Genomic DNA, 56,048 nt, shown 5'->3' with positions numbered 1-56,048 from the left:
GTGTTGGGGTCGGTTCTTAGCGGCGACCTTCGGCAATGATGTCGATGTCACCACGGCACAGGCCGATATCATCCAGTTCGCGGTCGGTCAGACCGGTCAGCGCGTTGCGGGTTACGCGGGCGTCATTCCATTCAACTGCGGCGTTAACGGCCGATACGAAAAATGCGCCGATACGGCCAACAAGGCCGAACGAGCCAGTGGTAGCGACGCGGGTTGTGTCCAGTGCAGCCATATCCTGTTTCCTTCTGGTTAGTGTTCACATTGCATTTCTGCGATCTGCGGGGCATCTAGTGCCGTCAATTCGTTCGCACAAGTTCAGTTTTTGCATGTGTCCTATGCGTTTTCTGCAAGGCTTCACGAAGTTGTAATCCCCTTAAACAATTGGTGAAAAAGCCTTTGAGAAAGTGTCGAATTCAGACTTCACTGGGTCGCAAAACGTGCCCGAAGTCGCGCCTGAAACACGCGTGTCGTTTTCAGCCCTGGGGTCAATTCGCTTGGAAAATGTTCACGCTTCGTGCTAGGCGTTGAAAAAAGATCACACAACCCGAGCAGGCCGAGGCAAAATATGCGAATTCTGGGCATCGATCCGGGGCTTAGAACCCTGGGATGGGGCGTCATCGAATCAAATGGCAGCCGCCTGAGCCATGTGGCCAATGGATTATGCAAATCGGATGGCGACGATCTGGGCGAGCGGTTGCTGTCGCTGCACAATCAGATTGTCGAAGTGATTGCGGATCACAGGCCCGATCAGGCTGCTATCGAACAGACATTCGTGAACAAGGACGGGGCCGGAACCCTCAAGCTTGGGCAGGCGCGTGGCGTGGCGTTGCTGACGCTGGCACAGGCCGGTCTGCCGGTGGGGGAATATGCACCCAATCGGGTCAAAAAGACCGTGGTGGGCGTGGGTCATGCCGAGAAAGAGCAGGTTATGCACATGGTCAAACTGCAATTGCCGGGCTGTTTGCCGAAAGGGGCCGACGCGGCGGATGCACTGGCGATTGCAATCTGCCACGCCTATTACGGAAAGACGCAACAGGCACGTGTGAAAGAGGTGCGGGCATGATCGGAAAACTGACAGGGCGGCTGGATTATCGTGCGGCAGATCATGTGCTGATCGATGTCCGGGGCGTCGGCTATCTTGTCTATTGTTCCGACCGGACCTTGGCGGCATTGCCGGGGGTGGGCGAGGCGGTCTCGATCTACACTGACATGGTTGTCCGCGAAGACCTGATGCAGCTTTACGGGTTTCTGTCGCTTGTCGAGAAAGAGTGGCATCGCCTGCTGTGCTCGGTCCAGGGGGTCGGCGCGAAGGTGTCGCTGGCGATCCTGAGTGCATTGGGACCCGACGGTGTCAGCCGCGCAATTGCCCTGGGGGACTGGGGTGCAGTCAAGGCGGCCAAGGGCGTCGGGCCAAAAACCGCACAGCGGATCGTGTTGGACCTCAAGGACAAGGCACCCGGAGTGATGGCAATGGGCGGCACGATTGCTCAGGCGCTGGACGGCCCGGAACTTGAGGTTGTTGAGCCGAATGATTCTACATCCGCGCCGAGACGAGTATCGAAACCGCCATCGGGTGCTGCGGCCGCGTCTGCCGGGGCGTTGTCGGCGCTGGCCAATCTTGGATATGGGCCGTCCGACGCGGCGGGCGCTGTGGCTGAAGCGGCTGCAAGCCAGCCGGATGCGGACGAGGCTGATCTGATCCGCGCGGCCCTCAGGCTGCTGGCTCCGAAAGGGTAAGTGAATGGTTGACGCTGATCCCACCCTGCGCCCGGAGCCCCTGCCGGAAGACAATGACCGCGCCTTGCGTCCTCAGGGGCTTGATGAATTCATTGGTCAGGCTGAGGCGCGCGCCAACTTGCGCATCTTTATCCAGTCAGCCCGGCAACGCGGCGAGGCGATGGACCACACCTTGTTTCACGGACCTCCGGGGTTGGGCAAAACGACCCTCGCGCAGATCATGGCGCGTGAATTGGGAGTGAACTTCCGCATGACCTCTGGCCCGGTTCTGGCCAAGGCGGGGGATCTAGCGGCGATCCTGACCAATCTTGAATCGCGTGACGTGCTGTTCATCGACGAGATTCACAGGCTCAACCCTGTTGTGGAGGAAGTGCTGTACCCGGCCATGGAAGATTTCGAGCTGGATCTTGTTATCGGCGAAGGTCCTGCTGCGCGCACCGTTCGGATCGAATTGCAGCCATTCACACTGGTGGGGGCCACCACGCGGATGGGCCTGCTGACAACGCCCTTGCGTGACCGGTTTGGTATCCCGACCCGGCTTCAGTTCTACACGGTGGATGAGTTGCACGAAATCGTCACCCGGAACGCGCGGAAACTGGGCGCGCCCGCGGATAACGATGGTGCGCGCGAAATCGCGCGGCGGTCGCGTGGAACCCCGCGTATCGCCGGGCGATTGCTGAGACGCGTTGTGGATTTCGCGATTGTCGAAGGGGACGGGCGGATCACACGGGACCTGGCCGATGGTGCCTTGACCCGTCTGGGCGTTGATAATCTGGGTCTTGATGGTGCGGACCGGCGGTATCTGAAGCTGATTGCCGAAAACTACGCAGGCGGCCCGGTTGGGATTGAAACCCTGTCTGCCGCGCTGTCCGAAAGCCGTGACTCGCTTGAGGAGGTGATCGAGCCCTATTTGCTGCAACAGGGGCTAATCCAGCGTACTCCGCGCGGGCGGATGTTGGCGCAGAAGGCGTGGACGCATCTTGGGATGGCCGTGCCCAAGCGGCAAAGCGATCTGTTCGGTTGAAGCCCGCGCACTTAGATTTTATGCCTTTCGGCGAGAGTATTTTTAAAAAGATGAAGGGCTGGCGGTGACACCGGAAGAAATTGAGGCGCTGTTCACACGCGAAAGCGGCGAGTTTCTGTTTGCGCGCTGGGGGCGGCCGATAGTTCCGATCGTTTTTGGCGTTGAAGACGAGACGCTAGCCACCGTAAAGGGAGCTTTTGAAGCTGTTGTCACGCTGGCCGGTCACCAAATGGGCGAGACGGACCCTGAACTTGGCGCGAATTGCATGGTTTTCTTTTTCCGGGACTGGCAGGAGCTGCTGGAAGTACCGGACCTTGATCGTCTGGTCCCGGATCTGGAACCTTTGGTTGCACGGCTGGTCGCGGCAGATGCAAACCAGTACCGCATTTTCCGGTTCGAAGAAGATGGCGCGATCCGCGCGGCGTTTGTGTTTCTGCGCATGGACAAGGAATTGTCGAAGGTTCCGGCTGAAACCCTTGCGCTCAATCAGGTCGTGCAGACAATCTTGCTCTGGTCGGACACTGCATTTCGCAATCAATCTCCACTGGCAATCGCAGGTGAGGCCACGATCCTGCGTCCCGACATCGCGTCCTTGATCCGGGCGGCCTATGATCCGGTTTTGCCACGGGCGGCACAGGATGCCTCGCACGCGTTAAGGCTGTTTGCCCGTCTGGAGACGTTGCAATGAAACACACCTACCCCATCCGCGTGTATTATGAAGACACCGACATGGGTGGGGTTGTCTATCATGCGAACTACCTGCGCTATATCGAGCGCGCGCGTTCGGACTGGGTGCGTAATCTGGGCAATGACCAGAACGCCATGCGGGAAGAAGGCATTGTTTGGGTCGTGCGGCGGCTTGAGGCCGAGTATCTGGCGCCTGCAAGGTTCGATGATGAATTGATTGTCGAAACCGAAGTTACCGAAATCTCGGGCGTGCGTCTGACCATGGCACAGCTTGTCCGACGCGGTGAGACCGAAATATTTCGTGCAACTGTCACGGCCGTTTGCATCAATAAAGCAGGCAAGCCGATCCGTTTGCCGGCAGAGATTCGCGCATTGATGTAACAATTTGCGGACCGTGGGTGGTTCTGTTGGCTTTTCATGACCAACTGAGATAGCGTTTGGCAAAACAAGGCCAAACGAACGGCCATCAGGCAAAACAAAGAGCAGGTTCATGGAAGCTGAAACGCTGGCGCTGGCGCAGGAGATCGACTTCTCCATGTGGGGGCTGTTTGCCCGCGCGACCTTTATCGTCAAACTGGTGATGCTGGTACTTACCGGCGCATCCATCTGGTCCTGGGGGATCATCATTCAGAAGCTGATCAACTATCGCGCGGCCCGACGCGAGGCGCAGGTTTTTGATGAAAGCTTCTGGTCGGGCAACCCGTTGGATGAGTTGTTCGAGCAGATCGGAACCCAGCCGGATGGCAGTTCGGAAAAGATCTTTGCGTCAGGCATGATCGAATGGCGCAGGTCGCATCGCAATGATGGCGGGCTGATTGCCGGGGCAACCGCGCGTATCGACCGGTCGATGGATGTCGCCATCGCGAAAGAGGCGGAGACCTTGCAAAAAGGGCTTCCCATTCTGGCGACTGTTGGCTCCACGGCTCCGTTTATCGGGCTGTTTGGCACCGTCTGGGGCATCATGAATGCGTTCATCGAGATTGCCGAGCAGCAAAACACCAACCTTGCTGTGGTGGCTCCCGGCATCGCCGAGGCGTTGATGGCGACAGGGTTGGGCCTTTTGGCGGCGATCCCGGCGGTGATTTTCTACAACAAACTCAGCGCCGATAGTGACCGGATCGTTGGCGGCTATGAAGCCTTTGCGGATGAATTCGCAACCATCCTGTCGCGCCAGTTGGACAGCTGACGATGGGCGCTGCGATCCAGCAATCTTCGGGCGGCAATGGGCGCAGACGTGGTCGGCGTCGCGGTCGCGCGCAGCCGATGGCCGAGATCAATGTGACCCCTTTCGTGGATGTCATGCTGGTATTGCTGATCATCTTCATGGTGGCCGCGCCATTGCTGACGGTTGGTGTTCCGGTCGATCTGCCCAAGACCGCGGCCAGTGCGCTGCCCGGCGACAACGAAGAGCCTTTGACCGTGACTCTGACCGCAGACGGCCGCGTGCAGATCCAGACCACCGATGTGTTGCGCGAAGAGTTGATTGGCAAGCTGCGTGCCATTGCGGCAGAGCGGAGCAGCGACCGGGTTTTCCTGCGGGCCGATGGCGCAATCCCTTATGCACAGGTGATGCAGGTCATGGGTGCACTGAACGCGGGCGGTTTTTCCAACGTTGGCCTTGTGACCGATACCGGTGGGCCGACGCTGGATGAAGGTGGAGAGTGAGGTCGCACGGTGGATACCGGCACCAAGATTTCAGCGATTGCGCATGTCAGCCTGATCGGATGGGCGATGTTCGGCGGCACCTTCCGGTCCGAACCGTTGCCGATGGCTGTGCAGGATGTCTCTGTGATCACGGCTGAACAATTCGCGGCCATGACGGCCCAGCGGGATGCGCCGGAACTCCCCGAAGTGCCGACCGCGTTGCAGCAGCCGCCCGAGCCGGAGGCTGTGACCAAGCCCCCGGAACCCGAGAGTGACGAACAGCCCCGCCCTGAACCTGTTGCACCGGCTGAACCGGAACCAGAGCCAGAGCCCATCATCGTGGAAGCGCCGCCAGAACCCGAGGTTCCTGACGAGCCTCCGGTTCTGACGGAACCTCAGGTCGAACCTGTTGCACAGCCTGCGCCGCCCGGTCCGGAGGCACAGCCGCGCCCATCAGACCGCGTCGCGCCCGAGGCAATAGCTCCGCCACCGCCCGAGGCAAAGCCTGATGATCTTGAAACGCCTCCGGTATCCCTGGATGAAGGCGCAGAGATTCAACAGGAACAGCAGGATCAGACCGCGCCGCAAGAGGCAGCCCCGGAGATTGTGACTGAGGCCGAGGAAACCAAAGAACAGTCGCCCCTGACATCTCCGCGACCGCGCGTGCGCCCAAACCGGCCAAGCCCGCCGCCCAAACCCGCTGTGGCCAAAACGCCTGAGGCGACCCCTGAATCTGAGAAACAAACCGATGAAACGGCAATCAACGACGCCCTGGCCGAAGCCTTGGGCAGCGGGTCCGAACCTTCTGGCCCACCGCTGACCAGCGGAGAGAAAGACGCGATGCGACTGGCTGTCTCTGGATGTTGGAATGTGGGTTCCTTGTCCACGGATGCGCTGAACACTGTGGTTGTTGTTGCGTTTTCACTGAACCGTGATGGTACGGTCGTCGGTGGCAGTGTTCGGATGCTGGACAGCTCTGGTGGCTCGGCGGGAGCCGTTAAACAGGCCTACGAGGCTGCGCGACGCGCTATTTTGCGCTGCGGGGCCAAAGGATATGATTTGCCTGCTGACAAATACGAACATTGGCAGGATGTTGAGATTACATTTAACCCCGAGAGGATGCGGATCAAATGATGAAGCTTCTGACCAGCCTCTTTGTCGGCCTGACACTGATGTCTGCGCCGGTTTATGCACAGAACGGGCCTTTGCGCCTGGAACTGGATGAGGGGATTATCGAACCCTTGCCCTTTGCCGTTCCGAATTTTGTGCCGGACGGCCCGGCCGCAGCTCAGTTTGCGCAGGATATATCGCGCGTGGTGGCGGCTGACCTGACCGGGACCGGGTTGTTCCGCGAAATCTCCTCGGATGCGTTCATCAGCCGGGTCAGCAGCTTCGAAGCTCCGGTTCAGTTTGCGGATTGGAAGGCGATCAATGCTGACGCGCTGGTCACCGGCGCTGTCAATGTGTCCGGTCAGAAACTGACGGTCCGGTTCCGGGTGTGGGATGTGTTTTCGGGCCAGGAACTGGGCAATGGCCTTCAACTGGCAGGTACCACAGACGGGTGGCGGCGCATGGCGCACAAGGTGGCCGATCAGGTCTATAGCCGGATCACAGGTGAAGGCGGTTATTTTGACAGCCGCGTTGCCTTTGTTTCGGAAAGCGGGCCGAAGGACCAGCGCCTGAAGCGTTTGGCGATCATGGATTACGATGGCGCGAATGTGCAGTACATGACCGACAGCGCCGCAATCGTTCTGGCGCCCCGGTTCTCACCCACCGGTGACCGGCTGCTTTATACCAGTTATGAAAGCGGCAGCCCGCGCATATACGTGACTGAAATCGGGCGCCCGAAACCGCGGGAACTGAAGACGCAGGACGGGACGATGAGCTTTTCGCCTCGGTTCTCGCCGGATGGCCGGTCGATTGTCTATTCGCTGATTCAGGGCGGCAATACCGATCTGTGGAAAATGGATATCGTTTCGGGTCAAAGCACGCGCCTGACCAACACGCCCGCAATTGAAACTGCCCCCAGCTATTCACCCGACGGCAGCCGGATCGTCTTTGAAAGCGACCGCTCCGGCACGCCGCAATTGTACGTGATGGCAGCAAACGGGGGCGAGGCCACGCGGATCAGCTTTGGCGCAGGCCGCTATGGTACCCCGGTCTGGTCACCGCGCGGCGACCTGATCGCCTTTACCAAGCAGAACCAGGGCCGGTTCCATATCGGCGTGATGCGCATCGACGGGTCAGAAGAACGTTTGCTGACAGCCTCTTTCCTGGATGAAGGCCCCACCTGGTCGCCCAATGGCCGGGTCATCATGTTCACCCGCGAAACGCAGGGGGCCAGTGGTAGGGCATCGCTTTACTCGGTGGATATCTCGGGCAGGAACCTGCGCCCGGTACGTACACCGGACGGCGGCAGTGATCCGTCCTGGGGCCCATTGCAGAATTGATCGCAGCAAAGTTCACAACAAATCGTCCCTGTGGTAGACAGGCGGCAATAAACATAACACGAGGCACCTGAAATGAACGTATTGAGCAAAGTTCTGGCGCTGGGCGCGCTGAGTGTGATCGCCGCCTGCACAAACAATGACCCCTCTGCCTTGGGTGGCGGTAGTGGCAGTGGCGTAGGATCCATTGTCCCCGGATCACCGAGTGATCCACGCTCACCCGCGTATTTCCAGCAAACGGTCGGGGACCGTGTCCTGTTTGCCGTTGACCAGTCGACGCTGTCGCCCGAGGCGCAAACAGTGTTGCAGGGGCAGGCGGACTGGCTGCTGGCCAATCCGGATTTTGTCGCAACGATCGAAGGCCACGCGGATGAGCAGGGCACGCGGGAATATAACCTTGCGCTGGGCGCACGCCGGGCGAACGCTGCGCGTGAGTACCTGATTTCGCGCGGCGTCGCGGGCAGCCGCCTGAACACCGTGAGCTATGGCAAGGAACGCCCGATCGAGATTTGCAGTACTGAGGAATGTTATTCCAAGAACCGTCGTGCAGTAACGGTTCTGACCGGGTCAACTCTGGGGTAAGATGATGCGCATTGCAGGATGGGTTTTGGCGGCGGTTGTGGCGACGGCTGGTGTAGCACAGGCACAGGATCAACAGACCCTTGCGGACATCCGTCAGGAACTGACGGTGCTGTACGTGGAAATTCAGCGTTTGAAACGCGAATTTTCCACTACGGGTTCACCCGCACCAAACCTGTCCGGCAGTTCGGTCCTTGAACGGGTGGATGCCATCGAGGCCGAATTGCAGCGCCTGACCCGCCAGACCGAGCAATTGAACCAGCGGGTGCAGAACATTGTCACCGACGGCACCAACCGTATCGGTGACCTTGAGTTCCGGCTGGTTGAACTGGAAGGCGGCGATTTGTCGACGTTGGGTGAGACCTCGACATTGGGTGGTGACACGGCCACTGTGATAACCGGACCAACAAGTATCGAAACGCCAACGGCGACCGATAATGGTGAACTTGCCATAGGTGAGCGTGCTGATTTTGATGCTGCTTCGCAAGCGTTGGCCGATGGCGATTTCCAGACTGCTGCCACGTTGTTTGCGCAGTTTGAAACAAGCTATCCCGGCAGTCCGCTGGCGCCCGAAGCCAACCTGAAACGCGGTCATGCCCTAGAAGGGATTGGCGACACACGCGAAGCGGCCCGAGCATTTCTGGCCAGCTTCACGGGTGATTCCGAGGGCGCATTTGCACCCGAGGCGCTGTACGAACTGGGCGCGGCGCTTGGCCGTTTGGGACAGACCGATCAGGCCTGCATCACGCTTAATGAGGTCGGAGTACGCTTTCCTTCTGCGCCAGAGTTTTCGAGCGCCACGCAGGAGATGACCGCGTTGGGATGTACTTGAACCATCACTCCGGCAAACTACTTGCAGACCTGCGCGCCCGGCTACCCGAAACACTTCCGCGCAAGTTGGGGATAGCAGTTTCGGGAGGCGGGGATTCCGTCGCCTTGATGCATCTTTTGCATCAGGTGGCGCAAGATGAGGCCATCACTCTTTTCGTTGCCACGGTCGACCACGGGTTGCGCCCCGAATCCGCGCGCGAGGCCGAAACGGTATCCCGGCAGGCTGCTGCGTTGGGGATGCCTCATGACACGCTGCGTTGGTCGGGATGGGACGGTACCGGCAACTTGCAGGACCGCGCACGTCAGGCGCGGTATGATTTGTTATCCGAATGGGCAAAGGGCCGCGGAATCGATGCCATTGCGCTGGGCCACACCGCAGATGATCAGGCGGAAACACTGTTGATGCGGTTGGGCCGATCATCCGGGGTCACGGGCCTGTCCGGAATGGCGGCTATTCGGAAACAGCGGGGGCTGACGATACTGCGCCCGATGCTGGGGATTGCCCGTGAACAGCTGCGCACCTATCTGACTGGGGCTGGCGTGGCATGGGTGGACGACCCTTCGAATCAGGATGCCCGTTTCGATCGGATCAAGGCGCGCGAAGCTTTGGGTGGTCTAGAACCTTTGGGAATTGATGCGCTTTCATTGTCCCGCGTGGCTGACAATCTGGCGCAGGCACACACGGCACTTGGCATCTGTGCGCAAGAATCCGCACGGTCCGTGGCGCAAGTGGATCAAAGTGACGTGAGGGTGAACCGGGCCGGATTTGCCGCGTTGCCCCTTGAGATTCGGCGCCGTGTCCTGCTGGGAATCCTCTCGTGGGTTGCCGGGTCGGGTTATCCCCCGCGTCAGGCGGCAGTGGATCGGGCGATGGATGCAGTTGCGAATGGGCAATCGGCGTCAGTGGGCGGTTGTCTTATTGTTCCACACGGCGGGAGTGTTTGGATTTGCAGGGAATTTAATGCCGTGAAATCTCAGTTGGCCGCACCCGGTGCTGTGTGGGATGGCAAATGGCGGCTGAGCGGACCGGCAACAATGGGCGCAGAAATCCGTGCTTTGGGGGGTGAGGGGTTGCAACAGGTGCCCGAGTGGCGGGCAACCGGGCGTCCCAGGATAGCTTTGACAGCGACGCCTGCGGTTTGGAATGCGGATAGGGTGCTGGCCGCCCCGCTTGCGGGTCTCGCGAATGGTTGGCATGCCAGTCTTGCGTCAGATTGGCCCGAGTTCCACACATCTTTTTTATCGCATTGAACATACGACAATCCTCTCTATTTTAGAAGGTAACTTGGCAGCGTCTCACCTGCCGGAACTTTTAGGAGAATTTCCTTGGGCAACGCTCGCAATATCGCGTTTTGGGTCGTTTTGTTCCTGCTCATCCTTGCACTGTTCAATCTGTTCAGTGGACCGGGCGGAACGCTTCAGAGCAACGAGAAAACCTATTCCGACTTTGTCGGTGCCGTCCAAAGCGGTGAAGTCAAGAATGTGACCCTGGATGGTGAGCAGATTCGCTATACCCTGCAAAGCGGTGCCAGCTATGTCACGATCAAACCCGGCGACGCCGAAGTGACCAAGCTTCTGATCGAGGAAAACATACCAGTCCAGGCCGTAAAACAGCAGCAATCAGGGTTTCAATCGTTCCTGATCACGCTGCTGCCTTTCCTGCTGCTGATTGGTGTCTGGGTCTATTTCATGAACCGGATGCAGGGCGGCGGCAAAGGTGGCGCGATGGGCTTTGGCAAATCCAAGGCCAAGATGCTGACTGAAAAGCATGGCCGCGTGACCTTTGATGATGTTGCCGGTATCGACGAAGCCAAGGAAGAGCTGGAAGAGATTGTCGAGTTCCTGCGAAACCCGCAGAAGTTCAGCCGCCTTGGTGGCAAGATCCCCAAGGGCGCGCTGCTGGTTGGCCCTCCGGGTACCGGTAAGACGCTGCTGGCCCGTGCCATTGCGGGTGAGGCGGGCGTGCCGTTCTTCACCATCTCGGGTTCGGATTTTGTCGAAATGTTCGTTGGTGTGGGTGCGTCTCGCGTGCGCGACATGTTCGAGCAAGCGAAAAAGAATGCGCCCTGTATCGTGTTTATCGATGAGATTGACGCTGTGGGTCGTCATCGCGGCGCCGGGTATGGCGGCGGCAATGACGAGCGTGAACAAACGCTCAACCAGTTGCTGGTCGAAATGGACGGGTTTGAGGCCAACGAAGGTGTGATCATTCTGGCAGCCACCAACCGCAAGGACGTTCTGGACCCTGCGCTGCTGCGACCGGGCCGGTTCGACCGTCAGGTCACAGTCGGCAACCCGGACATCAAGGGCCGCGAGAAAATTCTGGGCGTTCACGCACGCAAGACGCCGCTGGGCCCCGATGTAGATCTGCGCATCATCGCGCGCGGTACGCCGGGCTTCTCGGGTGCGGATCTGGCCAACCTCGTGAACGAGGCCGCGTTGATGGCGGCGCGCGTGGGCCGTCGCTTTGTCACCATGGAAGATTTTGAAAACGCCAAGGACAAGGTGATGATGGGGGCCGAGCGCCGCTCGATGGTGCTGACTCAGGATCAGAAAGAAAAAACAGCCTATCACGAAGCGGGTCATGCTGTTGTTGGTATGTCTCTGCCCATGTGCGATCCAGTCTACAAGGCGACCATCATACCGCGCGGCGGCGCGCTGGGCATGGTGGTTTCGCTGCCGGAAATGGATCGCCTGAACTATCACCGGGATGAGTGCGAACAAAAGCTGGCGATGACCATGGCGGGTAAAGCTGCCGAAGTCATCAAGTATGGCGAAGATCACGTGTCGAACGGTCCTGCCGGGGACATCATGCAGGCCAGCCAACTGGCACGCGCCATGGTGATGCGCTGGGGTATGTCGGACAAGGTCGGCAATATCGACTATGCCGAGGCGCATGAGGGATACCAGGGCAATACTGCCGGGTTCTCGGTATCGGCTCATACCAAGGAACTGATTGAAGAAGAGGTAAAGCGCCTGATCCAGCAAGGCTATGAACAGGCGCACAAGATTCTGACCGATCATAACGAAGAATGGGAACGTCTGGCCCAAGGTTTGCTGGAATACGAAACGCTGACCGGTGACGAAATCAAACGCGTCATGAACGGGGAATCGCCCGGCGACAGCGATGACCGGAACGACAAGTCGGACGAGGGCAGTGCGCCCAGCGTCACAGCCATCCCCAAGACCAAGGCCAAGAAATCACCGCCTGAGGGCGGGATGGAACCTGAACCGACAGCATAACCAGCAAGAACCCGGGCTCTGACCCGGGTTTTTTCTCTTTCCATCAGAGCGTTACTGGGCATTATGCGCTGGCAGACACCAATGGGTAGGGAAGCGCGTATGCCGTTTTTGCGGGAAACCGAATTTGCAGCCGAAGTCGTTTGGCTGGGCCTTGTTCCTGCCGGCGGATCGCTTCGTGCCAAGCCCGTGGAGTTGCTGGATCTTGGGTTTGAGGGCGCGAAAGGCGAACGGCACGAAGGTCTGAACCGTGCGTCCTGTGTTCGGGTCTCGAACCTCTATCCCAAGGGCACTGAAATCCGCAATGTTCGTCAACTTTCGGTGCTGTCTTTGGAAGAGTTGCAGCAGATCGCGCAGAACATGGGGCTGGACCAGCTTGACCCGTCTTATCTGGGCGTATCCATAGTGCTGAAAGGTGTTCCGGATTTCTCGCACATTCCGCCGTCCTCGCGCCTTCAGGCGGTCAACGGGCTGACGATCACTGTGGATATGGAAAACGCACCCTGCGTATTGCCTGGACGCGAAATCGAAGCGGATCATCAGGGGTATGGTGCAGGGTTCAAACCCGCTGCCGTCGGGCGCCGGGGTGTCACGGGCTGGGTCGAACGTCCCGGGCGCATTCAACTGGGCGATCACCTCAAGCTCTTTGTTCCGGACCAGCCTGCCTGGAGCCCTGAAAATATGCAGGTTTCCGATTAGTTACCGATGAAGTGACCTGACGACGCTTCGCGACGCCAGAATGTCGGAATCCATGGCTAATCAGATTGTACACAAGGGTATGGAATGCGTAGCGCCGACGTTAGACGTCGGTTTTGCACGGTATTCAATCAAGGACCCCGGCCAATGAGCTATAAATCCGACATCGAAATTGCGCGTGAAGCGAATAAGAAGCCGATCCAGGAGATCGGCGCGAAGCTTGGAATATCCAGTGATGATCTGTTGCCGTATGGGCATGACAAGGCGAAGGTGAGCCAGGAGTTCATCAACTCGGTGCAGGGTCGTGAGGACGGCAAGCTGGTGCTGGTGACGGCGATCAACCCGACGCCTGCGGGTGAGGGCAAGACGACCACAACGGTTGGTCTGGGTGACGGTCTGAACCGGATCGGCAAGAATGCGATGATCTGTATCCGCGAGGCCTCGCTGGGTCCGAACTTCGGCATGAAGGGCGGCGCTGCGGGGGGCGGCTATGCGCAGGTTGTTCCGATGGAAGAGATGAACCTGCACTTCACCGGCGATTTCCACGCGATCACCTCGGCCCATTCGCTGCTGTCGGCGATGATCGACAACCACATCTACTGGGGCAATGAATGCGAGATCGACACTCGCCGGGTCGCATGGCGTCGTGTGGTCGACATGAACGACCGCGCCCTGCGCCAGATCACTGCCAGCCTGGGCGGCGTGTCGAACGGGTTCCCGCGCGAAACAGGTTTTGACATCACAGTGGCGTCCGAGGTTATGGCGATCCTGTGCCTGTCAAACGACCTGAAGGATCTGGAAAAGCGTCTGGGTGATATCATCGTGGCTTATCGCCGCGACAAGACGCCGGTCTATTGCCGCGACATCAAGGCCGAAGGCGCGATGACCGTTCTGCTGAAAGACGCAATGCAGCCGAACCTGGTGCAGACGCTGGAAAACAACCCGGCCTTTGTCCACGGTGGCCCGTTTGCCAACATCGCGCATGGCTGCAACTCGGTCATTGCCACAAAGACCGCGCTGAAAGTGGCTGACTATGTGGTGACAGAGGCGGGCTTTGGCGCCGATCTGGGTGCCGAGAAGTTCATGAACATCAAGTGCCGCAAGGCGGGCATTGCGCCCTCTGCCGTGGTTCTGGTTGCCACCGTGCGCGCGATGAAGATGAATGGCGGCGTCGCCAAAGCCGATCTGGGCGCGGAAAACGTCGCCGCGGTCAAGGCAGGCTGCGCCAACCTGGGCCGTCACATCGAGAACGTGAAGTCGTTCGGTGTGCCGGTTGTTGTCGCCATCAACCACTTTGTCACCGACACCGATGCCGAGGTTCAGGCGGTGAAGGATTATTGCGCCTCTCACGGGGTCGAGGCGATTCTGTCGCGCCACTGGGAACTGGGCTCGGAAGGGTCTGCTGATCTGGCCCGCAAAGTTGTGGAGATCGTCGAAGGGGGCTCTGCGAACTTCGCGCCGATCTACCCCGACGAGATGCCGCTGTTTGAGAAGATTGAAACCATCGCCAAGCGCATCTACCGCGCCGACGAGGTTCTGGCCGACAACAAGATCCGCACGCAGCTGAAAGAATGGGAAGCAGCGGGGTATGGCAACCTGCCGGTCTGCATGGCGAAAACCCAGTACAGCTTCTCGACCGACCCGAGCCTGCGGGGCGCGCCCACCGGCCATTCGGTCCCGGTGCGTGAGGTCCGCCTGAGCGCGGGTGCGGGCTTTATCGTGGTTGTCTGCGGTGAGATCATGACCATGCCGGGCCTGCCCCGCAAACCGGCCGCGGAAACCATCTGCCTCAATGACGCAGGTGAGATCGAGGGCTTGTTCTAAGTCGCTGAATAAGACATTTCATGGTCCGGGACCCCCGGGCCATGAGGAGACGATGATGCCCACTCTGACACCGCCGCAGGACTGCCATTCGATGCGGGATCTGCGGGTTCAGATCGACAGGCTGGACCGCCAGCTGATCGGGATGCTGGTGAGGCGCGCAAGCTATATCGACCGCGCGTCTGAGCTGAAGCCGGGCGAGGGCCTGCCCGCCCGCATCCCGGACCGGGTCGAGGATGTGGTGCAAAAGGTGCGCGCCAGTTCGCAGGCGGCGGGGATGGACCCCGATTTGTCCGAAACGCTCTGGCGCATTCTGATTGACTGGTCGATTGCACGTGAGGAACGTGTGCTCGGCCCCGAGTAAAGACCGGGCGCGTTCTGCGCCCGTTTGGGTTTTGAAAGAAGGGACCAAAGGATGGTAGCGCAGGTTATCGACGGGAAGGCCTTTGCCGCCAAAGTGCGCGCGCAGGTGGCCGATCAGGTTGCAAAGCTGAAAGAGGAAAACGGCATCACCCCCGGCCTGGCCGTGGTTCTGGTGGGCGAGGATCCGGCCAGCCAGGTCTATGTCCGCTCGAAGGGCAAGATGACCGTCGAGGTCGGCATGAACTCGTATGAGCACAAGCTGGATGCGGAGACCTCGGAGGCAGAGCTGCTGGCGCTGATCGACAAACTGAACACCGACCCGGCGGTGCATGGCATTCTGGTCCAGTTGCCGCTGCCCAAACACCTGAACGAGGATCTGGTGATCAATTCGATCGATCCGGCGAAGGATGTGGACGGGTTCCATATCTCGAATGTGGGTCTTTTGGGCACTGGTCAGAAGTCGATGGTGCCCTGCACACCGCTGGGCTGCCTGATGATGCTGCGCGATCACCACGGTTCGCTGTCGGGCATGGATGCGGTTGTCATCGGTCGCTCGAACATCGTGGGCAAGCCGATGGCGCAGCTGCTGCTGGGGGACAGCTGCACCGTGACCATCGCGCATTCGCGCACCAAAGATCTGCCGGATGTGGTCCGCCGCGCCGATATCGTCGTGGCCGCTGTCGGCCGCCCCGAGATGGTGCCTGGCGACTGGATCAAGGAAGGCGCCACCGTGATCGACGTGGGCATCAACCGCATCGAGCGGGATGGCAAGACCAAGCTGGTCGGCGACGTCGACTATGCCAGCGCCGCTGAACGCGCCGGCGCCATCACCCCCGTCCCCGGCGGCGTCGGCCCCATGACCATCGCCTGCCTGCTGGCCAACACCCTCACCGCCTGCTGCCGCGCAAACAAACTCCCAGAACCAGAAGGTCTGACCGCCTGATACACGCGGGGCCGGATCGGACCCTTCGGACCGGCCCCCTTTTTTGGCAAGCAAAGCTCCAGCCAAATCGCCCCCTGACTGCATGGGCAAAGCACCCTGAATGGGTTTGACAGCCGAACAAATCGTGATATCCCTGTAATCCCAGCTGGTTACAGGTGAAGGCACTATTGTGTTTGACACATTCGGGGTGAGCTATGCTAATTCATGCACAAAAGCGGTATGACGTCTAAGATAAGTATAATCCTGAAGGCATTTTCACCGCAACGTGTGGTGGCAGGTTTGGTCTTTCTTCCTTTACTTGCATATGCGTTTCCACCCTTCCTTGATTCTGACCTGTCATTTGGACTGCGGCTTGTATTCTGGGCCGGAGTGATGGTCCTTGCTTTGACGGTTACCGGGCTTGCCAGAAAGCTGATGTGGAAGAACCCCGTTTTCCTGAATGTTCCGGCGAGGGATCTGGCATTTGTTTCTTTGACCTTGGCATTGTTCACGCCTTCACTTTGGATGTTGGCCTGGGTTCTTTTCACCTGTGGTGGATATATGGCGCCGGACGCCGAGAGGATTGTGGTTTATGGCGCTTTGTTCGCGACAGGCTTGATGCTTGTACAGCGCAACGATCTGAATGCCGCGGCAATTACTGAATCTGATCTTGAAAAACCACGACTTGTCAAACGCTTGCCACCCAGATTCAACGGGCAGATCTATCGCTTGACCGTTCGGGATCACAACGTGGATGTTGTCACCTCAGAAGGCACCTTCACGCTCCGGTCGCGTTTCACAGATGCGATTGCCGAAATGGAGCCTGTCCCGGGTCATTGCTCGCACCGTTCGCATTGGGTCACCGACGCATCCATTGTAAGTGTTGAAAGGGAAGGCAGTAAAACCTATCTGAAATTGATCAATGGTGATCTGGTTCCGGTCAGCCGGAAATACAAACCGATGCTGGAAATGGATGGCCTGATCTGAACCTATTGCGGCATTGGCAACATGTATGGACGCGGACCTGTGAGGATCGCTATCGCCTGCGATCCCATCAGTGCCGACAGCACTTGATCAGAGCTTCGAAGCCCCCCGGTAAAAGCGCCATAGGCCGGAAGTATCATGCGATGATCATTCAGCAGAAAAGCGGGGCGTGAAATATGACGCCCCTTGACCCTGATCCGGACTTTTGGATGGTAATGGCCAGAAACTTCGCCTCGCGCGGGATCCTGCGCGATATGACGGAAAACAAGCGGGCCACGGTGCCATTCGAACAGATGGGTTCCACCCAGCTCAATAGGACCGGGATCGTGGTTCCCCTCAATCCAGATCCACTGACGTCCGGACTGTAAGGTCGCGATCCTCAGCATCTCTGATTTTGGCAGCGCCCGGGCAGCTTCAAGATCGTCGAAGCTGTCGCCCAGACATACAATGGTTTTGGCCTTCGTTTGTCCTAGGTCATCTTTCAGGCGGTCCAGCGTTTCACGGCTGTCATAAGGCGGAAGTGAAGACCCACCACGCCGCGCGACGCGCTCGGATTTACCCAGATGCAAGTCCGACACGCACAGCAAGCTTTCGTCTGGCCACCAAAGCGCACCGGACGGCAATGCACACAGGCGCTGACCCGCAAAGGGAAACTCAAGTTCGTTCATGATACGTTCTTGGCCTGTTTCAGGGCCCGGCGCAAGCAGATCAAAGCTGTTCCAACCCCGCCGCTTGCAGCAGCCTCGCGCTTTCTTCCGCCAGAAGCCTTTCTTCGGCACTGCCTTTCACCGGCACTTTGCCAACCTCCAGAAACAGTGGCGCTGACAGGGGCGAGACACGCTCGAGCCGCACCAGATCAATCCTGTCGCCAATTCGGGCCAGCATTGTTTCGATCCGACCGAAATCGACAAGCCCACGCATGGCTTCCTCGCGGGTGATCTGCATCAATAGGTGATCGGGATCGTATTTCAGCAAGGTGTCATACAGGATATCGGACGAAAACGTAGCCTGCCGCCCGCTTTTGCGCTGCCCTGCCATGTTGCGTTCGATCAGACCGGCAATGGTGGCCGATGCACGAAACGTGCGCTTCATAACGGCGTTACCTGCCAGCCAGGTGTCAAGCCTGTCGCGCAGTGCATCGGGTTGAAGCAACGGACTGGGATCGGTAACCGCGTCCAGACCCCAGATCAGTGTGGCATAGTCCGTGGCGACAAAACCCAGCGGGGCCAGTCCGGTCTCCTCCATCCGTTTTGTCAGCAACAGGCCCAAAGTCTGTTGTGCATTTCGTCCGGCAAAGCCGTAGACGCAAAGATGTTCACGCCCGTCGCTGGGAAAGCTCTCGATGAGCAGCCGGTCACGCTGGGGCAGGCGGGACATCTGGCGCTGCAAATCCAGCCATTCAGACGTATGAGGGGGAAGCTGTGGCCAGTCAGTTTGGGCAAACATGTTCAGGATGCGGTCGCTAAGCTGCGTGGAGGTTGCGAATTTCGTGCCCGAAAAGGTCGCAATCTTTGGCTTTCGGTCTGCGCGCCGTGTGACTTCGACCACCATCTCGCGCAGTCCCTCATACCGCACGATTTGCCCACCGATCAGGAAGGTGTCGCCGGGCGTCAGCGAGGCAGCGAATGCTTCTTCTACTTCTCCCAGTGGCTTGCCGCCCCGGTTACGTTTCAGGCGAACCTTGAGCGTATCCGTGTCCTGAATCGTGCCCAGATTCATACGAATTCGCGATGCGGCGCGCGGGTCGCGCAGTTGCCATTGCCCGTCGGCGCCGTGTTGCAGCCTTTGCCAGCGATCATAGGCTCGCAGAGCATAGCCGCCGGTAGCACAGAAATTCAGGCAGGCGTCAAACTCGGCCCGCTTCAGCTGAGCGTAAGGCCCGGCGGATGTCATCTCGGCATAAAGATCATCGGCGTTAAACGGCCCGGCGCAGGCGGCAATCAGGATATGCTGGCACAAAACATCGCGCGGGCCACGGCCGCGGGGTTCCCCATCCAGCTCATGGGCTTTGGCGGCCTCTAGCGCGGCGACGCATTCGACCACTTCGAAGCGATTTGCAGGCACCAAAAGGGCTTTGGAAGGTGCGTTATAGCGGTGGTTGGCCCGTCCTATCCTTTGCACCAGCCGTTTGACGTTCTTGGGCGCGCCGATCTGGATCACCAGATCGACATCCCCCCAGTCGATGCCCAGATCCAGCGAACCGGTGCAGACGATGGCGCGCAAGTCACCTCGGACCATCGCCGCTTCGACCCGCTCGCGCTGCTGCCGGTCCAGACTGCCGTGATGGATGCCGATGGGCAGACCGTCATCATTGGCCAGCCACAGGTTGTGAAAGAATATCTCGGCCTGTGCGCGCGTATTGTGAAAGATCAATGTGGTCTTGTGCTGCTTGATCTGCTCCAGCACGGCTGGAATAGCATAAGCCGCGCCACCGCCAGACCAGGGCGGCATCTGCGACGTTTCCAGCATTCGGATATCCGGGTCCGGACCGGGGTCGGCCTGTACAATCTGGCAGGGATCAGGGTGGCGGGCCAGAAAGCGGGCAATCGCAACAGGATCTTCCACCGTCGCCGACAACCCGACGCGGCGCAGATCGGGATTGAGGCGTTGCAGGCGTGCCAGCGCCAGCATCAGCTGATCCCCGCGCTTGCTTTCAGCCAGTGCGTGGATTTCATCGACGATGATCCGCTGCACACCTTCAAACATACGCGGGGCATCCTCGTACGAGGTCAGCAACGCCAGACTTTCCGGCGTGGTCAACAGGATATGCGGTGGATCAGCCCTTTGGCGTTTCTTCTGCGTGGCTGAGGTGTCACCGGTTCGATCCTCGATCCTGACAGGCAGGCCGATCTCATCCACCGGGGTGCGCAGATTGCGTTTGATGTCGGCGGCCAGCGCCTTGAGCGGCGAGACATAGATCGTGTGCAATCCATTGTGGCCAGCATCCGCAAGTTCAGCCAGCGACGGCAGAAACCCGGCCATGGTTTTGCCGCCACCGGTGGGCGCAATCAGCAGTGTCGCCGGGCTGAATGCGCGGTCGAACATCTCTTGCTGATGCGGGTGGATGGACCAGCCTTTGGTGGAAAACCACGCGGCAATGCGTGCGGGAATCTGCGTCATGAACGCAGACTACCCGCCCCAGAGTGGTAATGGCACGGCGTTATTTGACGATTTTCTCGTCTTTGACGAACATGTTGGCCCAGGCCCGGTCGATCAGTTCGGGGCTCATCTGATAGGGGATGCCTTCGAACTCGCAGATCGAGATCATCTGGTCGATCAGAAAGATCGGTTGATAGTTGGCGTAGATGTTGTTGATGGTCGGGTATTTGACCTTCAGCAGATGCACCAGCGCCGCCTCATCCAGCGGCATCCCGCGTTTGCGCGCAACCATGGCGAAAATCTTCAGGAAGTTTTCCTGATTCGGGCCGTCGATCTTGATCTTGAAAAAGATTCGGCGCAGGGCCGCCTGGTCAAATATCTCGTTCGGGTGGAAGTTGGTCGAGAAGATGACCAGCGTATCAAACGGAACTTCGAATTTCTCACCCGATTGCAGGCCAAGGATATCCTTGTTCTCTTCCAGTGGAACAATCCAGCGGTTGACCAGCGCCTGCGGCGGTTCGGCCTGACGGCCAAGGTCGTCCACGATAAAGATGCCGCCCGTGGATTTCAGCTGCAGCGGTGCCTGATAGGTTCGCGCGGTAGGGTTATAAACCAGGTCCAGCATACTAAGCGACAGTTCACCGCCGGTGACAACGGTCGGGCGTTCACACTGTACATAGCGTGAGTCGAACCGTTTGCGGCGGCGCAGGCTGTTCGGGTCGTCGGCTTCCTGCTCGATCGCGGTGTGCACGATCGGGTCGTAGACCGTGATCACCTGCCCCGCATATTCGATGGCGTAGGGCACATAGACATTGTCCCCCAGCGCATCGCGAATGCCGTTCGAGATGGACGATTTACCGTTGCCCGGCGGACCATACATCAGGATCGACCGGCCTGCGCTGACTGCCGGGCCTAGATGATCCAGCAGGCTGTCGGGCAGAACCAGATGGCCCATGGCGTTGGTCAACTGGTCGCGCGTGACCTGAATGTTGCGGATCGATTGACGTTTGACTTGCTCGCGATAGACATCCAGCGGAACGGGCATCGCACCGAAATACTCGGACTGGCTGAGGGCATCCAGAGCGCGGGCCTTGCCGGCATCAGTCAGCTGATATCCCATCTCGTTGCCGCTGTTGGCGTTCAGCGTCCCCATTGCCTCAAGCAGCTTCTGCTCGCGTGCGATGTCGATCAGTTCCTGGGTCACAGCGCCAGGCAGACATATGGCCGCAGAAACTTCTGACACGGTGCTGGTGTTCTTGCGGAATATGGTCTTAAGCAAGATATCCCGCATCATCACCAGCGGAAGCTTCATTTCGCTTAACCCCTTCGGGGTAGGGGGGGCCATAACAGAGGAAGTCTGCATATTCATGCGCGGTGCTCGTTCGTCAAATTGTAACGCCAACTGCCCGAATAAGGGCGACTTGAAGGAAAAATGACCCAGCTTTGTGGCGGGACAAAGGCAGCGGCAAGGCGCGCTGATGATAGTTTACGAACCGAGAACAGTACCCAGAATCAGATACATGGCCAGCGAGCCACCCAGTGCGAACCCCATGGGGAACTGTTTGCCCCGATCCCAGCTTTCCCAATGTGGCGCAATGGTGCGCAACCTTGTGATTTTTGCCAAACGATGCGTGACCACGGCGGCCAGAATACAGGCGGTCAGAATAAGCAGCACCAGCTTTAGATCGCCAAGCCAGACAAATGGCGCGGACGCGGCAAGAAACTTAGCGTCGCCCGCGCCCATTGCCCCTGACGCGTTCAGAAGAATGCCGAAAATCAACACCACGGGGATATGCAGAAGGTGCCAGAAATAGATCGGCATCGACACATTGATCAGCAACAGATGACCGCTGACCGCGCCGGTGGACCAGGGCGGGATGGCAATCAGCCCGACCACGACAAAAATCAACGCCAGCGCAACAACTGCATGGTTCTTGATCCGCATCTCACGCATATCCGTGAAGGCCACGTAAAAGCAGATCGGCAGCACGAAGGGCAGGAACCATGCCGCCGCCGCAGCGGGGATTTGCATGTGTCAGGCCTCTTCAAGCGCACGAAGCGAGCGGACCGCTTCATCGAAGTGTTGCGGATGGGTGGCAATGGCCTCGCGGAACAGGTTTTTCGCGGTTTCTACGTCGCCCTGCTTGACCGCGGAAATACCCATCGTATTCAGCAGTAGCGCCCGTTCAACCTGGGTCATCGGCACCACTGGAAGGCTATAGTTGCCCTGCGCTGACCGGGCCAGCACCAGATTATTCTTGGCAGTGAACAAAGAGCTGTCCTGGCGGACTGCGTCGGTGAACAGGCGTTCGGCCTCGGCATACTGGCCACGGGTCAGTTTCGAATACCCCCAATTGTTCATTACGCTGCCCGGACGGGTGGTCAGCCCAACGGCCGTTTCATAGAAATGATCAGCCCGCTTCCACTCTTTCCGGGAATCCGCGACCACCGCCTCAAGGCGATAGCGTTTAAAGGTTTCGAACGTTGGGGGAACCGTATCCAGAACGGTTTTGGCCTGAGACCAGTCGCCATTTCGCACCAGCGCATCGGCGTACTCGACCTTGTCTGCGGCGTTCGTACCCTTCATTGTCGTCACGCGCTTCCACGCTGCTGCCGCTTCGGTGGTGCGTTTTGCGCGTCCCAGGGATATTGCCAACCCGCGCTGAAGATCGATGCGATCAGGGTTCTTGAGTGCGGCACCGTGAAAATAGGTCACTGCCTCATTCGGGTCGGCGGCACTCAACAACACATCGTTCAGGTTGGTTTCGTCAATAACGTTCACTTCCTGAAACGTCCGTTCCACTTTTTCCTCTTCGGATTCCTTTGCACAGGCCGAAAGGATCAGACCGCTGAAAACAACAGCCGGAATCAAGAATTGCTGGCGCATTTTTTGCGTCCTTTACTGCTCTTGCCTCGATTACTGGATTTTGCGTAGCGCGAATTGCCCGTCGCCAAGCTGCTCCAGTGTATATTCTTGTTGTTCTTGAGGGATATTATTAACAGGATTTTCCATTTTTGCGAGTGCTAAGCGCAGATTGTCGCGGATTGCGTCACTTTCGCCATTGTCCAGCGCGTAAGCCCGTTGAAAGACCTGCGCCGCTTCGGGGTGCTCCTGTTTCTCCATCAGCAGAACGCCCAGATTATTCCATGCAACAGGCCAATCCGGATCGCCTTCCACGGCACGGCGCAGCAATTTCTCGGCCTGCCCTAAACGCCGCAACCCAAGATTGGCCGTACCCAGAGAGGTCAAGACCTGTGTCGTCATACCCTGGTCCAGCGCGGCGCGGGTAAAAGTATCAAGCGCCAGTTCGTATTCACCGGCAGCCATCAGCCGGTTTCCGACCTCGATATTGTCTTCTGCTTGTCCCCTGGGATCAATTCCCGGCGCATCCAGACCCTTTGGTTTCAGGCCTTCTGTGCAAGAGGCCACCATGGCACAAACCACGGTGGCCTTAAGTATTCGGCGAAACCCGGATGGGAAGCACCAGAATTCAGCTTTCATAGGGTTTTATCCGCCCGCACGCCCGAAACTCGAAATGACATTCGCCGACGGGCCGACCAGAATGATCAGCAGTGGCGGAACTGTCAGCATCATTGTGACAAGAGTCATCTTCGTAGGCAACTTGTTCGCAGCCTCTTCGGCGCGCATAACGCGTTTGTCACGCATCTCTGAGGCGTAAACCCGCAATGCCTCGGCAATGGATGTGCCGAAAGTCGCTGACTGGATCATCACGGTGACGAATGAGTTTACGTCCTGTACGCCGCAGCGCACTCCGAAATCGCGCAATACAGTGTCTTTGTCCTTACCGGCTTTCATCTCGTGTGCGACGGTTTCGAATTCCTGAGCGATATCGGGGTAGGAGGATTTCATTTCACCGGACACGCGAACGATGGCCTGGTCCAGTGACTGTCCGGCCTCAACGCAGACCAGCATCAGGTCAAGCGTATCGGGAAAGCCTGCTGTAATTGCCTCTTTGCGTGCCTCGACCCGGCGCGTGATCCAGTATTTCGGGGCGAAATAACCAATTGCGGCTGGCACGAACACCCGGATCATCATTTGCTGGCCGGTGAATTCCTGACCGTTTGAAAGGACCGTAATCAGCAGAACACCGACAACGATACCAATGATACCTAGCGAAAACTGCGCAAAGTGAAAGAACCGGACCGCATCTTTTGACCGATATCCCGCCTGACGCAGCTTCAGCTCAACCGCCGAATACTCTTCTTCGTTTTTCGGCTCCAGAAAAGTCGCGAATTTCTCAAGCTGCTCATTTCGACTGGAGTTTCGCAGTTGCTCTTTCTTGCTTTTTTTTGTTGCCCGCGGGGCCGCATTCGACCGCTGAAGTTTTTTCAGAGGATCTTCCGGCTGGCTCATGATTAGTGAGACAGCGACAAGAACCATGATCAGGCCAAGTACACCCACCACGATAAGGGGGCCGAACTCACCCAGGTGTTGAGTCAGCAGATCATTGATGTTGGTCAGAAATTCCATTGTGCTGCCCTCAGACCTTGATGTTGGTGATGATCTTCATGACGATCAGGTTCAGTGTCAGCAAAATGCCGACAATGAAACAAGCAGGGATGAACCAGGGGTGATCCAACACTTCGTCATAATATCCTGGGTCCTTGACCAGGATGAAAATCAGACACGCAATTGGGAAGCCAGACAGGAACTTGCCTGACCACTGTGCTTCGGCCGTGATTGCCTTGACACGCCGGAACAGGCGGAACCGCGCACGGATCACCTGTGCCAATCCAGCCAGAATTTCGGCCAGGTTACCACCGGACTGCTGCTGAATACCCACAGCAACCGCGAGGAACCGCAAGTCCTGCATATCCAGACGTTCAGCCATATCCTTCAGCGCCTCGCCCACATCGCGACCATAGGCGCATTCATCCGCGATAACACCAAACTCGGTTCCCAGCGGATCCTGAACTTCGTTCGAAACAACCTGAATTGTCGAAACGAAAGGATTACCCACACGCAGCGAACGCACCATCAGCTCAACCGCGTCAGGCAGCTGCTCTTCGATCATTCCCATACGTTTCTTGGCCTTGTGGTTCACCCACGCGTAAACGCCGCCAATACCGATGGCGATTGAAATCGCGGCGCGCAGCGCTGTGTCTGTCGCGGTACCGATGCTCAGACCCACAAACGCCATGGCCGAGACCAGCGCCATGATCATGATCAGTTGACGGGGTGAAAACGCAATGGCGGCTTTTTGAGCCTTGTCAGCAAGCAGCGAATACAGAGGGATGCTCTGTGATTTCATGTGCTGCTGCATTTCCTTGCGCAGCTGCTCCAGAACCTGTTCGCGCCCGGCACCCTTTTCCAGCATGTCCAGACGCCGGTTGACCCGGCTGTTCAGACTGATGGATTTGCCGAACGCAACCAGATAGATGCCCTCGACCAGGGCAAGAACCCCCACAAAGATGGCGACATAGATGATCGCCTCCATAGGCAATTGCATACCCGGTTCTCCTACATTGTGGTTGGGTCGTAGATGGATGCGGGCAGATCAAAACCCCACAGACGGAAGCGTTCCGAATAGTGGCTGCGCACCCCAGTTGCCGTAAAGTGACCGATGATCTTGTTGTCAGGTGTCAGGCCAACACGTTGAAAACGAAAGATTTCCTGCATCGAAATCACGTCACCTTCCATACCGGTAATCTCGGTGATCGAGGTCATCCGGCGCGAACCATCCTGCAATCGGCTGGCCTGAACGATTAGGTTCACAGCGCTTGCGATCTGGCTGCGGACGGCCTTAATGGGCATTTCGATGCCGGCCATCGCGATCATGTTTTCCAAACGTGAAATCCCGTCACGGGCCGAGTTCGCGTGGATCGTGGTCATCGAACCGTCGTGACCAGTGTTCATGGCCTGCAACATGTCGATCACCTCGGCGCCGCGTGTCTCGCCGACGATGATGCGGTCAGGTCGCATACGCAGGGCGTTTTTCAGACAGTCGCGCGGGCTGACCTCACCTTTGCCTTCCACGTTAGGCGGTCGGCTTTCCATCCGGCCCACATGGGTTTGTTGCAGCTGAAGTTCCGCCGTATCCTCGATGGTCAGGATGCGTTCGGCATCGTCGATAAAGCTGGACAGAGCGTTGAGTGTGGTCGTTTTACCGGAACCGGTACCGCCCGACACGATGATATTAAGACGGGTTGATACGGCAGCCTGCAAATAGGCAGCCATTTCCTCGGTGAACGCACCGAAACTGACTAGATCATCAATACCCAGCTTGTCTTTTTTGAACTTACGAATCGAAACCAGAGACCCATCCACCGCGATAGGGGGCACCATCGCGTTGAATCGCGATCCATCGGCCAGTCGGGCGTCAACATAGGGGTTGGATTCATCAACACGACGGCCCACCGCAGACACGATCTTGTCGATGATCCGCATCAGGTGCTTTTCATCCTTGAACGTGATGTCGCTGATTTCCAGCTTACCGGCACGTTCCACGAATATCTGATGCGGTCCGTTGACCAGAATATCGTTGACCGTATCGTCCTGCAGCAGCGTCTCAAGCGGACCAAGACCCGTTACTTCGTCGTACAGTTCTTTGTTCAACTGCGATCGGTCATCGCGATTCAGAACGATGTTCCTGGTTTCCAGAACTTCGCTGGCGATTGCGCTGATTTCGGCTCGTAGCTCCGCTTCGGCTGCGGTCTCCAGAGCCGCCAGGTTCAGGTTCTCCAGCAACTCGCGATGCAGTTCGATCTTGATCTCACTCAACCGTTCCTTGCGTTTTCGATCACGATCGGCCCCGGCAACCTCGGCTGTTTTTTTCTGAGGTTTACGTACGACGGCCGTTGCTGCGGGGCTGGGGGCAGCTTGTGCGGCGGGTGCCGCCGTTTCGACCGGCTGCGCTGCCGCTTTAACGGGCTGCGCTGCTGGCTGTTTTTTATATCTTGAGAACACGGCGATCCCCCCTTGGGATGATGTTACGCAGCTTCAGCGCTGTTGCTGCCAAGGCTGTGAAGTGATTTCGCCAGCTTCGCGATTTCCCGGCGAAGCGGGTTCTTGGCGGCTGAATTGGCCAGCGGCAAACCATGGTCGCCACTTTGCATGACAGGCTTGCCCCCATCAGGCAGCAGCAGGTCAATTGAGATGCCAAGGCTTTCCCCCATGCGTTTCACGCGGCTTTTTCCATTCAGGTCGGTGAATTTTGGGGCCCGGTTCAGCGCAAAGCGCAGCTTGTTGAAGGGCAGTTCTTCGGCCTGCAACGCGCGCTTGAGGCGCAGGGCATTCTGAGCGGACCGCATGTCGAGTTCGATCATTGCAAAATACACATGTGCCGCCTGCAAGACCGTTTCCGACCACAAGACCAGCGTCTTGGGCATATCCACAACCACATAGTCGAAATGTGTGCGCGCCATGTCAATCACGCGCTGGATGTCTTCGGGGGTAATCAGGTCCAATGGCACCATGTCGGATGGCGCGGTCAGAACTTGCAGTTTTTCTTCATATGTTTGAAGGGCTTGCGAGAAAACCTCACTGTCCATCGAATCCGTGTCGGACAGCATTTCAAACACCGTCTCGCGACGCGCCAGGTCCAGATAGGTTGAAACCGTGCCGTATTGCAGATCCAGATCGATCAGACAGACGGACGGGGCATCCTTGTCCGATGCACAGGCCAGCTCCCAGGCCAGGTTCACCGCCAAAGTCGTGGAGCCCACGCCACCGGCAAGTCCCTGAACGACGAACAAAGCGCCTTCCTTTGATTCGCCATTTGCCAATGGAATAGCTGAGGCTTGCGCCATGACAACCGGATCGGGCTGCTTCATGCGTTCTACCGCTTCCTGCAATTCACCTTCCGGAAGCGGGTAGGGGACAAACTCGTCCGCGCCCTTGCGCAGCAGTTGGTGGAGCGAAGCAGGTGTGACGTCCTCGGCGATCAGGACGACCTTGATTTTCTTTTCCTTGGCCCGCGTGATGATTTCACCCATCAATGACAGGTTGTCTTCATCTTCCCCGTCGATTGCCAATGCAACGAATTCAAGCGCTTCGGCTTCTGGCTGGCTGAAAAAGGCCAGCGCTTCGGCAAAACCCAAGTCGCCCCAGCGCTCGCCCAGAATGGTTTCCATGTCTTCAATCAGAAGATCAAAATTCTGGACATCCCGGCTTATCGTGCAGGCCAGGATTGCAGAAGTTTCGTCTTGCGGCGTTGCGCTGGTCATAAACACTATCCTCGTCGTGAGGGCTCAGCATGTCATATGAACGAATTCCGCCAGATTGATGTGCTGTCGCCCCAATACGGTCAAATTTGGCCGCAGGTCACCCTATTGTTCACAATGTTGCTTTGAAGTTGGGCAAGAATTGGGCGCAAAAGAACCAATTGTAGGGAAATGGGCGACGATATCGCCCATTCTGATTGTATTATCCACCAGAGCTATCGACACTAGTTTGTCGTATCTGCTGAAGTCACGTCCTCAATCGCGCTCCTCCACGTCGCACTTTCAACATATTCGCGATAGATGACGTTGGCGTATTTACCGTCCAGCAGTTGCGGATGCCGATCAACAAAGCCCGAAACTTCGGTTACCGTCCTGCGGTTGCGGCGGTCGCGATTCGGTGTTGCGATCAACGGCTGCGCTTTTCCAAAAGATACAACGGCTTCAAGACGTGAACGCGAGATTCCTTGCCGTTCAAGGAATGCGACGACGGCCTGTGCACGGCGTAGCCCAAGGCTCTTGTTGTAGCTGATTGAACCTACGGCATCTGTATGTCCGTAAACCCGGAATCTGGCTTCGGGGAACTGTTTGATCCAGTCAGCCTGCTGCAACAGTATGCTTTGCGCTGATGCGTCCAGTTGCGAACTGTTGAAGGCAAAGTTCACCTGGCTGGGCACATCTGCGGCAAATCTGCGGCCGAGAATCTGAGCATAGGTCAATTCGCCGTTTTGAACCTGTATGTTGTTCAATGTCGCGTTTCCAAAGGTTCCGGCATCGATCTCGTATCCGGCCTCGCGCGCACATGCGGCAACGGCGACCGTAAGACCCAGTGTGATGATCCACTTCTGCATTGGTCCTATCCTCCTGATCAATCTAGGACGTAGCCGTACGAGCTGCCAAAATTCTGTTTGGCAACTTCGGATGCTCCGCCGGCTCCGGGACGCTGTGTACGAGCAACCCGACCATTCACGAACAGGTCAAATTCGCTGGGCGGTTTGACACGATCTGTGGGAAGGGCAAGTGCCTCGCCACGTGTCGGCGTTACCAGATGCGCTGTGACGATGACGACAAGTTCACTTTGATCACGCTGATAATCAGCGCTGCGGAACAGGGCCCCCAGAACCGGCACATCCCCTAGCCATGGGACTTGGTTGGCCTGATCCACAAAGCTGTCCTGAAGCAGTCCAGCGATGGCAAAGCTTTCCCCGTCGCGTAATTCTATTGTGGTCTTGGCTTGCCGCACGATAAAGCTGGGAACGGTGTCTCCATTGATAGTGAAGTTCGAGCCGGAGTCGATGCTCGAGACAGACGTGGCCATTTCCAGATTGATCAGGTCGCCGTCCACAACACGCGGAATGAAGTCCATTTCAACACCAAAGGCTTTGTACTCGATTCCCACGACACCATCATCCTGTGGCACCGGAATCGGAACCTCACCGCCTGCCAGGAACGTTGCTTCCTGTCCAGAAAGGGCCGAGAGATTGGGTTCGGCAAGGTTGCGAACAAGGCCCTTCGTCTCGAGAGCTTGCAGCAGCAAGTTGACCTGTGCTGATCCGACCCCGAAACCAAACAACAAGACACCATTTTCCACGGTGACAGGGGGAACAAGGTTCTGCGGATTGAAACCACCGACAAAATCAGTACCTGAAACTGAAAGCGTTGAAGAAAGCTGTTTTGCAACCGAGCGATTCATCTCGGCGAAGCGTACCTTCAGCATAACTTGCTGCACGCCACCCACGGACATCAGATTCGAAACACGTTCCGGCGCGTAGCGTTCAGCCAATTCAAGTGCGCGGGCCAGTTTGGCCGCGCTTGAAACCGTGCCGGACAGTACGATGCCATCATTGGCGGTGCGCACTTCGATCTGCTCGCTTGGCAGGATCTGACGCAGACGCTCTTTGAATTCGGTTACATCGGGCGAGACCCGGACACGTACGTTGGCCAGCAGATTTCCTGCGCCATCGAACAGTGTCAGCGTGGTCAGGCCAGGAGCCTTACCCAAAACATAGATTGTGCGATCCGAAAGAGAAGAGATATCCGCAATGCCTGCGTTGGCAATGCTGAGCTCTGCAAACGGTTGTTCGCTTTCCACAACGATCGCGCGGTTCATCGGAACTTCCAGCGTTTCCACCGTGCCCTTTTTTACTACGCGAAGGGTTTCAGCCCAGGCGGCATCGCCGACCGGGCCCATAACAAGCGACAACCCCAGCAGGGTTGCGCTGATCCAGGAACGTATTGTCATGTGACCTGCCTCTCCGATCACGCCTCGTTTTTTGGGTCTTTTGCCCTATGTGCTACGAGACTGCGCGAAATCCGAATTTATTGCAATAATCAATGGTTTCTGGAATTTTCCTTATGTGGAGAATTGGCAACAACAATAAGAAAAGAGCCGCATCAGGGATGCGGCTCCAATCTTGTAACACTCTGAATTGGCGTCAGTTTGTGCAGGGGATAGGCACGTTGACAATCTCGCCGCCGCGTCTGATGCGCGTCGTGCAAACCTGTTCAACTTCTTTTTCGGGTTCCGGTGCGGCTGCCGTAATTCCAAGCAGTTTGCGCTGATCCACCTCGATTGCCGACGCAACTGAGTCATCCTGCACACCAACAAGGGCCAGCGACAGGCGACCGGTGTTCTGCGCCTGCGCCAGCGCAGCAACCTGTTCCGGTGTGGCTGCGACCGTGACTGTGCGTGCAATCGTTGCGCTTGCGACGTCCGAACCAGCTGTCTGGTCGACGGCGATGAGCTGAACGTTGGTTTCGATCAGTTTGGTGATGCCGCCAGAATTCCCTTCTACCGTTCCGCTCGATCCGGTCCAGTAGATGTCGACATTATCGCCGGGGCGTAGGAATCCTGAAACACCAGAGGCCACGTCAACGCTGATCGCAAAGGCGCGCATACCTCTTTCAAGACGAGAGGTCAGACCGGCCGATTCGCCAGGCTGTGTGATCTTGACCTCCATGATCGCCTCATCCTTTTCCATAGTCCTCAGAACATAACGCTCATTGGCGCCTCTTTCGGGAAAGAGCACAGCGAGATCAGAGAATGTACCTTCGGGAATCGCGTTTTCCGGCCAGTCTACGGCGCGAATGTCTTCCTGCGTCAGGCGTTCACCGTATTTCAGCGCACGGTTTGAAACGTAAACAGTTACCGTTGGAACGACGTCGACTTTGGCATTGGCCAATGCTTCTTCTGCCGCTTGTTTCTGCCGCGCCAGTTCGCTTTGATAAGCCGCAATATAATTGCGCGCCATGTAAACGGCGCCCCCAGCCAGAGCAACGCCGACAATCAGGACAAGTCCGAATACCGCTCGCATACATGCACCTCTTTCTTATTTAGTCGGATACTAAGCGGCCAAAGAGCCACTTTGAAACAGCACAAGTGTTAAATGTAAATTGTGTCGAAATGTGGGACAAAAATGTCTTTCGGTTGGATTTCCCGCTCTTCAGGCGCTGAACTTGGAAACAATTTTTGCAAACCGGGCATACTCAGGGATGATCGAAGCAAAAAGCCACGCCCTGACCGGTCGTGGCAATATTGTTTTTTGTTGCTTGTGGTCCGGCACAAACCCCTGTCCCGCCAAAAGGTGATAGAGGTTTTAGTTGCCGCCCGCGGTTCCAGCCGTGGTTATACCAGCATTGGCATCGTTATTTGTACCTGTGCTTACGACGGCGGTACTCATTGCTTCGTTAACATTGCCACCCATGCCAGTTACACCGGCATCAATTACGCCATATGCTGCACCGGACAGTCCAATAACGGCGGCGGTGAGAACGACCCAGTCTACGGTAACAGCACCGGCCTCGTCCGACTTAAATATCTTTAAAAACTTGACCATAGTTGTCTCCCAGAGTGTCTTTCCTGAATTGTGCATCACGTTTGCACAGCACTGAGAAACTTTGGTGACGGAAATTGGGCTAAATATTGATTTTCTTCATATAAAAGAGAGTTTTCTGGCTGCACGGAACGTCCCTCTCCGCTCTGTTCAGGAATGAGGAATCGTGCGGTGAACGGTATTGAGTGGCCGACGATATTGCTGGTGAAGATTGCACCTATTCGACAACTGGCGCAAAGGGTGCGTTTGGCCAAACTCATTAGTGTGGAAAAAAGAAAAGCCGCGCCTGATCGGCGCGGCCTGACATCATTCTAAAGCAAACGCCTATTATTTGCTGGCACCTGCTGTGGTGATACCACCTTCGGCACCAGTGTTGTCGCCAGTGCCCAGCACTGCGGTGTTCAGGGCTTCGTTTACGCCGGTAGCCAGACCAGTCGCGCCGCCCTCGATTTGGTTGTATGCAACGGCTGCCAGGCCGATGACTGCTGCGGTCAGAACAACCCAGTCAACTGTTACTGCGCCGTCTTCGTCTTTGCGGAAGTTCTTGATGAACTTGATCATGTTACGTCCCTCCTAAAGGATCAAAAAGAGTTTAACAAACCTCGGCGTTCTTCAGAGCTTTCTCTCTCAGTCCGCTCATGTCCGTCTCGGTATGGATTAATGTTTGCCTGTTGTGCGTGGCAGGAATTGGGCCAAACACAGTTTTTTTTTCGTGCGGCTTAACTTTTTGGTCACTAAATGGGCAAAGCATTGTAAATAAAATAAAAAAAAAATTCTTTGATCCGCACCAAGAGCTCCACAGCGGTGCAAATTTACGCCAAATGAGGCGAAATTGCCCCAATTCGCTTTGTTTTTCTGGCTTTGGGCGAAGATTCGCGGTTCAAATCGCGTAAAAAGAATACATGAGGCAGGCACATGACTCTCCGGAACGCACTTCAATGCGCCGGTGTACTGGCGTTTCTACTATCTGGTGTCGCACCCGGGTATGCGACCGAGGTTGAGCCGCGCGGAGTTTACAAGCGGATCAAAGCGCCCAAGCCGGGTGAGCGTCCTCGCGTGACCATTCAGATCACACCCGAGGAACACGCGGCCAAGCCCTCAGCCCCCAGCACAGGGGTGGAGCTGGTGGTTCCAGAAATCATAGCAAGAACCAAAGTGGTTCAGCCCACAGTGCCGGGAATCGGTGCCGCGCCTGACCCTAAAGGGTCGTACAAGGCATTCTGGGACCGCATTTCACCGCACATTGATGAAGGCGGGGCCGGGCGGCTTGATGCTGCAATAAACGCGCTGGCGGCGACGAATGTAAGATCACCCCGGCTGCAATCGCTGCAAGACATAGCGAAAGAACGTGGGATCGAGATTTTGCGATCAACCGTGGGAACCAATGTGTCGCCAGCACTGGTGCTGGCTGTCATTTCGGTTGAATCGGCCGGTCGCGCGGATGCCGTCAGTTCGGCCGGTGCACAGGGTCTTATGCAGTTGATGCCGGCCACAGCTGCCCGCTTTGGAGTTAAGGACAGTCTGCAACCCTCGCAGAACATCGCCGGGGGTGTGAAATACCTCAACTGGCTGATGGAAGAGTTCGGAAATGATCCGATCTTGGTTCTGGCCGGTTACAACGCTGGTGAGGGGGCTGTACGTAAACACAGCGGCGTGCCGCCTTATGCCGAAACCCGAGACTATGTGCCCAAGGTTCTGGCCGCTTTCCAGATCGCGCGGGCTTTGTGCGCGACACCGCCGGATCTGATTTCAGATGGGTGCGTGTTCCAGACCTCAAACTGAAAAAGGCCCGCCTCGTTCCGGCGGGCCTTTTCTTTTGTTCAGCCGACGATTGTCGCTTCGGTCGCAGCGCGCATTTCGTCTTCACTGACACCTTCTGCCAGTTCAACGATCCTCAATCCGCCCTCGACCACGTCCAGAACGCCAAGATTGGTGATGATGCGATCCACGACGCCCTTGCCGGTCAGTGGCAGAGTGCATTCCTTCAGGACCTTGCTTTCACCGTGCTTGTTGGTGTGGTCCATAACCACGATCACGCGCCCAACGCCTGCAACCAGATCCATGGCACCGCCCATGCCTTTCACCAGCTTGCCAGGAATCATCCAGTTTGCCAGGTCGCCTTTCTCATCCACTTCCATGGCACCCAGGATCGCAGCAGCGATCTTGCCGCCCCGGATCATCGCAAAGGACGTAGCGCTGTCGAAATAGGCGGTGCGGGACAGTTCGGTGATTGTCTGTTTGCCCGCGTTGATCAGGTCCGGGTCTTCTTCACCCTCGTACGGGAAGGGACCCATACCCAGCATTCCGTTTTCGGATTGCAGAGTGATGTCCTTGTCGCCCACATAGTTCGCCACCAGCGTCGGAATACCGATGCCGAGGTTCACATACATGCCGTCGTCCAGTTCCTCTGCCGCGCGTGCGGCCATTTGATTGCGGTCCCAGGGCATTATGCGTCCTCCTTCTTGCGGGTGGTGCGCTGTTCGATGCGCTTTTCATGATCGCCCTGAATGATGCGATGCACATAGATGCCGGGCAGGTGGATCTTGTCCGGGTCCAGTGAGCCGCGCGGAACAATCTCTTCCACTTCGGCCACGCAGATCTTGCCGCAGGTGGCAGCGGGCACATTAAAGTTTCGGGCGGTCTTGCGGAACACCAGATTGCCAGTGTCGTCGGCTTTCCAGGCCTTGACGATGGCCAGATCGGCAAAGATACCTTCTTCAAGGATATAGGTCTCGCCGTTGAAATCTTTGTGCTCTTTCCCTTCCGCAATCACGGTACCGACACCTGTCTTGGTGTAGAACCCGGGAATACCGGCACCACCGGCGCGCATCCGTTCGGCCAGTGTTCCTTGCGGGTTGAATTCCAGTTCCAGCTCACCGCTCAGATACTGGCGCATGAATTCGGCGTTTTCGCCCACATACGAGCTGATCATCTTTTTGACCTGCTTGGTCTGCAATAGGATGCCGATACCGAAATCGTCCACACCGGCGTTATTCGACGCAAAGCTCAGGTCTTTGACGCCCGAATCCCTGATGGCAGCAAGCAACAGTTCGGGAATGCCGCACAGGCCAAACCCGCCCGCGGCAATCAGCATGCCATCCGTCAGCACCCCATCGAGTGCCTCGGCGGCATTGGCATAGACTTTCTTCATGGAAAACTCCCCCAATGACATGGTGATGGGCAGGTTGTGCCGCCACGTCATGGGGAAGTCAATGAAACCAGAAGGTTCAGGTATTTCTACGGTAGTTCAGCTTACAATAGTGTCAGTCGGCGATCAGGATTCCGCAGGCGATGCGCCCCCCGGCACCGCCAATGGGTTGGCTAATGTGATCGTCGCCAGCTTCGTGGATGATGAAAGTTGACCCGTCCGCATCCAGCAATGCGCTCCCGTCACCCTCAAGTGAAACAAGGTTTGTAAAGGCCTCCATCTCGCCCACACCATCCTGTCCCACATATAGATTGGGCAGATCGCCGGGCTCGGGGCCCTCAGGGTTCAGCAGCCCATGTGCGCCTTCAACTTTGCCAACATGGCCTTGGGCCGTCTTGAACCCTTCACCGGCCTCGCAGACACCGTGGCTGTGCAGGTGTAACCCATGTTTTCCCGGCGGCAGGTCTGTGACGCGTACGTGCAGCAGAACACCATTGGGCCCTTGCGTTGCCTTCGCCTGACCAATGACGTCGCCTTGCGCGTTGATGATTTCGGCTGTGGCAGATTTGACGTGATGCGCGGCCTGGCCCTGCGTGGCAGCCGCAACGCCTATCGCCGCAACAAGAATGGCGGTTCTGAACATGTCTCAACTCCTTTACTGAACAACGCAATCTTGTATCGCGTCAGTCCATAAACACGCAGGCCGGTTCCTTTATTCAGAAACCGGCCCGCGCGTTTGGTGGCATGTCCCGGTCAAACGTCCGGATTATTCAGCCGCTTTCTTTGCTGTCTTCTTCGCGGCTGCCTTCTTTTTGGGTGCAGCCTTTTTTTTGGTGCCTTTCTTGGATGCGCGCTCATTGACCAGTTCTATGGCCATTTCCTGCGTCAGCTCTTCGGGCTTGATGTCTTTCGGGATGGTCGCGTTGACCTTTTCCCATTTTACATATGGCCCGTACCGTCCGTCCAGAACCTGCATCGCGCCGCCGTCTGGATGCTCGCCCAGGTCTTTCAAAGCTTTTGCCGCGGCGCGCCCGCGTCCGCCGGGATTGGCCCGTTTCTCGGCCAAAAGCTCAACGGCGCGGTTCATACCGATTTCGAACACATCGTTTGGGTCTTTGAGATTGGCATAGACCGGCTTGGCTTCATCGGCCAGCTGATGCATCAGATAGGGGCCAAAACGCCCGAAGTTCGCTGTGATCATGCCGCCTTCGGGGTGTTCACCGATCTGACGGGGCAGGGACAGAAGCGTCAGCGCCTTGTCCAGATCCATGTCATCCTTGCTCCAGCCGCGTGGAAGAGAGGCGCGCGGCGGCTTCTTGTTCTCGGGCGTGGGTTCGCCTCGCTGGACATACGGCCCAAAGCGACCGGATTTCAGCCAGATCTCATCCCCGGCGTCTTCGCCCAGCAATTGTTCGTCGCCTTCCGCGCCTTCACCGGCGATGGGCCGTGTATAGTTGCACTCCGGATAATTGCCGCAGCCCACGAACCCGCCAGTGCGCGAGGTTTTCAGGTGCAATTGCCCCAAACCGCATTTCGGGCAGATGCGCGGGTCGGACCCGTCCTCACGCGGGGGGTAAAGCTGTGGCGCCAATGCTTCGTCCAGCTTGTCCAGCACTTCCGAGATGCGCAGTTCGGATGTTTCACCAATCGCTGCTGAGAAATCACGCCAGAACTTGCCCAGCAGATCCTTGTAGTCACGATCACCGGCGCTGACGTCATCCAGTTGCTCTTCCAGATTCGCGGTGAACTCGTAGCCAACATACTGGCGGAAGAAATTCAGCAGAAAGATAGTGACGATCCGGCCCTTTTCCTCGGGGATCAGCCGGTTCTTGTCCTTGCGCACATATTCGCGGTCCTGAATCGTGGTCACGATCGAGGCATAGGTCGACGGACGTCCGATCCCCAGCTCCTCCATCCGCTTGACCAAAGTGGCCTCGGTATAGCGCGGCGGCGGTTGCGTGTGATGCTGCAACGCCAGAACGGCTTCGTTTTCTGCCATGATTGCGGCTTTGTCCGACTCGCTGGTGGCCTTGGCAAACTGATCGCGCAACGTAGTTCTGGAGAAGCGCGCGGGGTCGCCCTGCATGATCTGCGGCAGGCGTTTTTCGTCATCATCGGCGACATCATCGCGGCCTTCCTCATAGACGCGCATGAATCCGTCGAACAATACCACCTGACCGGTGGCACGCAGACCGACCTGACCGTCGTCACTGCCAATCTCGACCGTGGTGCGCTCCAACCGTGCTGCCGCCATCTGGCAGGCAATTGTCCGTTTCCAGATCAGATCATAAAGCTTGCGCTGATCTTCATCCGTGACCTTCAGCGCCTTGGCATCACGCGTCATATCCGTGGGGCGGATACACTCGTGTGCTTCCTGCGCGTTTTTGGCCTTGTTTTTGTACATACGCGGGCTGTCCGGCACATACTCTGCACCGTATCGATCCGCGATGGTGTCGCGCGTTGCCGTCACGGCCTCGGGGGCCATGTCGATCCCGTCGGTTCGCATATAGGTAATGTATCCGGCCTCATAGAGGCGCTGCGCAACCTGCATTGCATGGCGCGCGCCCATGCCGAATTTGCGGCTGGCCTCCTGTTGCAGGGTCGAGGTCATGAACGGCGCGCTTGGGTTGCGCGCGGCGGGCTTGGCTTCGACCGAAGTCACACGCAGCGCGCGGCTGGTGACGGCCTGAACCGCCAGTTCGGCTTGTGTTGCGTTGGCCAGATCGTGCTTGTCCAGTTTCTTGCCCGCCAACGTGACCAGCCGCGCCTCATAGGTCTGACCACGCGGTGTCTCGAACAGGGCCCGAACCGACCAATACTCGACCGGCTTGAACGCTTCGATCTCCATCTCGCGCTCGACGATCAGGCGCAGACAGACCGATTGCACCCGACCTGCGGATTTTGCACCGGGCAGTTTGCGCCACAGAACCGGTGACAGGTTGAAGCCAACAAGGTAATCCAAGGCGCGGCGTGCCAGATACGCTTCGACCAGGGGCATATCGACGTCGCGCGGGTTCTTCATCGCCTCGGTCACCGCCTCTTTGGTGATGGCGTTGAAGGTCACCCGGCTGACCGGTGTATCTTTCTTGATCGAGCGGCGCTTGGTCAGGGCTTCCTGCAAATGCCAGCTGATCGCCTCGCCCTCACGATCAGGGTCAGTGGCGAGGATCAGCGCGTTGTCTTCTTTCAGCGCGTCGGCGATGGCCTTTACATGTTTGCGGCTGTCATTGCCCACTTCCCATGTCATGGAAAATCCATGGTCCGGATCGACCGATCCGTCCTTTGGCGGCAGGTCCCGCACATGGCCGTAAGAGGCCAGAACGGTGTAGTCAGGGCCGAGATATTTATTGATTGTTTTTGCTTTGGCCGGAGATTCTACAACAACTACGGGCATTTAAGGGGAAACCTCGCTCGACGAATTTGGCGCCTTTTATGGTGGTGCAAAATGTGTGGGGCAAGCGGGGATTGTCAATGCGTTCCTTTGGCAGGCGGAAAAGCGACGTGATTTCAGCGTGATACCCGCACCTGATAGCAGGCAGAGCGTTCGATTGGGCAATCTTGTTTTCCGTCCAAATCAGCCTGCCAGAGACAACAGCCCGCCCGGCTGTCGCTGGATTCGTCCGTCCAGTTCAAGGTCGACCAGCGCTGGCCCCAGATCCCCGGCCGAGGCCGCAATATCGCGCAGCAACTGGTCTTCGGCGATAGGGGAAGGTCCCAACCGCTCAAGGATTTGCGCCTGCAAGTCCAGTACGGCAGGCCGTGGCTGCATGGCGGGCGGCAGCTCGGGATTTGCAAAGACCAGATCGCCTTGCTGCGGCAGGGCTTCGACAACGTCGTCTGCCGAACGGACCAGCGTCGCACCGTCCCGAATCAAAAGGTTGCACCCGGCAGCGCGGGCGTCGAACGGATGGCCGGGCACGGCCAGAACCTCGCGCCCCTGATCCAGGGCGTCACGCGCTGTGATCAGGCTGCCGGATTTCGCGGCGGCCTCGACCACCACAACAGCTTGGGCCAGGCCCGAGATGATCCGGTTGCGGCGTGGAAAATGCCTTGCCTGAGGTGTCACGCCCATTGGCTGTTCCGACAGCCGCAGTCCCTTGGTCGCGATTTTATGCGCCAGTTCCGTGTTCTCGGCCGGGTAAATGACATCGACACCGCCCGCCATGACGGCAACAGTGCCGGTGTCCAGCGACGCCATATGCGCCGACGTATCAATGCCGCGCGCCAGACCCGAGACAATCACATGTCCCTTTTCACCCAAGGCGCGCGCCAGACCACGCGCCATCCGTGCGCCCAGCGAGGAACAGTTGCGCGCGCCCACCATCGCAATCGCCGGTTTCTGCAACAGCGACACATCCCCGATGGCCCAAAGCAAGGGCGGGGCATCGGATAGGTCGTTCAACGCGTCGGGGAAATCTGCGGACCCAAGGCACAAAAGCCGCGCTTTGGCGGCTTCTGCGGCCCTGAGTTCCGCCTCGATCACGCCGGGGGGACAGGTTTCATACCCATCTATTCCGGCGGCGCGTGCCATTTCAGGCAGCGCGGCCAGCGCGTTCTGCGCCGAGCCATGTTCGCGCAGCAGCCGATGAAACGTCGCCGGGCCGACCTTGCGCGAGCGCAACAGGCGAAGCCACGAAAACCGGTCCTCTTCCGTGGTGGGTGGGAGTGGGGGGTGATTGGAAGAAAGCTGCTCTTCGGTCATCCGTTGCTCCGCCTGATTGCAGAACTGGTTTACGGGACAGGGGGTTAACAGCCTCTGAATCGCAGATAATTAACAGCGATTTATCCGTAGTTCTCGGGGAATGCACCGGTTAAGTGTCTGAAAGTAAATAAAAGAAAATTTACCAACCGGCGCTCAAATTAATAGCGCCGGTTGGAATGCTGTCGAATCAAAGTGGCGTATGGTTAACCCTGCGCCTGCCGTTGCGCTTCTCTTCCGACTCAGGCTGCCGACCCGCCGACAGTCAGCCCGTCCATCAGCACTGTCGGTTGGCCCACACCCACGGGCACCCATTGACCGTCCTTGCCGCAGGTGCCCATACCCGGATCCAAAGCCATATCATTGCCAAGGCCGCGGATACGTTTCAACGCCGAAGGCCCGTCGCCGATCAGCGTGGCCCCTTTGACAGGCGCTCCGATCTTGCCGTTTTCGACCCGATACGCCTCGGTACACGAGAAAACGAACTTGCCGTTGGTGATGTCGACCTGGCCGCCTCCGAATCCAACCGCCCAGATGCCGTCTTTAATATCTGCCACCAATGCTGCCGGATCAGCTTCGCCTCCCAACATGATCGTATTTGTCATGCGGGGCATTGGCTTGTGCGCATAGCTTTGCCGCCGCCCGTTGCCCGTGGGCGCAACGCCCATCAGCCGGGCGTTTTGTCGATCCTGCATATAGCCGGTCAGGATGCCATCCTCGATCAGCACGGTGCGTGAGCTGGGCGTGCCCTCATCATCCACAGTGATCGAGCCGCGACGGTCGGCAATCGTGCCGTCATCCACCACGGTCACGCCCTTGGATGCAATCTGTTGCCCCATCAGCCCGGCAAAGGCCGAGCTTCCCTTGCGGTTGAAATCGCCCTCTAGCCCGTGACCGATGGCTTCGTGCAGCAAAATACCGGGCCAGCCGGGGCCAAGTGCAACCTCCATCACGCCGGCAGGCGCGGGAACCGCGTCCAGATTGACCAACGCGATGCGCAGGGCTTCGCGCGCCTTGGCCTGCCAGTCGGCCGGGTCGATCAGCCCGCTTAGGCCAACCCGCCCGCCGCCACCGGCCGATCCGCTTTCGCGCCGCCCGTCCTGTTCAACAATGACCGAGACATTCACGCGCGTCATGGGGCGCACGTCACGCACCATCACACCATCGGGTCGCAGAATTTCCACCTCCTGCACGGCGGCTGCGATCATTGCGCTAACCTGAACCACCCGCGGATCCAGGTCGCGGGCAAAGGCGTCAATCTCCCGCAGGGTTTCGATTTTCACCGGGAAGGCGGCAGATTCGATTGGGTCTTCGTCCGTGTACAAGCGCGTATTCGTGGGCCGGGGGGCTTCGGCGAGCGTTCCGCCTCCATCGCCAACTGCCAGTCGCGCGGTCTCGGCAGCACGTTTCAGCGCGGCTATCGATACATCAGTCGAATGCGCGTACCCCGCCACTTCGCCCTGAACGGCGCGCAGACCAAACCCCTCGGATGCGTCATAAGACGCGGTGCGAAGACGCCCGTCGTCAAACACCAGAGATTCGGATTTCCGACGCTCGACAAACAGCTCTCCATCCTCGGCCCCGTCCGTTGCCGAACGCAATATGGCCAGTGCTTCATCTTGCGGCAGGGCGCTCTCAAAGGGGCGAAACGGGGCTTCAGGCATGGGTAGCGACCTTTCGGGTTTGATCCAGATCAAAAATAGCGTCTGTTTGACGCAAGCATTTTGCTTTATCTACCCGCTGGAATATGGTTTTTAACGCGGCCAAAGACAACGGGAGAGGTGCGACCGATTCACACCTTTCCGTCAGGGACGCAAAGATCAAACGATCAGGACAGAACATGAAGAATGCTTTGATGCTTTCAGGGTTTATGACAGCCCTCTCCAGCCTACCCGCCATGGCTCAGGAGCTTGAGATTATCGGCAAGCCGGTAGACGGCGGCATGGGCTTTCAGCCCGCGGCCACCAGCCTTGCCACAGGAATCCAGAAGCTGGACAGCATGATTCTTGTGATCATCACCGCGGTCTGTCTGCTGGTTGCAGCTTTGCTGGTCTATTGCATCGTGCGCTACAATCAGCGCGCAAATCCGACCCCGGCACGTTTCTCGCACTATACCCCTGTTGAAATCGCCTGGACCCTGGGTCCGATCTTGATTCTGGTGTTTATTGGCGCGTTCTCGTTGCCAGTTCTTTTCAAACAGCAGGAAATCCCGGAAGGTGACATCACCATCAAAGTCGTCGGCAACCAGTGGTACTGGACCTACGAATATGTTGATCACGATTTCGCATTCGACAGCTATCTGCTGGGCCATCCGGCGACCCTGGACGAGGGCGCACGCCCCGCAGATGCGGATGTAACGCCGTTTGTTCTGGATGACGCAATGCGCGCCAAGCTGATCGATGCAGGCTACAGCGATGATGAATGGCTGCTGGCCACGGACACCGCAGTAGTCGTTCCGGTCGGCAAGGTCATCGTGATGCAGGTGACTGCATCCGACGTGATCCACTCGTGGACCATCCCGGCCTTTGGCGTAAAGCAGGACGGTGTGCCCGGACGTCTGGCCGAGCTGTGGTTTCAGGCCGACAAGGAAGGCATCTATTTTGGTCAGTGTTCGGAACTGTGTGGCAAGGACCACGCCTATATGCCGATTACCGTCAAGGTCGTAAGCCAGGAAGTCTATGACGAATGGCTGCAGGGCGCGATCGAAGAATACGCGGGCCTGCCGCAAAGCTATCAGGTCGCCTCGAACTGAGCGCGATAGGGGCGGGTTGAACCCCGTCTGACACAAAACTCAGACTGCGCGGGCGATCCGCGCAGTTTTCGCCCCAAAAGGACCGGAAATGACCGACGCAAGCATCAATGCCAGCACAGTGACCGCCCGGGCGGACGAGGCCGGCTTTGGCGATTACTTCGCCCTGCTGAAGCCGCGCGTGATGTCGCTGGTCGTGTTCACAGCATTGGTCGGTTTGTTGGCGGCGCCTGTTCCTGTCCATCCCTTCGTCGGTTTTTGCGCCATCCTGTTCATCGCTATCGGCGGCGGAGCATCAGGCGCGCTGAACATGTGGTGGGACGCGGATATCGACCGTGTCATGAAGCGCACCAAGTCCCGCCCGATCCCTTCTGGCAAGGTCGAGGAAGGCGAGGCGCTGGCCGTTGGTCTGGCTCTGTCGGGTCTGTCGGTGATCATGCTGGGCCTTGCGACCAACTGGTTCGCAGGCGCGTTTCTGGCCTTCACCATCTTCTTCTATGTTGTCGTCTACACGATGTGGCTGAAGCGTTCGACGCCGCAGAACATCGTGATCGGTGGCGCAGCTGGCGCGTTCCCTCCGGTGATTGGCTGGGTGGCCGCCACGGGATCGATGTCGGTCGAGCCTTGGCTGATGTTTGCCCTGACCTTCATGTGGACGCCGCCGCATTTCTGGGCGCTGGCCCTGTTCATGCGCTCGGACTATGACGACGCGGGCGTGCCGATGCTGACCGTCACCCACGGTCGCCGGGCGACACGTGTCCATATCCTAGTCTATACAGCACTGCTGGCCCTGCTGGCCGTCGGAACTGCATTTTCGGGCATTGGCGGCCCGATCTATCTGACCGTTGCATTGGTTCTGAACATCCTGTTCCTGCGGGGCGCGTGGAAAATCTCGCGCCGGACCGAGGACGATTCCGAGGCCGATAACTTCAAGGTTGAACGCGGTTTCTTCAAGCTGTCGCTGCTGTATCTGTTCCTGCATTTCGGTGCCGTTCTGGCCGAAGCCTTGCTAAAACCCTATGGTCTGGGGGGATGGTCATGAGCCTTCGCAAAGACCACGAGCTGCATCAGCGCCGGTTCAGCCGCAATCTGGGTGTGGGCCTGACGCTGGTTGCCTTTATCGTGATTATCTTTGGCCTGACCATCGTCAAGGTCTCGGGCACTGATTTCAACAGGGCGACGCAAGAGGTTCAGAACTGATGGCGTTGTCCGGTCCTCAGAAAACGGTTGTCCAGACCGTCGGCGTGGTTGTTCTGATGGGCAGTCTCGCCTGGGCGTCGGTGCCGTTTTACAACTGGTTCTGCCGGGTGACCGGATTTGGCGGCACCACTGGTGTTGCCGAAACTGCCCCCGATACTATTCTGGATCGCACCGTTACCATCCGCTTTGACGCGTCCAAGGCCAAGGATATGGAATGGGAGTTCAAGCCGGTCGTGCGCGAGATGGATGTGCGCATCGGCGAAACCGGCCTCGCCTTTTACGAGGCCTATAACCCGACAGACCGCCCCATTGCCGGGCAGGCGTCTTACAACGTGGCCCCCTATTCTGCGGGTGGGTATTTCCAGAAGATTGCCTGTTTCTGCTTTGAAGAGCAGGTGCTGCAACCTGGCGAACGCGTTGAGATGCCAGTGACGTTCTTCGTCGACCCGGAAATGGTCGAGGATCTTGAAGCCAAGTATGTTCATACGATCACGCTGTCGTATACATTCTACGAAATTGACCTGCCCGAGGGCTATGCCGCCCTCGATGCGCAGGCAGATACAAACACGAACTAACGCCTGTAGGTGAGGGACGCTGATGGCACACGCTAAAAACCACGATTATCACATTCTGGCCCCGTCGATCTGGCCTTTGATCGGCGCCGTCGGCGGCTTTGTCATGCTGTTCGGAGCCGTTCTCTGGATGCAAGGCATCACGCCCTTCATGTTCTGGGCCGGTCTGGCAGCAGTGCTTTATACGATGTTCGCCTGGTGGTCGGATGTGGTCGCAGAAAGCCGTCAGGGCGATCACACGCCTGTTGTCCGCATCGGTCTGCGTTACGGCTTCATCCTGTTCGTCATGTCCGAGGTGATGTTCTTTTTCGCCTGGTTCTGGTCGTTCTTCAAACATCGCATGTACCCGATGTACGACTATGCAGGCACCGAATACATCCAGCCGGATATTCATGCGGTTGACCCGTTCCACCTGCCGCTGATCAACACTCTGGTCCTGTTGCTGTCCGGCTGTGCGATCACCTGGGCGCACCATGCACTGGTGCATGACAACGACCGCAAGGCGCTGATCAATGGTCTGGCCATTGGCATCGTGCTGGGCATCGCCTTTACCTTCTTGCAGGGCTATGAATACGCCGAACTGCTCAAGCATGAAGGCTGGGAATTCGGCGGCGACCAGTTCTATTCCAACTTCTTCATGGCAACGGGTTTCCACGGCGCACATGTGATCATCGGGACGATCTTCCTGACCGTCTGCCTGATCCGCGCGCTGAAGGGTGACTTCACCCCGGAAAAACACGTCGGGTTCGAAGCTGCGGCTTGGTACTGGCACTTCGTCGACGTTGTCTGGCTGTTCCTGTTCTTTGCCGTCTACATCTGGGGCCAGGCTCCGCTGATGTAGCGCCGGTCAGGCCGATCAATTGCAAAAGCCGCCCCAAGGGGCGGCTTTTTCTCTATGCGGGGCGCAAGATTGCGCCCCATACAATTGCGTGGTTGCAATTCAGCCCGCACGCCCCTTAACAAGACGCCGGTTCCTGAAAAGAAGTTTGGTCCTGACATGCGCCGTATCCTGTTTCTGCTGATCTTCGGCCTCGCCGGTTTGGGCGTGCTGCTGTCGCTGGGCATCTGGCAGGTGCAGCGCCTGGCGTGGAAGCAGGACGTTCTGGCCGAGATCGAAGATCGGATCTCGGCTGCGCCGGTTTCCCTGCCGCTGCAGGTTTCAGTGGATCAAGACAAATACCTGCCGGTAACGGTGTCGGGCGAGATGGAGCCTGCGGAGATCCAAGTTCTTGTATCGCTCAAACAGGTCGGTGCGGGGTACCGCATCATTCAGCCGTTCAATACCGGGGACCGGACCATTCTGATTGACCGGGGTTTCATCCCGACCACGGCCAAACAGACCGGGCGGCGCAACGGGCAGATGGAGATCACCGGCAATCTGCACTGGCCGGACGAGGTTGACAATTACACGCCCGCACCTGATGTCGCTGCCAATATCTGGTTCGCCCGCGATGTGCCCGCGCTTGCGGCTGCACTGGGCGCGGAGCCTGTTCTGCTGATCGCCCGTTCGCGAACCGATCCGAATGTGACACCGCTGCCGGTGGACACGGCGGGCATACCAAACGATCACCTGCAATATGCAATCACCTGGTTTGGTCTGGCTCTGGTCTGGGCCGCGATGACTGGGTACTTCCTGTGGCGCAGCCGTGCCAATTCTGAAAGTGACGCGACATGAAATATATCTCGACCCGAGGGCAGGCGCCCGAACTGACGTTTGAAGAGGCAATGTTGACCGGGCTTGCCCGCGACGGTGGCCTGTATCTGCCCGCCGAAATCCCGGTGATGTCGCAGGACGAGATCGCGGCGCTGGCCGGATTACCCTATGAAGAAATCGCGTTCCGCGTGATGTGGCCCTATGTCAGCGGCTCATTCGCCGAGGCTGAGTTCAAGGCGATCATCGCCCGCGCTTATGAAGGTTTCGGCCACGATGCCCGCGCGCCATTGAAGCAACTGAACGAGAACCACTTCCTGCTGGAACTGTTTCACGGCCCCACACTGGCCTTCAAGGACTTTGCCATGCAGCTGATCGGCCAGTTGTTTCAGGTGGCGCTGAAACGCCGTGGTGACCGTGTGACCATCGTCGGCGCGACCAGCGGGGATACCGGTTCAGCAGCGATCGAGGCGTTCCGCGGGCTGGACGCGGTGGATGTGTTCATCCTGTTCCCGCATGGCCGCGTGTCCGAGGTGCAGCGCCGCCAGATGACCACGCCTGCGGACAGCAATGTACATGCTCTGGCCGTGGATGGCGATTTCGACGATTGCCAGGCCGCGCTGAAAGACATGTTCAACGATTTCGACTTCCGCGATGGAGTGAAACTGGCGGGTGTGAACTCGATCAACTTTGCCCGCGTCTTGGCGCAGATCGTCTATTACTTCTCGGCTGCCGTCAGCCTTGGCGCGCCGCATCGCAAGGTCAGCTTCACGGTGCCAACCGGCAACTTTGGTGACATCTTCGCGGGTTATCTGGCCAAGCGTATGGGGCTGCCGATTGACCGCCTTGTGGTGGCGACCAACCAGAACGACATTCTGCATCGCTGCCTGACAGGCGAGGGGTATTTCAAGGGTGAAACCATCCCTTCGATCAGCCCGTCGATGGATATTCAGGTCAGCTCGAATTTCGAACGCGCGCTCTATTATGCCTATGGCGAAGATGGCGGGGCCGTCGCACAATTGATGGATGAGCTGAAAAAGGGTGGTTTCAATATCAGCCAGGGTGCGATGGAAGCGCTGCGTGAGAATTTCGATTCGGGCCGTGTGTCCGAAGAGGAAACGTTGGCCACGATCAAATCCACGCTGGCGCACAGTGCCGAACTGGTCTGCCCGCACACCGCCGTGGGCATCAAGGTTGCCGAAGAGCACCGCGCGGCAGACGTTCCGATGATCACGCTGGCCACCGCGCACCCGGCGAAATTCCCGGCCGCGGTCGAGAAGGCGAGTGGCGAACATCCGCCTCTTCCCTCCCGCATGTCTGATCTGTATGAACGTCCGGAACGGGTGACCCGCATCGCCAATGATCTGGTTGCCCTTGAGGATCATATAAAAAGGCACATCGCTGAGTGACTGTCAGACAAGACCAACTGAAGAACGGGTTTCGTATCGTCAGTGAGCACATGCCGGGGCTGCAATCAGCGGCCATCGGCATCTGGGTAACCGCCGGTGGGCGGCATGAGCGGATCGAGCAGAACGGCATCGCGCATTTCCTTGAGCATATGGCGTTCAAGGGAACTGAGCGCCGTTCGGCCTTGCAGATTGCCGAGGCGATCGAGGATGTGGGCGGCTATATCAACGCCTATACCTCGCGCGAGGTGACGGCGTATTATGCACGCGTTCTGAAGGACGACGTAGCGCTGGCGATGGATGTCATCGGCGACATCGTTCTGAACCCGGTTTTCGATCCGCGCGAGATCGAGGTCGAGCGGGGTGTGATCCTTCAGGAAATCGGTCAGGCCCATGACACGCCGGACGATGTGATCTTTGACTGGCTGCAAGAGCAGAGCTATCACGACCAGCCCCTGGGCCGCACCATTCTGGGGCCGACGGAGCGAGTGAGTGCCTTTTCGCGCGAGGACCTGTCGGGCTTTGTGACCGAACATTATGGCCCCGAGCAGATGATCCTGTCGGCAGCAGGTGCTGTGGATCACGACATGCTGATGAAACTGGCCGAAGAGATGTTTGGCCATCTGCAATCCCGTAAGGGTCTGATCCCCGAGGTTGCACGCTTTACCGGTGGCGAAGCCCGGCAGGTAAAAGAGCTGGAACAGGCACATTTCGCTCTGGCGCTGGAAAGCTCCGGCTATCGCGACGATGCGATCTATACGGCGCAGATCTATTCGACCGCATTGGGCGGTGGCATGTCTTCGCGCCTGTTTCAGGAAGTGCGTGAAACACGTGGGCTGTGCTACACGATCTTTGCGCAGACCGGTGCCTATGCCGATACCGGAACAACCACGATCTATGCCGGAACTTCGGCCAATCAGGTGGCCGAGCTGGCGACGATCACGATCGATGAGATGAAGCGCGCCGCCGAGGACATGAGCCCCGAAGAGGTCGCCCGTGCCCGCGCCCAGATGAAGGCCGGGATGCTGATGGGGCTGGAAAGCCCGTCGAATCGGGCTGAGCGTCTGGCGCGGCTGGTGCAGATCTGGGGACGGGTACCTTCGCTGGAAGACACGGTCGCCAAGATCGATGCGGTCAGCACCGAAGACGTGCGCGCCTTTGCCGAAACCATGGCTGTTCAGGCCCCGGCGGCGCTGGCGCTTTACGGACCGGTCGCAGACGCACCGACATTGGCGGACTTGCAGGAGAGGCGTGCAGCGTGATGCTGTTGGGCAGACGCAAGCTGAAACTCGAGACCGCGCGGCTCAGCTTGCGCCCGCCTGTACATTCCGATTTCAATGATTGGGCAGCGTTGCGGCGCGCCTCGAAAGGTTACCTGACCCCGTGGGAGCCGATCTGGGCCAAGGATCACCTGAGCCGCAAATCTTTTACCAATCGGGTCTACTGGGCTCAGCGCTCGGTCGCGAGTGGTACAGCAATCCCGCTGTTCCTGTTTCGCCGTGAAGACAATGTGTTGGTCGGGGCGATCACGCTGGACAATATTCGGCGCGGCCCTGCGCAGGCCGGAACCCTGGGTTACTGGACCGGTGAATCCTTTGCCCGTCAGGGATACATGCGCGAAGCGATCGGCGCGATGGTGCATCACGCCTTTACCCGTCTGGATCTGAGCCGGATCGAAGCCGCGTGTCTGCCGGAAAACCGGGCGTCGCGCGGTTTGCTGGAAAGCTCGGGCTTCAAATATGAAGGCGTGGCGCAGTCTTATCTACAGATCAACGGGCGATGGCGGACGCATGTTCTCTATGCCAGCCTGCGGTCCGACCGGCGTGGCAAGACGGACGCGGGCTAGGGGGGCTCTGCCCCCGTCGTGGCAAGCCGCGCCTCCCCCGGGATATTTTTGGCCAGATGAACAAGGGGCATGACTTGGTGACGATCTGCGCTACACTTCGGGTATGCGCTGGTTGGTTGCGGCATTGATGGTGATTTCGGGCGGGGCCGTGGCGCAGGAGCGGCGGCCGAGCCATTGTATCGCCATCGCCGAGGCGGCGCCGGGGATCGAATATCTGCACAAAGCTGCATGGCAGGACCCGGTGCCGGAGTTTTCGGTGCGCATCAGCTATATCGCGCATGCCGCTTTTATGATCCAGACCCGTGGCGGGTTGAATGTGGTGACAGACTTTACCGGGTTCATCGGCAGTGCCGATCTGATTCCCGACGTGGTGACAATGAACCATGCGCACGACACCCATTGGACGGCACATCCCGACCCGTCGATCCCGCATGTCCTACCGGGATGGGGAGAATTCGGGCAGGGGATCGAACATCACCTGGATCTGGGCGAGATGCTGATACGCAATGTCCCGACCGATATCCGCTCGGCCTATGGTGGGGTCGAGGAGCGCGGCAATTCTATCTTCGTGTTCGAGGTCGAAGGGCTGTGTATCGGTCATCTGGGACATTTGCATCATGTACCGTCAGACGAACAATTTGCTGCGCTGGGTCGGTTGGATGTGGTCATGGCCGCCGTCGATGGCGGAACAACCATGCCCTTGCCTGACATGATCTCGGTTCTGAAGCGGCTGAAAAGCTCGGTGATCATTCCGATGCACTGGTTCTCGGAGTTTTCGCTGGATCGCTTCCTCGTGGATATCCGGGATGAGTTCCCGGTCGAACGTGACGGCGTGTCCGAGATCACCGTCTCTCTGCGTGACTTGCCGGACCGTCCAACCGTTGTCGTGCTGGAGCCGCGCTATCTGATTGATCTGGAATAAGGCTTGCCGTGGCGGAATCGGTTGGGCATTGAAAGCGTATGAGTCTGAACCCCGCTGATGACCGCATTGCCACGCTGATCCGCTCGAAACTGGGCGATCAGGTGCTGCGCCCGGTGACCGACCGGTATCTCGAAGAGCCGCGCGGGCGATATGCCGGACAGGCTGGCCTGCTGGCCTTGCCCCGCACAACCGAGGAGGTCTCGGTACTGGTGCAGGTGGCGTCCGAAATGCGTGTTCCCGTGGTGCCCTATGGCGGCGGAACCGGTCTGGTCGGGGGGCAGGTGATGCCGCATGGGCCCGCGCCCCTTGTGATTTCGCTGGAGCGGATGACGGCCATCCGGTCCGTCTATCCCACCGAAAACGTACTGATTGCCGAGGCCGGCGCCATTTTGCAGGACGTCCAAGCCGCGGCCGAGGCGCAAGACCGCCTGTTTCCCTTGACGCTGGCGGCGCAGGGGTCCTGTCGGATCGGGGGCAACCTGTCCACCAATGCCGGGGGCGTCAACGTCTTGCGCTATGGCAATGCGCGCGATCTGTGCCTAGGGCTCGAGGCCGTTCTGCCCAGCGGTCAAATCTGGCAGGGTCTCAGCCGGTTGCGAAAGGACAACACAGGCTATGACCTGCGTAATCTGCTGATTGGGGCCGAGGGCACGCTAGGGATCATCACCGCAGCCGCGCTCAAGCTGTTTCCCCGGCCTTCCGCGATCGGGACGGCGATGTTTCAGGTGGCGTCACCCGAGGCTGCCATTTCCCTGCTGGCGCTGGCGCGTGATCGCGTGGGCGAGGCTGTCAGCACTTTCGAACTGATCCACCGGCAGGGGTTGGAGTTCCTGTCCGAGGTTCTGCCGGACGTCCGGCAACCGTTTGAAACACCGCCAGAGTGGAGCGTTCTGATCGAATTGGGGCTGGCCACAGGGCAGTCTCCGTCCGACGCGCTGGAGGATATCTTTGTCCACGCGCAAGCGCTTGGGCTGGTGCAGGATGGCGTGATTGCTCAAAACGAGGCGCAGCGCGGTGAGTTGTGGGCCGTGCGCGAGCGTATCCCCGAGGCCAACCGCCTGATCGGCTCGGTGTCGAGCCATGATATCTCGATCCCGATCTCAGAAATTCCGGAATTTGTGCGCCAAGGGGAAAAGGTGATTTCCGATCTCGGGCCGTTCCGGATCAATTGCTTTGGCCATCTTGGGGATGGCAATCTGCATTACAACGTCTTTCCCCCCAAGGGGCAGGGCAGGTCGGATTTTGAGGGTCAGAGCGCTGTGGTCAAGCGGGCCGTGCATGATCTAGTCCACGCCTTTGATGGTTCGGTCAGCGCGGAACACGGCGTGGGCCGCATGAAAACGGACGATCTGGAACGCTATGGCGATCCGGTAAAGCTGGATGCGATGCGGGCCATCAAGGCGGCGCTGGACCCCTATGGCATCATGAATCCCGGCGCGGTGCTGAAGGCGTGAACCCGGCTCTGACTCTTGTTAAGAAATCCGAAGGTTGCCGCGTTAAAGCCCTTCGAATTCGCACAGGACATGCACGTCCATGCCCATATCTTCCAATACTTTGCGCCCGCCGAGGTCAGGCAGGTCGATAATGAACGCGCATGAGACGATCTCACCGCCCAAACGCTCGATCAGTTTGATGCCCGCCGCCGCAGTGCCGCCTGTGGCCAGCAGGTCGTCAACGACAAGGATCTTTTCCCCCGGTTGGATAGCGTCGTCGTGGATCTCGACAATCGCTTCACCATATTCCAGCTTGTAATCCTGGCTGATCGTTGTGCCGGGCAGCTTGCCTTTCTTGCGGATCGGCACGAAACCCAGGCTCAGTTGATGCGCAATCGCACCCCCAAGGATAAAGCCTCGCGCCTCAAGGCCGACAACCTTGTCGATGCGTTCCCCGGCATAGGGGTGCAGCATCTGGTCAATGGCCATCCGAAATCCGCGCGGGTCGGCAAACAGCGTCGTCACATCGCGAAACAGGATTCCTTCATGCGGGAAGTCGACAATCGTCCGGATGTAGTCTTTGACAGTCTTGTTCCTTGACATGAACCAACCTTTCTCCGCTTCAAATACCAAAACGTGTTTGGCCCAAGAGGGTTAGCCATGCAAGGAACAATTCATTCGCACGATCACCAGCGGCACGAAACCACAGCCTTGGGCAATCCGTAATACCGGTGAAGCGTGGCAGGTGGCCAAGACAGGTACGGCTTGTGCATTTGCGTTGATCTCGCAAAAGAAAGGCCCCAGACGGTTTGAAGGTTCATTGCCATTTCCGTTCCGGTGCTGTTAAGTGCCCGATAACGACAATCACTATGCTATGTATACACAATGCAACGCCTAAAGTAACGAGCATTTGTTAGGAGCGACGCGCGTGCCAAAGAAAGACGGCAAGGGATCGACGAAGAAAAACAGCCAGCTGGTTCTGCGTCTGGACAAGGATGAACGCGACGCGTTTGTCGAGTTGTGCAGGGAGCTGGATACGTCTGCGGCCCGCGAAATCCGCCGGTTTATCCGCGGGTTCATGAAGGAAAACGCCGAAAACTGAAAAAGGGATCAGGCCGGACGGCGTAGAACTGCCGTAACGACACCCATCCCGATCAGGGTCAGCCCGCCAAACCGCGTCATCCCGGTGATCACGCTGGCACGGCCAATCAGCCGCCGCAACCGGTCGGCCAGCAACGCATAAGCCAGGGCATTCAGCCAGGCCAGTCCGACGAAAGTGGCGATCAGGATGGCAAATTGCGGTCCCAGAGGTTCAGCCGGGCGCAGGAACTGTGGCACAAAGGCGATGAAAAAGGCGATGGATTTCGGGTTCAGCGCGGTCACGGCAGCGGCGTGCCCAAACACATTGCGTGCCGTCACATCGCGGTCGGTATCGACCGCGTTCAGTCCGCCGGACGGTGCGCTGCGCAGCAGTTTAATCCCAAGCCAGACCAGATAGGCCGCACCGACCCATTTGAGGACGGAAAACAAGGTGGCCGAGGCCAGAACAAGCGCGCCCAGTCCCAACAAAGATGCGGTCATCGCCACAAGATCCCCCACAGCCACCCCTGTGGCCGAGGCCACGGCAACACTGCGCCCCTTGGACAGCGCATAGCTCAGCACCAACAGCACGGTCGGGCCCGGGATCAGCAGCAAAGCGGTGGAGGCGGCGACAAAAGCCAGCCAGAGTTCAAGCGACATGGTGTCTCCTGTAAAGGTGTCGTCACACCAAGCCCTTGTATGATGCCAACGTCAAGCATCTGCCTTGATCGTTTGGCCGTTTTTGAGGCGACAAGATCGAGCACCTGTGCGTTTCTCGCATCTGAATCGCAAAGCTCATAGATTTAGGCAGTGTGACAAGGACTTGAAGTTTGGATGAAGCTTTGCTCATTCATCTTGAAACGGTCCTGAACCTGCCCAGACTAAAAGGCACAACATTGCAGGAGGCAAAGGTGCAGATCCAAAGTACAGATGTCAATTCGTTGAAGCGGATCAATCGCATCAAACGGTTGCTGCTTGGCCTCATGCTGGCCGGTGGCGTCGTGTATGGGATCATCGTTGGATACATGTACTTCAACCAGCAATCGCTGCTTTACAAGCCAGATGGTGAATTGCCTGATCCAGCCTCGGTTTCTTTGGCGGATATCGATGTGCTTTCACTGCCTATGTCCGATGGTACGGTTCTGACGGTTTGGGCCGCGCCGGCAGCCGTCGAAGGTGCCCCGACCGTATTGTTCTTTCACGGCCAGAGCGGCAATCTGAGCGACCGCGCGGCCCGATTTCAAGAGATACTGAACAGCGGCTACGGGCTTCTGGCGCCCAGCTATCGCGGGTTTCCGGGAAGTACAGGCGCGCCGTCCCAAGCAGGTTTGATCTTGGACGGATTAGAGTTGTTTGACCATTTGCGTAGGGCCGGAGAGCCAGTTGTTCTACACGGCCAAAGCCTTGGTACAGGAGTGGCTGCGGCGGTTGCGGCGCAACGGCCCGAGGCCGAGATGCTGGTGCTGGAAGCGCCATTTACTGCGACTGTGGATGTGGCGGCTGAACGCTATCCTTGGTTGCCCGTAGCGTCACTGATGCGCGACCAGTTTGCCACCCGCGACATCATCGGGACAATCGAGATGCCGACGTTGATCTTCCACGGCACAGATGATCAAACCGTTCCAGTGCATCACGGCGCGCGCCTTGCCGAGATGGGCGGTGAGAGGGTTGAGTTTTTCTCGATTCCCGGCGGAACCCACAACGACTTGTGGTCTTACGGCCTGTGGCAGACCGTTCAAGACCGCCTGCCACAGAACTGATTTCAGAGAATTCGCCCGGCCACCGCGTCCAGCTTGGCCAGCAGCGCCGGATCGCGCTTTTCGGGTGCGGTGAGGATGGCATATTCCAGCGCCCGGTCACAGCCATGCGGGCAGAGCGCGCGGTCAGCCCCCAACAGGGCGGGAAGGCCCTTGACCAGTGCACGGCCCTTGTCGGCATTGCCGGTCAGGGTCGCAATGATGGTGGTCACATCCACCTCACCATGTTCCGGGTGCCAGCTGTCATAATCCGTAACCATCGCGATCGAGGCATAACAAAGCTCGGCTTCGCGAGCGAGCTTGGCTTCGGGCATATTGGTCATGCCGATCACGTCGCAGCCCCATTGCTCGCGATACATCTTCGATTCCGCAAGAGAAGAAAACTGCGGCCCTTCCATCGCCAGATAGGTGCCGCCGCGATGGATCGTGATACCGGCAGCCTTGCCCGCGGTCTCACAGGCGTCCGACAGGCGCGGGCAGGTCGGATGCGCAACACTGACATGGGCGACGCAGCCTGTTCCGAAAAAGCTCTTGTCGCGCGCAAATGTCCGGTCGATGAACTGATCGACCATGACAAAATCGCCCGGTGCCATGTGTTCGCGAAACGACCCGCAGGCCGAGACCGATATCACATCCGTCACACCAAGCCGTTTCAGCGCGTCGATATTGGCGCGATAGGGCACATCGGTGGGCGAATGCACATGCCCGCGCCCGTGGCGCGGCAGAAAGGCCATCGCGACACCGTCCAGCGACCCGGTCAGGATCTGATCCGAAGGTGCCCCCCAAGGGGTATCGACGCTGACCCAGTCCGCATTTTCCAGCCCATCGATGTCATAGATGCCTGATCCGCCGATAACGGCAATCCTGGTTTGGGTCACTGTCCTGCTCCGCCTGAGATACTGATATTGAATTTGTGCGGGTTCGACCCGAAATTGACAAGAGGTCTATTCCTGTTTCGCCAGCAGGTTACGCTGTTGAGATTGCGTGTTGAAATCCGCCCAGGCGGCTCCAAACTCATCCAGCGGCCACGTCAGGTCTTGCGATTGACCATGCCTGTCACGAAACTCAAAACGATACGCATCCCCGTTCAGCATGGCATCCAGCAGGCCGTCGGCGCGATGATCCTCGAACGTACAGCTTAACCCTGTCAGGCAACCGGGACGCCGCGTGCGCCAGATCACATCCTGATCTTTCTCTATGCGGAATCCAGAAGGGTTGAAGAAGGTACCCGGCTCAATTCCAAACTCGATTTTGAATCCATCTGGCTCAGGTGTGATGAACATGAACTGCGCCGCAAATTTCGGACGCAAGGAAAACACCTCAGCGCGCCTTATGTAACAGCGCTGCACCAAAGCACCGGCTTCTTCACGCTCGTCACAAATCGAATTCCAGATGCCGAAAATTTCATGGTGCGTGACACGCCAGTTTCCGGCGGTGTCATTCCCTTGCAAATCCTGTGCAAAGGCGGGCAGGGCCGATAGAAATATGAGGGCAATC

Annotated in this window: 58 protein-coding genes (1 of these 58 running past the window's edge); 32 read left to right on the top strand and 26 right to left on the bottom strand. The window is 58.1% G+C overall.

The features are described 5' to 3' along the window. Positions 1-16 precede the first annotated feature (16 nt). Positions 17-232 carry a DUF1127 domain-containing protein gene (locus tag ACR0AM_RS09800; RefSeq protein WP_480483975.1) on the bottom strand — a complete coding sequence of 72 codons (216 nt, stop codon included), beginning with the start codon at positions 230-232 and terminating at the stop codon, positions 17-19. 333 nt (positions 233-565) lie between these two features. Between ACR0AM_RS09800 and ruvC the strand changes: the two genes are divergently transcribed. The 18 genes from ruvC (at position 566) to ACR0AM_RS09710 (ending at position 16,978) form a co-directional block, all read left to right on the top strand. Next, positions 566-1,063, top strand: a complete 498-nt coding sequence (gene ruvC, locus ACR0AM_RS09795; protein ID WP_480473737.1) for a crossover junction endodeoxyribonuclease RuvC — start codon at positions 566-568, stop codon at positions 1,061-1,063. Further along, on the top strand, positions 1,060-1,737 hold the full coding sequence (gene ruvA, locus ACR0AM_RS09790) for a Holliday junction branch migration protein RuvA (RefSeq protein WP_480622772.1): 678 nt from the start codon (positions 1,060-1,062) through the stop codon (positions 1,735-1,737). The genes ruvC and ruvA overlap by 4 nt, the downstream gene beginning before the upstream one ends. Positions 1,738-1,741: 4 nt before the next feature. Then, positions 1,742-2,761: a Holliday junction branch migration DNA helicase RuvB gene (gene ruvB, locus ACR0AM_RS09785; RefSeq protein ID WP_480605015.1), complete on the top strand. Its 1,020-nt coding sequence runs from the start codon at positions 1,742-1,744 to the stop codon at positions 2,759-2,761. 64 nt (positions 2,762-2,825) lie between these two features. Then, entirely contained in the window at positions 2,826-3,449 is a 624-nt protein-coding gene (locus ACR0AM_RS09780) for a hypothetical protein (RefSeq protein ID WP_480622771.1), read from the top strand. Beyond that, positions 3,446-3,829: a tol-pal system-associated acyl-CoA thioesterase gene (ybgC, locus tag ACR0AM_RS09775; protein WP_480518814.1), complete on the top strand. Its 384-nt coding sequence runs from the start codon at positions 3,446-3,448 to the stop codon at positions 3,827-3,829. Before ACR0AM_RS09780 ends, ybgC begins: the two co-directional genes overlap by 4 nt. A 109-nt stretch (positions 3,830-3,938) precedes the next feature. Next, on the top strand, positions 3,939-4,634 hold the full coding sequence (tolQ, locus tag ACR0AM_RS09770; RefSeq protein ID WP_209505518.1) for a protein TolQ: 696 nt from the start codon (positions 3,939-3,941) through the stop codon (positions 4,632-4,634). Positions 4,635-4,636: 2 nt separating this feature from the next. Beyond that, positions 4,637-5,113, top strand: coding sequence for a protein TolR (gene tolR / locus ACR0AM_RS09765; protein WP_480473731.1), 477 nt, complete (start codon positions 4,637-4,639; stop codon positions 5,111-5,113). 9 nt (positions 5,114-5,122) lie between these two features. After that, entirely contained in the window at positions 5,123-6,226 is a 1,104-nt protein-coding gene (locus ACR0AM_RS09760) for an energy transducer TonB (protein WP_480622770.1), read from the top strand. Continuing rightward, positions 6,223-7,542 carry a Tol-Pal system beta propeller repeat protein TolB gene (gene tolB, locus ACR0AM_RS09755; protein ID WP_480507044.1) on the top strand — a complete coding sequence of 440 codons (1,320 nt, stop codon included), beginning with the start codon at positions 6,223-6,225 and terminating at the stop codon, positions 7,540-7,542. Before ACR0AM_RS09760 ends, tolB begins: the two co-directional genes overlap by 4 nt. A gap of 72 nt (positions 7,543-7,614) precedes the next feature. Continuing rightward, on the top strand, positions 7,615-8,121 hold the full coding sequence (gene pal / locus ACR0AM_RS09750) for a peptidoglycan-associated lipoprotein Pal (RefSeq protein ID WP_480622769.1): 507 nt from the start codon (positions 7,615-7,617) through the stop codon (positions 8,119-8,121). Positions 8,122-8,125: 4 nt separating this feature from the next. Next, the gene (ybgF, locus tag ACR0AM_RS09745) at positions 8,126-8,950 is read left to right on the top strand and encodes a tol-pal system protein YbgF (RefSeq protein ID WP_480622845.1); all 825 of its coding nucleotides are present in this window, start codon (positions 8,126-8,128) and stop codon (positions 8,948-8,950) included. Further along, positions 8,941-10,200: a tRNA lysidine(34) synthetase TilS gene (gene tilS / locus ACR0AM_RS09740; RefSeq protein ID WP_480622768.1), complete on the top strand. Its 1,260-nt coding sequence runs from the start codon at positions 8,941-8,943 to the stop codon at positions 10,198-10,200. Before ybgF ends, tilS begins: the two co-directional genes overlap by 10 nt. 75 nt (positions 10,201-10,275) lie before the next feature. Continuing rightward, the gene (ftsH, locus tag ACR0AM_RS09735) at positions 10,276-12,192 is read left to right on the top strand and encodes an ATP-dependent zinc metalloprotease FtsH (protein ID WP_480605005.1); all 1,917 of its coding nucleotides are present in this window, start codon (positions 10,276-10,278) and stop codon (positions 12,190-12,192) included. Positions 12,193-12,291: 99 nt separating this feature from the next. After that, positions 12,292-12,888 (top strand): MOSC domain-containing protein, encoded by a 597-nt coding sequence (locus ACR0AM_RS09730; RefSeq protein WP_480622767.1) that lies wholly within the window; start codon positions 12,292-12,294, stop codon positions 12,886-12,888. Between the two features lie 144 nt (positions 12,889-13,032). Further along, positions 13,033-14,709 (top strand): formate--tetrahydrofolate ligase, encoded by a 1,677-nt coding sequence (locus tag ACR0AM_RS09725; RefSeq protein WP_480478522.1) that lies wholly within the window; start codon positions 13,033-13,035, stop codon positions 14,707-14,709. Between the two features lie 55 nt (positions 14,710-14,764). Beyond that, positions 14,765-15,070 carry a chorismate mutase gene (locus ACR0AM_RS09720; protein ID WP_480473724.1) on the top strand — a complete coding sequence of 102 codons (306 nt, stop codon included), beginning with the start codon at positions 14,765-14,767 and terminating at the stop codon, positions 15,068-15,070. 51 nt (positions 15,071-15,121) lie between these two features. Next, positions 15,122-16,012: a bifunctional methylenetetrahydrofolate dehydrogenase/methenyltetrahydrofolate cyclohydrolase FolD gene (gene folD, locus ACR0AM_RS09715; RefSeq protein ID WP_209505538.1), complete on the top strand. Its 891-nt coding sequence runs from the start codon at positions 15,122-15,124 to the stop codon at positions 16,010-16,012. A gap of 372 nt (positions 16,013-16,384) precedes the next feature. Continuing rightward, on the top strand, positions 16,385-16,978 hold the full coding sequence (locus ACR0AM_RS09710) for a LytTR family DNA-binding domain-containing protein (protein WP_480622766.1): 594 nt from the start codon (positions 16,385-16,387) through the stop codon (positions 16,976-16,978). A gap of 2 nt (positions 16,979-16,980) precedes the next feature. On the opposite strand, the gene pdeM is transcribed toward ACR0AM_RS09710, so the two are convergent. The 15 genes from pdeM to ACR0AM_RS09635 all read right to left on the bottom strand — a co-directional run bounded on the left by pdeM (position 16,981) and on the right by ACR0AM_RS09635 (position 32,649). Further along, positions 16,981-17,643: a ligase-associated DNA damage response endonuclease PdeM gene (gene pdeM, locus ACR0AM_RS09705; protein WP_480622765.1), complete on the bottom strand. Its 663-nt coding sequence runs from the start codon at positions 17,641-17,643 to the stop codon at positions 16,981-16,983. A 40-nt stretch (positions 17,644-17,683) separates the two neighbouring features. Next, positions 17,684-20,095, bottom strand: coding sequence for a ligase-associated DNA damage response DEXH box helicase (locus tag ACR0AM_RS09700; protein ID WP_480622764.1), 2,412 nt, complete (start codon positions 20,093-20,095; stop codon positions 17,684-17,686). Positions 20,096-20,135: 40 nt separating this feature from the next. Next, positions 20,136-21,443, bottom strand: a complete 1,308-nt coding sequence (locus tag ACR0AM_RS09695) for an ATPase (protein ID WP_480473719.1) — start codon at positions 21,441-21,443, stop codon at positions 20,136-20,138. A 117-nt stretch (positions 21,444-21,560) separates the two neighbouring features. Next, on the bottom strand, positions 21,561-22,106 hold the full coding sequence (locus ACR0AM_RS09690; RefSeq protein ID WP_480518835.1) for a prepilin peptidase: 546 nt from the start codon (positions 22,104-22,106) through the stop codon (positions 21,561-21,563). Positions 22,107-22,109: 3 nt separating this feature from the next. Continuing rightward, positions 22,110-22,961, bottom strand: a complete 852-nt coding sequence (locus ACR0AM_RS09685; protein ID WP_480473717.1) for a tetratricopeptide repeat protein — start codon at positions 22,959-22,961, stop codon at positions 22,110-22,112. A 30-nt stretch (positions 22,962-22,991) separates the two neighbouring features. Beyond that, complete coding sequence (locus ACR0AM_RS09680; protein ID WP_480622763.1) at positions 22,992-23,576, bottom strand: tetratricopeptide repeat protein; 585 nt, start codon at positions 23,574-23,576, stop codon at positions 22,992-22,994. Between the two features lie 6 nt (positions 23,577-23,582). Then, positions 23,583-24,566 carry a type II secretion system F family protein gene (locus ACR0AM_RS09675; RefSeq protein WP_480507740.1) on the bottom strand — a complete coding sequence of 328 codons (984 nt, stop codon included), beginning with the start codon at positions 24,564-24,566 and terminating at the stop codon, positions 23,583-23,585. Between the two features lie 10 nt (positions 24,567-24,576). Then, a complete protein-coding gene (locus ACR0AM_RS09670) occupies positions 24,577-25,545 on the bottom strand; it encodes a type II secretion system F family protein (protein ID WP_480473714.1) in 969 nt (322 codons plus the stop codon). A gap of 11 nt (positions 25,546-25,556) precedes the next feature. After that, positions 25,557-27,002 (bottom strand): TadA family conjugal transfer-associated ATPase, encoded by a 1,446-nt coding sequence (locus tag ACR0AM_RS09665; protein WP_480473713.1) that lies wholly within the window; start codon positions 27,000-27,002, stop codon positions 25,557-25,559. A 23-nt stretch (positions 27,003-27,025) separates the two neighbouring features. Continuing rightward, positions 27,026-28,261 (bottom strand): CpaE/TadZ family protein, encoded by a 1,236-nt coding sequence (locus ACR0AM_RS09660; protein ID WP_480622762.1) that lies wholly within the window; start codon positions 28,259-28,261, stop codon positions 27,026-27,028. Positions 28,262-28,482: 221 nt separating this feature from the next. Then, the gene (locus tag ACR0AM_RS09655; protein WP_480473711.1) at positions 28,483-29,106 is read right to left on the bottom strand and encodes an OmpA family protein; all 624 of its coding nucleotides are present in this window, start codon (positions 29,104-29,106) and stop codon (positions 28,483-28,485) included. Between the two features lie 17 nt (positions 29,107-29,123). Beyond that, positions 29,124-30,497 carry a type II and III secretion system protein family protein gene (locus ACR0AM_RS09650; RefSeq protein ID WP_480473710.1) on the bottom strand — a complete coding sequence of 458 codons (1,374 nt, stop codon included), beginning with the start codon at positions 30,495-30,497 and terminating at the stop codon, positions 29,124-29,126. Positions 30,498-30,690: 193 nt separating this feature from the next. Continuing rightward, the gene (cpaB, locus tag ACR0AM_RS09645) at positions 30,691-31,569 is read right to left on the bottom strand and encodes a Flp pilus assembly protein CpaB (protein ID WP_480473709.1); all 879 of its coding nucleotides are present in this window, start codon (positions 31,567-31,569) and stop codon (positions 30,691-30,693) included. A 282-nt stretch (positions 31,570-31,851) separates the two neighbouring features. Then, positions 31,852-32,091 carry a hypothetical protein gene (locus ACR0AM_RS09640; RefSeq protein ID WP_480473708.1) on the bottom strand — a complete coding sequence of 80 codons (240 nt, stop codon included), beginning with the start codon at positions 32,089-32,091 and terminating at the stop codon, positions 31,852-31,854. Between the two features lie 324 nt (positions 32,092-32,415). Continuing rightward, entirely contained in the window at positions 32,416-32,649 is a 234-nt protein-coding gene (locus ACR0AM_RS09635; protein ID WP_480622761.1) for a Flp family type IVb pilin, read from the bottom strand. A 354-nt stretch (positions 32,650-33,003) separates the two neighbouring features. On the opposite strand from ACR0AM_RS09635, the gene ACR0AM_RS09630 reads away from it, so the two are divergent. Beyond that, on the top strand, positions 33,004-33,870 hold the full coding sequence (locus tag ACR0AM_RS09630) for a lytic transglycosylase domain-containing protein (protein WP_480518854.1): 867 nt from the start codon (positions 33,004-33,006) through the stop codon (positions 33,868-33,870). 38 nt (positions 33,871-33,908) lie between these two features. On the opposite strand, the gene ACR0AM_RS09625 is transcribed toward ACR0AM_RS09630, so the two are convergent. The 6 genes from ACR0AM_RS09625 to tldD form a co-directional block, all read right to left on the bottom strand. Then, positions 33,909-34,535 (bottom strand): 3-oxoacid CoA-transferase subunit B, encoded by a 627-nt coding sequence (locus tag ACR0AM_RS09625; protein ID WP_480473704.1) that lies wholly within the window; start codon positions 34,533-34,535, stop codon positions 33,909-33,911. Then, positions 34,535-35,239, bottom strand: coding sequence for a CoA transferase subunit A (locus ACR0AM_RS09620; RefSeq protein WP_209505579.1), 705 nt, complete (start codon positions 35,237-35,239; stop codon positions 34,535-34,537). The genes ACR0AM_RS09625 and ACR0AM_RS09620 overlap by 1 nt, the downstream gene beginning before the upstream one ends. 112 nt (positions 35,240-35,351) lie before the next feature. Continuing rightward, positions 35,352-35,879 carry a superoxide dismutase family protein gene (locus tag ACR0AM_RS09615; protein ID WP_480554473.1) on the bottom strand — a complete coding sequence of 176 codons (528 nt, stop codon included), beginning with the start codon at positions 35,877-35,879 and terminating at the stop codon, positions 35,352-35,354. Between the two features lie 123 nt (positions 35,880-36,002). Continuing rightward, positions 36,003-38,630 (bottom strand): type I DNA topoisomerase, encoded by a 2,628-nt coding sequence (gene topA, locus ACR0AM_RS09610; protein ID WP_480622760.1) that lies wholly within the window; start codon positions 38,628-38,630, stop codon positions 36,003-36,005. A 180-nt stretch (positions 38,631-38,810) separates the two neighbouring features. Then, positions 38,811-39,938, bottom strand: coding sequence for a DNA-processing protein DprA (gene dprA / locus ACR0AM_RS09605; RefSeq protein ID WP_480622759.1), 1,128 nt, complete (start codon positions 39,936-39,938; stop codon positions 38,811-38,813). Between the two features lie 239 nt (positions 39,939-40,177). Next, positions 40,178-41,599, bottom strand: a complete 1,422-nt coding sequence (tldD, locus tag ACR0AM_RS09600) for a metalloprotease TldD (protein ID WP_480507763.1) — start codon at positions 41,597-41,599, stop codon at positions 40,178-40,180. A gap of 176 nt (positions 41,600-41,775) precedes the next feature. Here tldD and coxB point away from each other — a divergent pair, with 176 nt between their 5' ends. From coxB to ACR0AM_RS09545, 11 genes are all read left to right on the top strand, one after another. After that, complete coding sequence (gene coxB / locus ACR0AM_RS09595) at positions 41,776-42,687, top strand: cytochrome c oxidase subunit II (RefSeq protein ID WP_480473697.1); 912 nt, start codon at positions 41,776-41,778, stop codon at positions 42,685-42,687. An 88-nt stretch (positions 42,688-42,775) separates the two neighbouring features. Beyond that, a complete protein-coding gene (gene cyoE, locus ACR0AM_RS09590) occupies positions 42,776-43,726 on the top strand; it encodes a heme o synthase (RefSeq protein ID WP_480518862.1) in 951 nt (316 codons plus the stop codon). Beyond that, the gene (locus ACR0AM_RS09585; protein WP_480473695.1) at positions 43,723-43,884 is read left to right on the top strand and encodes a hypothetical protein; all 162 of its coding nucleotides are present in this window, start codon (positions 43,723-43,725) and stop codon (positions 43,882-43,884) included. The genes cyoE and ACR0AM_RS09585 overlap by 4 nt, the downstream gene beginning before the upstream one ends. Next, entirely contained in the window at positions 43,884-44,459 is a 576-nt protein-coding gene (locus ACR0AM_RS09580) for a cytochrome c oxidase assembly protein (RefSeq protein ID WP_480484379.1), read from the top strand. The genes ACR0AM_RS09585 and ACR0AM_RS09580 overlap by 1 nt, the downstream gene beginning before the upstream one ends. Before the next feature lie 22 nt (positions 44,460-44,481). Further along, the gene (locus tag ACR0AM_RS09575; protein WP_209505605.1) at positions 44,482-45,297 is read left to right on the top strand and encodes a cytochrome c oxidase subunit 3; all 816 of its coding nucleotides are present in this window, start codon (positions 44,482-44,484) and stop codon (positions 45,295-45,297) included. A gap of 156 nt (positions 45,298-45,453) precedes the next feature. Continuing rightward, on the top strand, positions 45,454-46,131 hold the full coding sequence (locus ACR0AM_RS09570) for an SURF1 family protein (RefSeq protein ID WP_480622758.1): 678 nt from the start codon (positions 45,454-45,456) through the stop codon (positions 46,129-46,131). Then, positions 46,128-47,516 carry a threonine synthase gene (gene thrC / locus ACR0AM_RS09565; RefSeq protein WP_480622757.1) on the top strand — a complete coding sequence of 463 codons (1,389 nt, stop codon included), beginning with the start codon at positions 46,128-46,130 and terminating at the stop codon, positions 47,514-47,516. Before ACR0AM_RS09570 ends, thrC begins: the two co-directional genes overlap by 4 nt. Further along, on the top strand, positions 47,513-48,775 hold the full coding sequence (locus tag ACR0AM_RS09560; RefSeq protein WP_480622756.1) for a M16 family metallopeptidase: 1,263 nt from the start codon (positions 47,513-47,515) through the stop codon (positions 48,773-48,775). Before thrC ends, ACR0AM_RS09560 begins: the two co-directional genes overlap by 4 nt. Next, complete coding sequence (locus tag ACR0AM_RS09555; protein ID WP_209505614.1) at positions 48,775-49,359, top strand: GNAT family N-acetyltransferase; 585 nt, start codon at positions 48,775-48,777, stop codon at positions 49,357-49,359. Before ACR0AM_RS09560 ends, ACR0AM_RS09555 begins: the two co-directional genes overlap by 1 nt. Before the next feature lie 103 nt (positions 49,360-49,462). Further along, positions 49,463-50,281, top strand: a complete 819-nt coding sequence (locus ACR0AM_RS09550; RefSeq protein ID WP_480560381.1) for an MBL fold metallo-hydrolase — start codon at positions 49,463-49,465, stop codon at positions 50,279-50,281. 38 nt (positions 50,282-50,319) lie between these two features. Continuing rightward, on the top strand, positions 50,320-51,735 hold the full coding sequence (locus tag ACR0AM_RS09545) for an FAD-binding oxidoreductase (protein WP_480622755.1): 1,416 nt from the start codon (positions 50,320-50,322) through the stop codon (positions 51,733-51,735). 42 nt (positions 51,736-51,777) lie between these two features. On the opposite strand, the gene ACR0AM_RS09540 is transcribed toward ACR0AM_RS09545, so the two are convergent. Then, positions 51,778-52,317, bottom strand: coding sequence for an adenine phosphoribosyltransferase (locus tag ACR0AM_RS09540; RefSeq protein ID WP_209505620.1), 540 nt, complete (start codon positions 52,315-52,317; stop codon positions 51,778-51,780). 325 nt (positions 52,318-52,642) lie between these two features. Between ACR0AM_RS09540 and ACR0AM_RS09535 the strand changes: the two genes are divergently transcribed. Then, entirely contained in the window at positions 52,643-52,816 is a 174-nt protein-coding gene (locus ACR0AM_RS09535) for a hypothetical protein (protein ID WP_209505622.1), read from the top strand. Between the two features lie 8 nt (positions 52,817-52,824). Here the strand turns inward: ACR0AM_RS09535 and ACR0AM_RS09530 are convergent, their stop codons facing one another. Next, the gene (locus ACR0AM_RS09530) at positions 52,825-53,454 is read right to left on the bottom strand and encodes a LysE family translocator (protein ID WP_480622754.1); all 630 of its coding nucleotides are present in this window, start codon (positions 53,452-53,454) and stop codon (positions 52,825-52,827) included. Positions 53,455-53,705: 251 nt separating this feature from the next. On the opposite strand from ACR0AM_RS09530, the gene ACR0AM_RS09525 reads away from it, so the two are divergent. Further along, positions 53,706-54,554 carry an alpha/beta hydrolase gene (locus ACR0AM_RS09525; RefSeq protein ID WP_480622753.1) on the top strand — a complete coding sequence of 283 codons (849 nt, stop codon included), beginning with the start codon at positions 53,706-53,708 and terminating at the stop codon, positions 54,552-54,554. Between the two features lie 2 nt (positions 54,555-54,556). Here the strand turns inward: ACR0AM_RS09525 and ACR0AM_RS09520 are convergent, their stop codons facing one another. Both ACR0AM_RS09520 and ACR0AM_RS09515 read right to left on the bottom strand, forming a co-directional pair. Then, positions 54,557-55,429: an S-methyl-5'-thioadenosine phosphorylase gene (locus ACR0AM_RS09520; protein WP_480622752.1), complete on the bottom strand. Its 873-nt coding sequence runs from the start codon at positions 55,427-55,429 to the stop codon at positions 54,557-54,559. A 66-nt stretch (positions 55,430-55,495) separates the two neighbouring features. Continuing rightward, on the bottom strand, positions 55,496-56,048 hold the 3' portion of the coding sequence (locus ACR0AM_RS09515) for an invasion associated locus B family protein (protein ID WP_480518879.1). 8 nt of this gene lie beyond the right edge of the window; only the last 553 of its 561 coding nucleotides appear in the window; its start codon lies beyond the right edge, outside the window — the gene reads right to left on this strand; it ends in the stop codon at positions 55,496-55,498.

It is taken from the genome of Ruegeria sp. AD9, from assembly GCF_056542305.1.
The sequence above is the reverse complement of the archived record's forward strand: the minus strand, read 5'-3'. Positions and strand labels throughout refer to the sequence as shown.

What these genes read in the sequence shown, in the direction of transcription:
- ACR0AM_RS09710 (WP_480622766.1), top strand. Translation starts at nt 16,385, where the DNA reads ATGGTCCTTGCTTTGACGGTTACCGGGCTTGCCAGAAAGCTGATGTGG.
- ACR0AM_RS09800 (WP_480483975.1), bottom strand. Translation starts at nt 232, where the DNA reads ATGGCTGCACTGGACACAACCCGCGTCGCTACCACTGGCTCGTTCGGC.
- thrC (WP_480622757.1), top strand. Translation starts at nt 46,128, where the DNA reads ATGAAATATATCTCGACCCGAGGGCAGGCGCCCGAACTGACGTTTGAA.
- ACR0AM_RS09575 (WP_209505605.1), top strand. Translation starts at nt 44,482, where the DNA reads ATGGCACACGCTAAAAACCACGATTATCACATTCTGGCCCCGTCGATC.
- ACR0AM_RS09585 (WP_480473695.1), top strand. Translation starts at nt 43,723, where the DNA reads ATGAGCCTTCGCAAAGACCACGAGCTGCATCAGCGCCGGTTCAGCCGC.
- ACR0AM_RS09680 (WP_480622763.1), bottom strand. Translation starts at nt 23,576, where the DNA reads ATGAAAGCTGAATTCTGGTGCTTCCCATCCGGGTTTCGCCGAATACTT.
- ACR0AM_RS09690 (WP_480518835.1), bottom strand. Translation starts at nt 22,106, where the DNA reads ATGCAAATCCCCGCTGCGGCGGCGGCATGGTTCCTGCCCTTCGTGCTG.
- ACR0AM_RS09635 (WP_480622761.1), bottom strand. Translation starts at nt 32,649, where the DNA reads ATGATCAAGTTCATCAAGAACTTCCGCAAAGACGAAGACGGCGCAGTA.
- cpaB (WP_480473709.1), bottom strand. Translation starts at nt 31,569, where the DNA reads ATGCGAGCGGTATTCGGACTTGTCCTGATTGTCGGCGTTGCTCTGGCT.
- ybgF (WP_480622845.1), top strand. Translation starts at nt 8,126, where the DNA reads ATGCGCATTGCAGGATGGGTTTTGGCGGCGGTTGTGGCGACGGCTGGT.
- pdeM (WP_480622765.1), bottom strand. Translation starts at nt 17,643, where the DNA reads ATGAACGAACTTGAGTTTCCCTTTGCGGGTCAGCGCCTGTGTGCATTG.
- ACR0AM_RS09640 (WP_480473708.1), bottom strand. Translation starts at nt 32,091, where the DNA reads ATGGTCAAGTTTTTAAAGATATTTAAGTCGGACGAGGCCGGTGCTGTT.
- ACR0AM_RS09700 (WP_480622764.1), bottom strand. Translation starts at nt 20,095, where the DNA reads ATGACGCAGATTCCCGCACGCATTGCCGCGTGGTTTTCCACCAAAGGC.
- ybgC (WP_480518814.1), top strand. Translation starts at nt 3,446, where the DNA reads ATGAAACACACCTACCCCATCCGCGTGTATTATGAAGACACCGACATG.
- ACR0AM_RS09730 (WP_480622767.1), top strand. Translation starts at nt 12,292, where the DNA reads ATGCCGTTTTTGCGGGAAACCGAATTTGCAGCCGAAGTCGTTTGGCTG.
- tldD (WP_480507763.1), bottom strand. Translation starts at nt 41,599, where the DNA reads ATGCCTGAAGCCCCGTTTCGCCCCTTTGAGAGCGCCCTGCCGCAAGAT.
- ruvA (WP_480622772.1), top strand. Translation starts at nt 1,060, where the DNA reads ATGATCGGAAAACTGACAGGGCGGCTGGATTATCGTGCGGCAGATCAT.
- ACR0AM_RS09570 (WP_480622758.1), top strand. Translation starts at nt 45,454, where the DNA reads ATGCGCCGTATCCTGTTTCTGCTGATCTTCGGCCTCGCCGGTTTGGGC.
- ACR0AM_RS09650 (WP_480473710.1), bottom strand. Translation starts at nt 30,497, where the DNA reads ATGACAATACGTTCCTGGATCAGCGCAACCCTGCTGGGGTTGTCGCTT.
- ACR0AM_RS09555 (WP_209505614.1), top strand. Translation starts at nt 48,775, where the DNA reads ATGCTGTTGGGCAGACGCAAGCTGAAACTCGAGACCGCGCGGCTCAGC.
- tilS (WP_480622768.1), top strand. Translation starts at nt 8,941, where the DNA reads ATGTACTTGAACCATCACTCCGGCAAACTACTTGCAGACCTGCGCGCC.
- ACR0AM_RS09660 (WP_480622762.1), bottom strand. Translation starts at nt 28,261, where the DNA reads ATGACCAGCGCAACGCCGCAAGACGAAACTTCTGCAATCCTGGCCTGC.
- ACR0AM_RS09580 (WP_480484379.1), top strand. Translation starts at nt 43,884, where the DNA reads ATGGCGTTGTCCGGTCCTCAGAAAACGGTTGTCCAGACCGTCGGCGTG.
- ACR0AM_RS09625 (WP_480473704.1), bottom strand. Translation starts at nt 34,535, where the DNA reads ATGCCCTGGGACCGCAATCAAATGGCCGCACGCGCGGCAGAGGAACTG.
- ACR0AM_RS09545 (WP_480622755.1), top strand. Translation starts at nt 50,320, where the DNA reads ATGAGTCTGAACCCCGCTGATGACCGCATTGCCACGCTGATCCGCTCG.
- tolB (WP_480507044.1), top strand. Translation starts at nt 6,223, where the DNA reads ATGATGAAGCTTCTGACCAGCCTCTTTGTCGGCCTGACACTGATGTCT.
- ACR0AM_RS09655 (WP_480473711.1), bottom strand. Translation starts at nt 29,106, where the DNA reads ATGCAGAAGTGGATCATCACACTGGGTCTTACGGTCGCCGTTGCCGCA.
- tolQ (WP_209505518.1), top strand. Translation starts at nt 3,939, where the DNA reads ATGGAAGCTGAAACGCTGGCGCTGGCGCAGGAGATCGACTTCTCCATG.
- ACR0AM_RS09550 (WP_480560381.1), top strand. Translation starts at nt 49,463, where the DNA reads ATGCGCTGGTTGGTTGCGGCATTGATGGTGATTTCGGGCGGGGCCGTG.
- ACR0AM_RS09630 (WP_480518854.1), top strand. Translation starts at nt 33,004, where the DNA reads ATGACTCTCCGGAACGCACTTCAATGCGCCGGTGTACTGGCGTTTCTA.
- pal (WP_480622769.1), top strand. Translation starts at nt 7,615, where the DNA reads ATGAACGTATTGAGCAAAGTTCTGGCGCTGGGCGCGCTGAGTGTGATC.
- ACR0AM_RS09670 (WP_480473714.1), bottom strand. Translation starts at nt 25,545, where the DNA reads ATGCAATTGCCTATGGAGGCGATCATCTATGTCGCCATCTTTGTGGGG.
- topA (WP_480622760.1), bottom strand. Translation starts at nt 38,630, where the DNA reads ATGCCCGTAGTTGTTGTAGAATCTCCGGCCAAAGCAAAAACAATCAAT.
- ACR0AM_RS09615 (WP_480554473.1), bottom strand. Translation starts at nt 35,879, where the DNA reads ATGTTCAGAACCGCCATTCTTGTTGCGGCGATAGGCGTTGCGGCTGCC.
- ACR0AM_RS09725 (WP_480478522.1), top strand. Translation starts at nt 13,033, where the DNA reads ATGAGCTATAAATCCGACATCGAAATTGCGCGTGAAGCGAATAAGAAG.
- ACR0AM_RS09720 (WP_480473724.1), top strand. Translation starts at nt 14,765, where the DNA reads ATGCCCACTCTGACACCGCCGCAGGACTGCCATTCGATGCGGGATCTG.
- folD (WP_209505538.1), top strand. Translation starts at nt 15,122, where the DNA reads ATGGTAGCGCAGGTTATCGACGGGAAGGCCTTTGCCGCCAAAGTGCGC.
- tolR (WP_480473731.1), top strand. Translation starts at nt 4,637, where the DNA reads ATGGGCGCTGCGATCCAGCAATCTTCGGGCGGCAATGGGCGCAGACGT.
- ACR0AM_RS09530 (WP_480622754.1), bottom strand. Translation starts at nt 53,454, where the DNA reads ATGTCGCTTGAACTCTGGCTGGCTTTTGTCGCCGCCTCCACCGCTTTG.
- ACR0AM_RS09685 (WP_480473717.1), bottom strand. Translation starts at nt 22,961, where the DNA reads ATGCGCCAGCAATTCTTGATTCCGGCTGTTGTTTTCAGCGGTCTGATC.
- ruvC (WP_480473737.1), top strand. Translation starts at nt 566, where the DNA reads ATGCGAATTCTGGGCATCGATCCGGGGCTTAGAACCCTGGGATGGGGC.
- cyoE (WP_480518862.1), top strand. Translation starts at nt 42,776, where the DNA reads ATGACCGACGCAAGCATCAATGCCAGCACAGTGACCGCCCGGGCGGAC.
- ACR0AM_RS09675 (WP_480507740.1), bottom strand. Translation starts at nt 24,566, where the DNA reads ATGGAATTTCTGACCAACATCAATGATCTGCTGACTCAACACCTGGGT.
- ACR0AM_RS09620 (WP_209505579.1), bottom strand. Translation starts at nt 35,239, where the DNA reads ATGAAGAAAGTCTATGCCAATGCCGCCGAGGCACTCGATGGGGTGCTG.
- ruvB (WP_480605015.1), top strand. Translation starts at nt 1,742, where the DNA reads ATGGTTGACGCTGATCCCACCCTGCGCCCGGAGCCCCTGCCGGAAGAC.
- dprA (WP_480622759.1), bottom strand. Translation starts at nt 39,938, where the DNA reads ATGACCGAAGAGCAGCTTTCTTCCAATCACCCCCCACTCCCACCCACC.
- coxB (WP_480473697.1), top strand. Translation starts at nt 41,776, where the DNA reads ATGAAGAATGCTTTGATGCTTTCAGGGTTTATGACAGCCCTCTCCAGC.
- ACR0AM_RS09540 (WP_209505620.1), bottom strand. Translation starts at nt 52,317, where the DNA reads ATGTCAAGGAACAAGACTGTCAAAGACTACATCCGGACGATTGTCGAC.
- ACR0AM_RS09695 (WP_480473719.1), bottom strand. Translation starts at nt 21,443, where the DNA reads ATGAATATGCAGACTTCCTCTGTTATGGCCCCCCCTACCCCGAAGGGG.